A 56610-nucleotide genomic window follows, 5' to 3' on the forward strand; every position below is an offset into this window, starting at 1 on the left:
CGCTGCTGAATCTGGTGCTGGGTTTGGCGCAGGAGCGGCAGGCGGGCATGGCGGCGGGTCTGGTGGCTACCGTGCAGCAGGTGGGGGGCGCGCTGGGTATCGTGGTCAGCGGCGTCGGTTTTGTGCCGCTGTTGGCGAGCGGCGGCGCGGCGGAACGCTATGCCCAGGCCTTTGCCGGTGCGATGCTCTGTAATTTGGTGGCGATGGGCGTCGCACTGATCTTGTTAAACCGGATCACTCGAAATACTCAGAAAGCGGATCTTAAGTAGGCCGCCGGCGGGTGCTTTACTGTCGTCATCATGAGAGAGCGATAAGGAGCCCCACTGATGTTTCAACCCGTCGCATTTCGCGAAGACGATCTGGATGCCCAACTGGCGTTGGTGCGCGCCCACCCGCTGGGGCTGTTGGTCAGCCACGGCGAGCAGGGATTGACGGCCGATCCGCTGCCGTTTCTGGCCGATGTCGAACAGGGGCAGATCCGGCTGCGGGCGCACCTGTCGCGCGCCAACGAGCACTGGCGACGGTTGCAACAGGCGGCGGAATGTCTGGTGATTTTTCAGGGCCAGGAGGGCTATGTGTCGCCCGGCTGGTACCCGAGCAAGCGCCAGACCGGCAAGGTGGTGCCGACCTGGAATTACAGCGTGGTGCAGCTGCATGGCGTGCCGACGGTGACGGACGAACCGGCCTGGCTGCGCCGCCAACTGATCGATCTCACCGCGCAGCAGGAAGGGCGGCGCCCGGAACCCTGGCGGCTCGAGGATGCGCCGGCCAACTACATCGCCGCACAGCTTAAAGGCATCGTCGGTATCGAGATCGCCGTCACCCGGCGCGAAGGCAAATGGAAAATGAGCCAAAACCGCAGCGCCGAGGATGCCGGCGGGGTGATCGCCGGGCTGCGCGAGGGCGATGAAGCGCAGCGGCGACTGGCGGCGGAGGTTGAGCGGCGGCGCGGATAGGGTATGCTAACCGAAGAGTGGGCTGAGGGAACCTTCGGATGGATTACACCAAAATTATCAAAGAAATAGGCCGCGGCAAAAACCATGCGCGCGATCTGGATCGACAGACCGCCTTTGAACTGTATCAGGCGATGCTGGCCGGGGAGGTCCCCGAGCTGGAGTTGGGCGGCATTCTGATCGCGCTGCGTATCAAGGGTGAAGCCGAAGAAGAGATGCTGGGTTTCTACCAGGCGATGCAACAGCAGGTCTTGCCGTTGCAGGCGCCGCAGGGGAGGCCATTGCCGGTGGTGCTGCCGAGCTACAACGGCGCGCGCAAGCAGGCCAACCTGACGCCGCTGCTGGCGCTGCTGCTGGCGAAAGTAGGCCTGCCGGTGGTGGTGCACGGCGTGCTGGACGACAGCACCCGCGTGACCAGCGCCGAGATTTTCCGCGCGCTTGGGCTACCGTGGTCGGAACAGGCCGCTCACGCCCAACAGCGTCTCGATAACGGCGAGGCGGTATTCATGCCGGTTTCCGCGCTGTCGGCGCCGCTGGCGCGGCAGCTCGGGCTGCGTTGGCGCATGGGGGTGCGCAACAGCGCCCATACGCTGGCCAAGCTGGCGACGCCGTTTGGCGAACAGGATGCGCTGCGCCTCGCCAGCGTCTCACATCCGGAGTATGTTGGCCGGGTAGCGTCGTTTTTCCGCCAGATCGGCGCCCGCGGGCTGCTGATGCACGGCACGGAAGGCGAAGCCTACGCCAACCCGCTGCGCTGCCCGCAGATTCACCATATCGTCGGCGGCGAACAGCGCGTATTGCTGGAGCGCACCTTGCAGGATGAAACGCCTCTCTTGCCGGCGGCGAAAGACGCGGAAACCACCGCGCGCTGGACCGAGCGCTGCCTGGCGGGCGAGGTGGCGATCCCGCAGGCCATCCAGCGGCAGGTCGCCTGTTGCCTGGTGGCCGCCGGCGAGAGCGAGACGCTGGAGCAGGGGCTGAAACGCCTGCATCAGGCCTGAGCGCGACTATACTGGGATATTTCCTCATCGGCTGAGAAGGACGGTTATGCAACAGGCTCTCGATTACTTCAATCAATTGAACCAGGATTACCTCGACGTACACCGCGCCAAAGAAGAGCTGTTCTGGCAAAACTACATGGGCACCGGCGGTGAAGACGTCTCGGCGCGCTTTTCCGCCGCGGAAAGCGCCTATAAGCGCTTTATCGCCGAACCGCGCCGACTGGCGGAGATCCGCACTCTGCTGGCCGGATTGGAAGCGTTGCCGCAGGAGGCGCAGCGCGATGCGCTGATCCACGGTCTGCAAGGTTGGCTGCGTTTCTTCGACTGCAACGCCATTGAAGATCCGCAGGCGCTGTTGGATCAGATCATCCACGCCGAATCCGATCTCTACTCGCGCCGCAAGGGCTATCAGGTCACCCATCTGAACGCCGACGGCCGGCGCGTGGCGGCTTCGCTCGGCGAGCTGCTGACCAATCAGGCGACCAACCCGAACGAAGAGTATCGCCGCAGCTCGCAGCAGGCGCTGCGCGATCTGGAGCAATGGCTGCTGCATAACGGCTTGCCGGAGCTGATTGGCCTGCGCAACCGCTTTGCGCGCCAGATGGGCTATCGCAACTATTTCGACTACAAGGTGAACAAGACCGAGCGCATGACGCCGGAGCAGTTGTTCGCCATTCTGGATCGTTTCGAGCGGGAAACCCGCGAGGCCAACGCGCGCAGTCTGCAACAGCTGGCGGCCGAGAAGGGCAGCCAGGCGCTGGAGCCGTGGAACGTGCGCTTCGCCAGCGCCGGCGACGTCACCCGCCAACTGGATCCTTATTTCCCGTTTTCCCGTTCGCTGGAACGCTGGGTCGACAGCTTCAAACGCCTGCACATCGGTTTTGGCGGCGCGGAGATGAACCTCGATCTGCTGGTGCGCAAAGGCAAGTATGAGAACGGCTTCATGCACGGCCCGGTGCCGCCGTTTGTACGCCAGGGGGAATGGGTGCCCGCGCGCATCAACTTCACCAGCCTGGCGCAGCCGGGGCAGGTGGGCAGCGGGGCTTATGGGCTCAACACCCTGTTCCACGAGGGCGGCCACGCGGCGCACTTCGCCAACATTCGCCAGAATGCGCCATGCTTCTCGCAGGAGTTCCCGCCGACCTCGATGGCCTATGCCGAAACCCAGTCGATGTTCTGCGACAGCCTGCTGGACGACGCCGATTGGCTGAAACGCTATGCGAAAAACGCCGCCGGTGAGGCGGTGCCCGATGCGCTGATCGAAGCCGGCATCGCGGCGCGCCAGCCGATGCGCGCGTTCAACGAACGCCATATCCTGCTGGTGCCGTACTTCGAGTGGGCGTTGTATCAGTGGGATGACGAGCAGCGCACGCCGGAGGCCATCACCGCGCTGGCGCGTGAGGTCGAGCAAAAGATCCTCGGCATCAGCGGCAGCCCGCGCCCGACGCTGGCGATCCCGCACCTGCTGTCGCTGGAGTCCGCCTGTTCCTATCAGGGTTATTTGCTGGCGATGATGGCGGTGGAGCAAACCCGTCACTTCTTCCTGCAGCGCGACGGTTATCTGACGGACAACCCGGCCATCGGCCCGGATCTGGCGCAACACTACTGGTTGCCGGGCAACAGCGTCAGCCACGACGACACGTTGCGCAGCCTGACCGGTGAAGGGTTTAATCCGGACTATCTGGCGCAGGCCTGCAACCAGACGGTGGCGCAGGCGTGGCATGAGGCGCAGCAGACGATGGCCGCCGCCGCCGTCCGCCCGCAGCCGCCGGCGGATTTCGATTTGCAGGCGCATATTCGGGTGGTGGATGGCGAGACGGTATTGGCAGACAATGCTGACGGTGACGAACGGATGTGCCGCGACTTCGCCGCGGCGATAGAGGCGCGTTTGGTTTAAGGCTGACAATAAAATCCACGCGGAAGCGTGGATTTTATTTAATGGTTAAAACCAGGCGTGATTTTATTCGAAATAGACGTCGGGATTATCGGCCAGAGACACGAAGCTCTTGGTGTTTCTATCCAGCGTGCGAATTTCGCCGCTTTCGATGTCGTACACCCAGCCGTGCAGGCGCAGCCCGCTGTTGCGCAGACCCACCGCCACAGAAGGATGGGTTTTGATATTATTTAGCTGAGCAATAACGTTCTCTTCCACCATAGCGTTAACTTTGTCTGTTTCGCTATTCCAGGTTTTCTTCTCGACCACTGCTTTGGCCGCATCCGCATAGTGCAGCCAGTGAGCTACCGCAGGCATGGGGTCGAGGCACTGGCAGGACGCGATAGCCTTCATGGCGCCACAGTTCGAGTGGCCACAAATCACGATATCAGTAACACCCAATGCCACCACCGCGTACTCGATGGTCGCAGAAACCCCGCCCGGCTCCGGGCCAAAGGAAGGAACGATGTTGCCGGCGTTGCGGATAACGAACAGTTGCCCAGGTTCTTGCTGTGTGACCAGCTCGGGCACCAGACGGCTGTCAGAACAGGAGATGAAAAGCGCTTTAGGATTTTGGCTGGAGGCAAGGCTGCGAAACAGTTCCTTACGCTGTGGGAAAATCTCTTTCTGGAAACTGAGGAAACCTTCAATGATATGTTGCATACAACGCTCTCTGCATCTGTAGTCTGCGTAACATGATAATCATCCTCTCCCGTTAGTCCAGTCATGGGCAGGTAAAAAAATGTGTGTGCAAGCCCCCCGCAAACCCCATTGAATACAGGGTTTATGCCTGTTGGCGACAGAATTTTCCGGCTTGTTGGCGCGTGGGTTGCTGATAAAGCGGACGGCAAGAAATTCGCTGTTGTGCCCATTCAGCGCTGACGTACACGAACATAAAAAAGCCCGCCGGGGTGATATCCGGCGGGCTTTTTGACGTCTGGGGCGGCGATTATTTGTAGATAACCGCGGTGGCGTGCATCAGGTTATTGCCGCTGGTGGAGGTGATGGTGAAAGCCTTGGCGCCTGCGGCATCGGCTTTGGCGGCCAGCTGAGACTTCAGGCTGCTCAGATCGGTTGCGCCGCTGGCGACGATCACGCCGGCTTTTTCGAATTGGGCGGCATCCTGGGCGCTAACGTGTTCAGCGGCGAAAGTGGTGAAAGAAGCGGTGGCCAGGGCGATAGCGGCAGCAAAAGTTTTGATGGTTTTCATGTTGGTCATTCCTGTCAAAGTGAATTAGGGAGAAAGGGGTTTGCCTTTCGATGGGAGGATTATTGCGCAGTGGCAGGCGGGATGAAATCGGAGAGTGTTGATGGTTTTATTCAGATTTTTTGATTGTTAATTCCCCCGTTCATCTTCTGCATAAACAGGGGGAGACGATCAGCGCGTCGGGCGCGCCAGATCGAAACGGTGCTGTTCGGAAATGCCATAGTAGGCGGTTGGGCCGCCGGCGCGCAGGATAGGTTCGGCAGCGGCGGTCTGGTAGACGCCGTGTTCGTCCAGCAGCGCCGGATCGAGGTGCACCGCCACCACTTCGCCTAATATCAGCCAGGTCTCCACCTGTTCGCCGGCGGCGGTTTGCAGCTGAATGCACTGGGTCAGCCGGCATTCGAAATTCACCGGGCTTTCGGCCACGCGCTCGGCTTTGACCCGGCGTCCGGGCAGTGGCGTGACGCCGGCGAAGGCGAATTCGTCCTCACCGCGCGGCAGGTTGATGGAACTGTGGTTCATCGCTTCCGCCAGCGGGCGTGTCGCCAGGTTCCAAACGAACTCACCGGTTTCCACGATATTCGCAACGCTGTCTTTCCAGCCGGTGCTGGCGAAACCGATGATCGGCGGGCGATAGTTGAAGCAGTTAAAAAAGCTGTAGGGCGCCAGATTACGCAAGCCGGTGGCGCTGCGGGAAGAGATCCAGCCGATGGGGCGCGGGCCGACGATGGCGTTCAGCGGATCGTGCGACAGGCCGTGGCCGGCGGCGGGTTCATAATAATAACGAGATTCACGGTTCATGGGAGACCCTGCGGCAATCGATGAAGCTTTCATTGTGCCGGGTTTCCCGCCGCTGCGCCATTGCGGGCCGGATGTGTTATCTTACGCGCCGGAAATCCCTTCAAGAGAGCCCGTCACGGTGGAAAAAAAGAAAACCTTCCCGCAGCAGAAAAGCGGCCTGCATCCGCGCAACCGTCATCGTTCGCGCTACGACTTCCCGGCGCTGATCGCCAGTTGCCCGGCGCTGGCGCCGTTCGTAAAACCGAACGCCTGGGGCGATGTCTCGGTGGACTTCGCCGATCCGGCGGCGGTGAAAATGCTCAACCGTGCGTTGTTGCAACACTTTTACGGCATCGAACACTGGGATATTCCGGCTGATTATCTGTGCCCGCCGATCCCCGGCCGCGCCGACTATCTGCATCACCTGGCGGATCTGCTGGCGACCAGCAACGGCGGCGAGATCCCGCGCGGCAAGGGCGTGGCGATCCTCGACGTCGGCGTCGGCGCCAACTGCATTTACCCGATCGTTGGCCTGCGCGAATACGGTTGGCGTTTCACCGGCTCCGAAATCGATCCGGTGTCGCTCAACTCGGCCAAGATGATCGTCGAGATGAACCCGACGCTGCGCAACAGCGTGCGCCTGCGGCTGCAAAAACAGCCTGAGCTGATTTTCAGCGGCATCATCGGCGCGGCCGAGAAATACGACGCCACCTTGTGCAACCCGCCGTTCCACGCGTCCGAGCAGGAAGCGCGCGCCAGCACCCGCCGCAAGCTGCATAAACTGGGCAAAGGGGAAGTGGCCGACAAGCCGGTGCAAAACTTCGGCGGCAAGAACAACGAGCTGTGGTGCGAAGGCGGCGAAGAAGCCTTTGTGCGCAAGATGGTGGCAGAGAGCGTCAGCAAGGCCAACAACTGCCTGTGGTTCACCTCGCTCATCTCGAAAAACACCACGTTGCCGGCCATCTACCATGCGTTGAAAGTGGCGGGGGCGGCCGAGGTGCGCACCATCGAGATGGCGCAAGGGCAGAAGATCAGCCGCTTCGTCGCCTGGACCTTCCATGACGCCGAGCAACAGGCCGCCTGGGCAGCCGAACGCTGGCGCTAAGTCTTCAGGTGCCTCGGTATGGGAGCAAAGTCCCATACCGAGAATCGGTTCTCCCCGTTTTATTGACTTATCGCATCAGCATTTCTTAACTGTAGTCATACCTATAAAAACCCCTCCAGGCAGTGTGCAATGTCTCTCTTCGCGATGTAGGAGACAGGCCGCGGCGCAGCCATGCCGCGAACTTGGTCCATTACACTGACGGGATTTATTATGATTCCTTTAGCTACGCAACAAGAGGTCGGCGCCTTAATCATCGGCATTTTCGGGCGTTTGCCGACGGCGGCGGAAATCGATTACTACGACAGCGCATTTGATATCGGCAGCCAGCCGCCCGCCTATATGGCCAGCATTTTAATGAGCCAACCCGATGCCGGTTGGATGAGCGGCCAAAGCGAATACGACATTCTTAGCCAGGTTTATTTCTCCGTTTACAATACCGCTCCCGATCCGGATTACATCAATGCCTTACTGCAACAGGGGCATTTCAACAGCGCTGTCGCCAGCGTTGTTATCGACCTCTTCAACTATCTGGGGGACGACCCGGTGATGCTGGCGCAGCGTGATGCGCTCGATCAGCGCATTGCTGAAGGTTTGTACCCCGGCACGGCCGCTGATGCCGCCGGCGGGAGCGGCGACGCGCAGGCGATGTTTTATCTGCTGCGAGCGCCCTGGCAGACCGATGAAATTGCGCATGACGGCAAGCTGCTCAATCAGGGGGGCGATCTGGCTGCGTTGGCGCAGAGCAAGATTGCCACCTTGCCACTCAACGATCTTTCCGATCATGACTTCATTTTGCATCTGTTCGCTCAGGGATTCGAACGGCCGCCGACGGCGCCTGAACTGGCTGCTTACCAGCAACGGTTGGCGGAAGGCGCGACGCGTGGCGATCTGCTGGTGGATATGATCGCGCAGTTGCGCGGGGTGGTGGCGCCGGAAGATGCGGCGGCTCAACAGCATTTCAATGCGGCGGGCCAGGAATATTCGCCGGGCGAACTGCCGGCGACCGAGTATCTGGAGCAGATAGCGGCGCTGTTCCGTGCATTGCCCGAACGGGCGGTGGACAGCGTCTCGCTGGACAATTGGAGCAAGACGCTGGCCTCCGGTACGTTGAGCTATACCGAATTGGTCTCGGCCCTTCTGGCGACGCCGGAATTTCAGGCGCAGATCGGTGGTTTGCAGGGGGACGACTTTATTCAGCACGTCTATCAGGCGGTGCATGGCCGGGCGGCGGATGAACAGCAGTTGGAACATTATCGGGCGTTGGGCGGCGACAAGGCACTGGTCACGCAGGCGGTGATCGCCGATCTGATCAATGCGCCGCCGGCAGGTGACGTTCAGTATGAACAGTGGATGTTCGCGCGTGATGTCGGCGCCAGCCTGGCATATAAAACGACTGCTTCTCTCGCCACCAGCGAGGGCGGCGGCAACGCGTCGGGTACGGTGAATACGCATGCTCACCATACGCTGAGCAATGCGGAAACCGCCGTGCTGTTCAGGGTGTTCCTGGATGCTGATGCGGACGTTACGGTTGACCTGAGCTATGCCTCGCAGCTTTCTTACCTGATCGTCAATGGCGACGCTGCGGCGGATATCCGGCTGCATAATAACCCTGCGGCTCGGTATGGGGTGGAGATGACGGTAAACAATGCCAATGTGACATTGCATGGCACCTATGGCGACGATCGGGTGCAGCTCACTTCGCAGGCCGATCTCGCCGCCGCCCAAGGGCACTTTTATCTGAACAACGGCAATGACAGCCTGCTGTGGGGAGGCAATGCCGATGGCGGCGCCAATCATGTGGGGTGGATATTCAGCGCCGATGGCGGTGACGGGCACGATATTTTGTCCGCCAACCTGATCGTCAAAATGACCTCGACGCTCGATCTTTTTGGCGTGCGTATCAGTACGGTGAGCAGCAATGCCGCCAATTTCAGTCATTTCGAACAGATAGATATGGCGGGTTACATCGGCCAGGCGGAAGCTACGCTGACGCAAATCGGTTGGAACGGTTACAGTACGAAAGCGCTGGCGACGAGTGCTCATGTGTTTGACTACGGGGTGCTGAGCGGCAACGCCAGCGTAGAGGGAACGGACGGAGGGACGGTCGTGCAGAGCCGGGCGGCGCAGGCGCTTGGCCGTGAGGGATTGTTGCTGTCCGGCCGGGCGGATAACGTCAAGGTGATCAACGCCAATGCCGATGCGGCGCGCCTTGAAATCAGCGGCATCGGTGATCATGCGGACAGCCGGCTGGAGATAGCCTTCCTTGAGAATGCCACCGATCGTTTCGACCTGTTGTTCTCCGGGCGCGGTAATGCCGGCTCGTTGGCGCTTGACTCGCATGGCGATGAAAATCCATTGACATTGGTTGCCATTAACACCGGCGGCTGGGGAAATGGCGCCTTGACGCTGACGGGGCAAAATGATCAGGTGCAAGACATTACGTTGTCCGGCGGTGCGAATTTCAACCTGACGCTAACGGAGGGGTACACTCAGGTCCGCCAGGTTGACGCTTCGGCCTTTGCCGGTAATGGGTTCACCCTGACGTCCTCTCATGGCGGCAGCGGTGACGGCACGATCATTCAAATGTTGGACTTGCTGCCGTTAAGTGGTGGCGCGCAGGCCAAATTGGCGCCGCTGCTGGAAGATCTTGGGCTACAGGGCGAACAGCTGTTGGTCAAAGGCGGAGGAGGCAGCGATCAATTTAACGTGCAGGGAGACACGACGATCGTCGCCGGCGCAGGGAAAAGCCACGTTACGCTGCAGAGCAGCACGGCGGCGTCAGGCGTGACGTTAAAAGACTTTTCGTTGACGCAGGGCAGCATCGACGATGTGCTTTCAGGTCTGCGGATCGTTCAGGGGGCCGGCGGCGGGAAGCTGGCGGATTATGGCGTCAGCGATGCGCAAGGCGTGGAGGCGAGAATCGGCGCCCTGACGGCCGAACAGGGCAGCAGCGCCAGCCAGCTGTTGGCCGCGTTGCTCGATCTCGGTCAGCCTGGAGCATTGAGCGCCAAGGTCGGGGTCAGCAGCGTTCTCGGCGAGCAAAACAGCAGCTACCTCATTGTCGATAACAATGATGACCACCGTCTGGATGCCGCGGACAGCGTCATCCTGCTCTTGGGGCAGGACCATCAAAGTTTGCTCAATGAACTGCGCTATGTGCCGGAAATCATGCTCAACGGCACGGTGGTTGAGCCGGAGCCGCTGGTCGCGTAAGAGGCGATGTGTTAGCTCAACGGCGCCGGTTATCCTGCCGGCGCCGACAAAAATCCGCATTTTACCTTTCAATTTTCATCACTTACGTTATTCTCATTACGCATTTAATAATAAAAATCTTAGGTTATTGGTTTATTTAAATTCGAATAATTACTTTACTGAATAAATAAATTTAATCCGGTTAATAGCAATAACCAGAAGGTTCGGCGCTGCCCGTTCCTTCCGCGATGGCACGTCTGCGTGTGGGCGCGGCATGTGGCCAGACAAAATAAGAAAAGCGCCATCATCTGCCACAAGGACTACACCTTATGCTGTTACGATTCAGTCAGTTAACTACCCACAAAGGCGCCGAGCTGGGCGCGATAGAACACGCCGTTCCCATGATCGTATTCTCGCCCGACGGCACGGTCTTGCGCGCCAACGATCTCTTCCTCAACACGCTGGGATTTCAACGCGATGACGTGATTGGCCGGCATCACCGTATTTTCTGCGATCCGAACTATGTCGCCAGCCCGTTGTACCGCAAGCATTGGGAGACGCTGAATAAGGGGCAACCCATCACGGACACCCTAAAGCGCATCGCGAAAAACGGCGAGACGGTATGGCTGCAGGGCACCTACGCGCCGGTGCTGAATAAACAGGGTAAGGTGGTGGAAATCGTCAAGATCGCCAGCGAAGTGACCGAGCGAGTGACCCAGGCGCAGGAACACCGCAGCCTGCTGGCGGCGCTGAATCGATCGATGGCGATGATTGCTTTCACGCCGCAGGGCACCATTGTCAGCGCCAACGACAATATGCTGGCGCTGATGGGCTATCGGCTGGATGAGGCGTGCGGGCAGTCGCATGCGGTGCTGTGCCCGCCGGCGTTCGCCGCTTCCGACGACTATCGGCGGCACTGGCAGCGCCTGGCGCGCGGCGAGTTCATCACCGGCCGTTTTGAGCGCGTCAACCGGCGCGGCGAACGGGTATGGCTGGAGGCCAGTTACAACCCGATCCTCGACAATGAAGGCCAGGTGGTGAAAGTGGTGAAAATTGCCCAGGACATCACCCGATTGATGCAACAGCAGCAGCACGAAGAAGAGATGGTGCGCAATGCGCATCATCTGTCGCTGGATACCGACCGGCAGGCGGCGCAGGGCGCGGCGATCGTGCAGCAGGCGGTGCAGGGCATGCAGCAGGTTGAAGCGGCGGCGCGCGAAACCTCGGACGTGGTCACCGAGCTCGGCAAGTGCTCTCAGCAGATCGGCACCATTGTCGAAGCCATTCGTAAAATCGCCTCCCAAACCAACCTGCTGGCGATTAACGCCTCCATCGAAGCTGCCCACGCCGGTGAGCACGGGCGCGGTTTTGCGGTGGTGGCCAACGAGGTGCGCACGCTGGCGGAACAGTCGCGCAAGGCGGCGACCGAGATCGAACGCATGACCAAGTCTATCCAGCAAGGCGTGGCGGCTGCGATCGCCGGCATGGCGACCTGCGTGGAACAGGCCGGCGGCGGTGTGGCATTGACCCATGACGCCGGAGAAGTGATTAACCAGGTCAATATCGGCATGCATGACGTCGTGAAGCTGATGCAGGCCTTTACCTCGGTGAAGCAGGGCGATGCGTTGCACTGAGTCTGCCGGACGCCGCCTCTGAAAACGGGGCGGCGTTTGCCTTCCCCCACCGATTCCTGTGCCGTTGAGCCGCGGTTCAATTTTACCGGTCTATGCTAGACTTGATGTGAACGAACGTTCGTTCATTAATTCATTCATTAATATCAATTTATGGCGCCAGGCGCCCCTTCACCGTTTCGGGAACTGACGATGGGAAACCGAGAAAAGATTGTCGAGGCCGCGCTGCACAGCTTTACCCATCAGGGATTTCACCAGACCAGCATGCGGGATATCGCGCAGGCGGCGGGCGTCAGCGTGGGCAACCTCTATAACCATTTTTCCGGCAAGGAGGCGCTGATCGGCGAGATCGCGCTGCTGGAAAACGGCGTATTCGCCGAGTTCGCCGCCGGATTATTGGCCGACAGAAAGCGGCCGAAACAGGCGCTGTCGATTTTTTTCACCGCCTATCATGCCTTTGTCGCCGAACCGGCCAATGTTCAGCTGTCGGCGGAGATCGTGGCGGAGGTGGCGCGCAACCCGGCGTTGGCCGAGCCGTTCAGTGCCAACCAGCGGCAGTTGATTGAGGCGCTGGCGACGGTGATCGCCGAGGCTCAGCAAATCGGTGAAATCGCGGCGGCGATAGCGCCGTTACCGCTCGCGCAGCTGGTGCTGGACGTGATCGAAAGCCAGGCCTGGCGGCAGGCGATCTTTGCGTCGCCTGCGCCGGAGGAGAGCACGCCGGTGCGGCTGTTGGAACAACTGCTCTACCGGCATCCCTAGTCGAGGTGGATATGCTGCACATTGAGCCTTATCGCGACGCTGACCGCCTGCAAACGGCGGCGCTGATCTACGCCGCGTTCTGCGACAAGTTCCAGCGCGCGCGCCGTTTGAGCGCCCGCCGGCAGTGGCGTCTGTTTTATCGGCTGTGGTGTTGGCAGCAAAGCGGCAGCCGGGAGCGTAGTTTCGTGGTGAAACAGGATGAACAGGTGGTGGCGGCTTTTGCCCTCAATGCGGCCGAGGCAGAGGGCGACGGCGGGCTGCGCCCGCGCGCCTTGCCGATTTGGCGGCTGTGTCGCCGCTATGGCTGGCTGAACGTTTGGCACATGTATCTGCAAATGGCGGTGTTGCAGCATGCCCCGGCGGCCGATGAGCTGTATCTCTCTTACCTGGCGGTGGCGGAGAGTCAGCGCGGTAAAGGGGTAGGCAGGCGGCTGCTGCAGTGGATGAACGACTACGCCGCCGGACCGGGCGCAGGCCGGCACCTGAGTCTGCACGTCAGCCGGCGCAATGTCGATGCGCTGCGCCTGTACCGGCGCTGCGGTTTTCTGGTACGGCGCGAAGAGCACTACGCCTTGCTGGGGAGGCTGTTCGGCCAGGCCGATTGGGTATTGATGGAGAAACGCAACGGGGAGGCGATGTGCGCAAAATAGGGCTGTGCCTCGTGGCACTGGTTTTGGCGGCGCTTGGCTGGGTGATTTACGTCAACGACTTTCGCTTTGTCACCGAACCGGTCACGGTAACCGCCGGCGGCAACCGGCTGAGCGGCACGCTGGTGCTGCCGGAGCATGCGCCGGTCAAGCCCGGCGTGGTGGTGTTCATACACGGCGATGGGCCGGCCAACGCCAGCCGCGACGAAGGCTATTACGGCATTTGGGAGGCGATAGCGCAGCAGGGCTATGCGGTTTTATCCTTCGACAAGCCGGGTGTAGGCGGCTCCAGCGGCAACTGGCTGCATCAGACCATGGCGGATCGCGCCCGGGAAACCGCTGATATCATCGACTGGGCCAGACGGGACGGGCGCTTCGATGCGCGCTGCGTGGGGCTGTGGGGCGCCAGCCAGGCGGGATGGGTGATGCCGGAGGTGGCGCGTTTACGGCCTGACATTGCTTTCACTCTGGCACTCTCGCCGGCGATCAACTGGCTGCGGCAAGGGCGCTATAACACACGGGCGGCGATGGCGGCGGTAGGGGACGATGAAGCGCAGATCCTGGCGCGCGAGGCGCATTGGCGCCATATCCAGACCTTGCTCGAGCAACCGGACGGCTACGCGCAGTACCGTCGCGAGTCTGGCGCCGCCGCATTGAGCGCCGACCGCTGGCGTTTTATCCGCGCCAACATGGCCAGCGACGCGACGGCGGGATTGCGGCATTTCGCCACGCCGGTGCACCTGATCCTGGGCGGGCGCGACGTCAACGTGGACGCGGACGAAACCGAGCGCGTGTATCGGCAAACGATCCCGGCCTCGCTGCTGACGGTGACGCGTATCGCCGAAGCAGACCACGTGATGATCAAACCGCTGTTCGCCCGCCATCCGTGGCTGATCAACGTGGTTGGCCTGTTTGCCCCGCGCTCGGTGCAATACGACGCCTACCGACGGGACGTGGCGGCCTTCCTGGCCGCCCATCCTTGCGGCCAGGGGCGTTAGCCTCAGCTCGCGGCAGGCGGCGGCTCTTCATGCGGCTGCGGCGCGCGGGAGATTTGCATCGCCTGCTGCGGCATGCCGATGCCGGCCCGATCGAAATGGATTTTCACCAGCCGATCGAGGGCGTATTGCACCACCCACTGTTTCAGTGCCTGTGTGCGCACCGTCACGCGGGTGGTGAACGAGCGGTCTCCCAGCGCCACCACGCCGTTGAAGACCGGCTCGCCAATCAGGAAATGCTTCACCTGTTCATCTTGCTTCAGTGCCGCGACGGCCTGATGCAGCACCTCATTGACCCGATCGATGTCCTCGTCGCGGCTGACGGTGTAGTTGGCGCGATATACCCCGAACTCACGCGCATAGTTGGCCAGCGTGGTGATCGAGGAGTACGGCACGATGTGATAGACGCCGTAGTCGTCGCGCAGGCCGATCGAGCGGATGGTCATGCGCTCCACGGTGCCGGTGATGCCGCTGACGGTGACGTACTCGCCGGTGTTCATGCCGTTTTCGAACTGGATGAACACGCCGGTGATCACGTCTTTCACCAGCGTCTGGGCGCCGAAGCTGATGGCCAGCCCCAGCGCGCCGGCGCCCGCCAGCAGCGGCGCGATGTTCAATCCCACCTGCGACAGCACGATCATCACGGTAATGGTGCTGATAACGATAGCCAGCACGTTGCGAAACAGCGTCAGCAGCGTGCGTTCGCGCGCGCTCGGCCGCACGCCGTTGCTCAGCTCCAGCGCCAGACGGTGCTCGATGATGCTGGCCATCAGCGTCCAGCTGAACACGGCGATCAACAGGATCAGCAGGATATGCACCAGCCCGCCGAGCGTCCGCTGGCCATTTTCGCTGCCCGCCCACTGGTACAGGTTGATCAGGTGCCAGGCATCGAGCAGGAACAGCGTCACCGCCAGCACCACCATCACCCGCAGTATCTTCAGCCCGTTGGGGATGTAGGAGTTGATGCGCCGCTCGAGCATCGGGTAGCGCAGATTGACGTCGGTCGGCAGTGAAATGCGGCGGAAAATCCAGCGGGTCAGCATGCCGGACAGCAGTGCGCCGACGCCGACCACCAACAGACTTTTCACCGTGGCGCTCATCATAAAGCGCAGGCTGTTGCCGATGTCGAACTGGGACAGCACGAACAACACCAGAAAATAGGCGATCGCCAACAGATGCCAGATATGCCCCAGGCCGCGCAGGATCACGCTGAAAAACGCCATCGACCGTTCGGCCAGCAGGTTGATCTGTTGCTGTATCGGCTTGCGGTTGTGCAGGATCAGCCAAATGGCGTACAGCGTCAGCGCCAGCATCACCACCAGGTTGACGGTGGCGGCGGCCGGGTAGCTTATCTGGACCGCCACCACCGGCACCACCACCATCAGGCCGTAGCCGATCAGGCCGCTGAGCCAGGCGAGGCGCGTGTTCCAGTAGTGCGCGCTCCGGTCGCTGAAGGGGAAGGGGCGCAGATAGTCGAAGCGGGGAGCGAAAATCAGCCGCAGCACCGCCTTGAAAAATTCAATCACCGCGAAGGCGCTGAGAAACAGGGTTTGCAGCCGCAGAATGGTGGCGCTGTCGGCGTGGACGTGGCGGGCGAACAGATTGCCCGCCGCCAGCGCCAGCAGCAGTACCAGCAGATCGATGGCGAAAGCGCCGAGAATGGCGGCGGGGCGTTTATACCACGGGCCGCGCTGTAGCCGCGCATTGTGTCCCCAACTGCCCATGCGTTTGTACAGCGGCGCGATCAGCCGCCGGATCAGGTGGAACAGCGCAAAGGTGACCGCCACCGTCAGCAGAAAGTAGCCCAGTGCGCGGAAAAAGCCGGCGGGATTGAAAACGCGCTTCGGGCCGGAGTCGATCAGCTTTTGCAGCGCGCCGAGCTTTTGGTTAAAGGTGCCGATGCCTTCCTGCGCCAGCGAGTTCAGGCTGTCGCTCAGCGTAGCGGGCGTCGATTCCTCCGGCGTTGCCGGCGCGGCGGCGGGGGCGTCGCCGGCGGTCTGTTTCAGGTGGTTGATGAGTTCCGCGCGCGCTTTGTCGTCTTGCAGCAGATCGGCCAGCGCGGCGTAGGCGGCTTTCTGCTGCTCGCTCTTGTCGGCGGGCGCGGGCGGCGCATTTTGCGCCAGCGCCGGTGGTGCGAAGACGTTCAGGGTCAGCAACAGCAGCAGGAAAAGCAGGTGTTCTCGCAGATGAGAACCTCGTCGGGAGTCTGCGTTTGGCGGCATGGTTCCTCTCTTTGGCGTTCTTTGATCGGCGGATGTAAAAGCAATACGATGAAAAACAATGAATATAGTAGGAAAGGTGGCGCGACGGGGCGTGGGAGAGCGTGCGGAATGAAAGCGGCGGGCGCGTGGTGCGCCCGCCGTTAAACCGCCAGGATCAGGACACGTGCTGCAGGAACTCCTGCAGACGCGGGCTTGGCGGATGATTGATCAGATCGTGCGGGTTGCCGTCTTCGGCAATCCGGCCCTTGTCGATAAAGATCAGGCGCGACGCCACTTTTTCGGCAAAGCCGACTTCATGGGTAACGATGACCATCGTCATGCCTTCCTCGGCCAGATCCTGCATCACCTTCAGCACTTCATGGCGCAGCTCCGGATCGAGCGCGGAGGTCGGCTCGTCGAACAGCATCATTTTCGGCTTCACCGCCAGCGCGCGCGCGATCGCCACGCGCTGCTGCTGGCCGCCCGACAGTTCGGACGGGTAATGGTGGGCGCGCTCCGCCAGGCCGACCTTGGCCAGCAGTTCGCGCGCCAGCTTTTCCGCATCGGACTTCTTCGAGCCGCGCACGCGGATCGGGCCGAAGGCGACGTTTTCCAGCGCCGTCAGGTGCGGGAACAGATAGAACTGCTGGAACACCATGCCGGCTTCCTGGCGGATCAGCCGATCGTCCACTTTCGGATCGTTGGCTTTCAGGCCGTCGACGATCAGATCGCCGCTGGTGACTTCTTCCAGCTTGTTGATGCAGCGCAGCAGGGTGGATTTGCCGGAGCCGGACGGCCCGATGATCACCACCACTTCGCCTTTGTCGATCTTCAAATCGATGTTGTGCAGCACCTGGGTTTGGCCAAAATGCTTGGAGACGTTTTTAAATTCAATCACAGGATTTTCATCCTTCTTTCCAGACGACGCAGCACGAAGCTCAGCACCAGGGTAATAATCAGATAGATAACCGCCACGGCGCTCCAGATTTCCAGCGCGCGGAAGTTACCGGCAATAATTTCCTGACCCTGACGGGTCAGCTCCGCCACGCCGATCACGATGAACAGCGAGGTGTCTTTGATGCTGATGATCCACTGGTTGCCCAGCGGCGGCAGCATGCGGCGCAGCGCCAGCGGCATAATGACGTAGCGGATGGTTTCGCGGCGCGACAGGCCGAGCGCCAGGCCGGCCTCGCGGAAACCGTTATGGATAGACAGCACCGCGCCGCGGGTGATTTCCGCGATGTAGGCGCCGGAGTTGATCATGATGGTCACCACCGCCGCGGTGAAAGGATCGATGCGCAAATCGGTGAACGCCATCGGCAAGGCGAAGTAGATGAACATCACCTGCACCACGATCGGCGTGCCGCGGATCACTTCGATAAACACCAACGCGATGTGGTTGGCGATCCAACCGCCGTAGGTGCGGGCAAAGCCGGCGACGAGGCCGATGATCAGGCCGCCAATCAGACCGAGGACCGAAATCCACAGGGTCATTTTGGCGCCCTCTAACAAGATAGGAATGGCGGGCCAGATGGCGCTCCAGTCGAACTGCATGATATTTCTCCCGGTGATCCCAAACGTGGGTATCAGATACAACAAAGCGCAGGGGGTAAGCGCCCCCTGTGCTTAAGTTAATAGCTTGCCAAATTCACAGCTTACTTAGGTTCGGTGCCGAACCACTTCTTGTAAATCTCGTTATAGGTGCCGTTCTCGCGCAGCGTTTTCAGCGCGCCGTTCACCTTCTCGCGCAGCTCGTCGCTGCCTTTAGGGAAGGCGATGCCATACTGCTGCGCTTCCAGCGAATCGCCGACGGTTTTGAACTTGCCGGCGCCGGCCGTCTTAATGAAGTATAGGATGTTTGGCGTGTCGTGCAGCACCGCGTCGGCGCGCTTGGTGCCCAGTTCCATGTAGGCGTTGTCGATGTTAGGGAACTGACGCAGATCCTTGGTTTTGATGTGCTGCTTGGCGTAATCCACCGAGCCGGTGCCGCTCTTCACCGCCACCACTTTGCCGTTCAGATCGTCGATGCTTTTCACGCTGTTGTTGTCGGCGTTGACCATCACCAGCAGGCCGCTCTTGTAGTAGCCGTCGGAGAAATCGATGGCTTTCTTGCGCTCATCGGTGATGGTGATGCCGGCCAGCGCCAGATCGACGTTTTTGGTCTGCAGCGCCGGAATGATGCCGCCGAAGTCCATCGGTTTCAGGGTGTAGTCCAACTTCAGCTCTTTGGCGACCGCGGCCCACAGGTCGATGTCGAAGCCGACGTATTTGTCGCCTTGTTTGAACTCAAAAGGAACGAAAGCGGTGTCGGTGGCAACCACCAGTTTGTCTGCTGCGTGGGAACTTACGGCAAAGGCCAGAGAGAGTGCGGCCAGGGAGACTTTAAAAATCGACTTCATGAGAGGAATTCCTGTACAGGTTGCGGATTACCCATTTTTTATATTGCAGTTGGTGCCATGAAAAAATCGTGCCATGTTTTCAACTAATATAAAAACAAAGAGTTACTGCGTGATGTTGTGCCGTGACGGCGAATAGTTATGATTGCGCACCACAATGAGGCACCGAAATGGTGCGTAAGAATTATCTTGGTGCACGAGGCTATCATTAACCAAATTTTGGCTGTGAAACAACCGTTCTTTAACGTTTTTGCTTCAATATTGATAACTAACTCTAACTTTCATGATCCATTGACGGTGCAAGCGTGACTGCGAGAGGGGAAAAAGGGGAGCAGATAATGCTAGCGCAACTGGCTGTCTTTGCTGCCGCGCCGGTTGTACAGGCTGGTGGCCGCGTGTTTTTTGTCTTGTTCGGCCTGGCAGGCGACGCAAAAACGCACCCCTTTCAGCGCCTGGCGGCGCGCCTCGGGGATCGGTTCTCCGCATTCCTGGCAATAGCGTTCGCTCTCGCCGTGCCCGAGCGCTTCACGCGCGCGCTGCACCGCATCGTCGATGGTGGAATCAATCTGATCTTGTACGGCGCCGTCCGCCGCCCAGCCGCTGGCCATCATCACCTCCTGGCAAGGAAACCCTACCGTTTAATATGGGCCGTTTTTTGTACAATGCAACGGTCGCGCAAAAGAAAACAGGCCGGGCAAAGCCCAGCCTGCGCTGCCCGGAACGACGGGCGATCTGCAACGCTTTCGCGTTATTCGATATTGGATTCGATGAACCACAGGAACTTGTCCAGATCGCGCGAGGCAGCGGTGAACATATCGGCGGTGTCTTCGTCTTCCACTTCGGTAATGGCTTTGCGGATGTCATTCGCGACTGCGCCGTAGCGATCGGCCAGCGCTTTCAGGTGCTCTTGCACGCTGTGGATATTGGTCGGGTAGCTTTTCAGCGGCGTGCGATCGTTGACCACCTGTACGGTGCCCAGCGCCACGCCACCCAGCTGCACCACGCGCTCGGCGAAGGTGTCCTGATGCTCGATAATGGCGGTGCGGAAGCCGTCCAGCATTTCATGGACCGCGATGAAGTTCGCGCCGCGCATGTTCCAGTGCGCCTGTTTGGTGATCAACGAAAGATCGATGAATTGCACGACCTGATGGTTCAGCGCCTTGATGGCGGCCAGTTTAACTTTTTCGTCCAGATCGTTACGGGTATACAGCAGATCAGAAGATTTCGTTTTCACCAGTTTAGCGGTACTCATATTAGATATCCTCTTGATTAGTCGTTGTCCTATTTCGTTACGGGATTAATTATAGCAGGGATGTTTATTTTTGCCGCACGAAAATGGCTATTGCACAAATAGGGGGGGCCTAATGGCAATATTTTTATTTGTTTTTTTCTATTGTGTAATTTTATGAATTTTATTGTTATTTTGTTTTTATTATTATTTTTGTCAGTGACAATTTATCCCCGTTATCTTATTTTCTGCGGGCGCGCAGGAGGTTTGGTTAAATATCCACTTTGTTATCGGGGTGTTAATACCAAGCCTATTCAGATTGATAGGCGTAATTGATACGGCTAAAGTATGGAAATTATCCCCAGTCTTTATTGGCGAGTGATGAAAATTAACGTCGTCGGCACCAGCGGCAGCGGTAAAAGCACCCTGGCGCGTCAACTGGCGGAACGTCTTGACGTTCCCTATATCGAGATGGACAGACTCTATTGGCGGCCCGAGTGGCAGGGGACGCCCGATGGCGCGTTTCTGGCGCGGCTTGAGCAGACGCTGGCCGAAGCGGGAGGAGGCTGGGTGCTGGACGGCAACTACAGCCGCACGCAACCGATCAAGTGGCGCGAGGTCGATTATATCCTGTGGCTGGACTACGGTTTCTGCCGCACGCTGTGGCAGGCCGTGCGCCGCGCGTACCGCCGCGCGGCCAGCAAAAGCGAGCTGTGGCCGGGCACCGGCAATCGGGAAAGTTTCCGCCGTTCTTTCTTTAGCCGCGAGTCGATCGTGCTGTGGACGATCCGCACTTACTCGAAGAACCGGCGAAAATACCTGGCGGAGATGGCCCGTACCGATATAGGGGGCCGTTTCAAGCGCTTGCGCTCTCCCCGCCAGGCCGCCGATTTTCTACGGACGCTGCCGCAGGCTCACAGCAGCAGGCGGTGATGGATCCTCACCACCGCTTTTTTGATGTGCTGCGGCCGCTGCCACAGGCAGCCGGTCTTATGCGGTTCCATCTGGAAAAAGATCGCGAACATGCCGTGCGTCATGTGCAGCGTTTGCGGGTGGCGTTTGATGTCCAGCAGCAGCAGATCGCTATTTTCTGCATGCGGATGTTCGCGATGCCAGTCGCCCGCCAGGCCGTATTCGATGCGTTCTTCGCCGCTGATCAGCAGATGCAGCGCAATGTACTCCTGATGCATTTCGGCGCGCTTTTCCGCCGTAGGCACGGTGGTCAGCGTCATCACGTCCATAAAGACGTTGTCGCCGTCGATCGGGTGATGGCCCAGCGCCAGTTCGGGCAGGTCGCATCGGCGCAACTCGGTCAGGGTTGAAACCAGCGCCGGCGCGAGTCCGCGGCCGAAGCGTGGGTTGAACAGGCTGTTGTGAATCACTGTTATTCTCCATGTGAGCGAAAGTCCAAAGAACCTGCGATACAGGCTAAGGGGAAGTATGCCGATTTGTCACGAGGAAAACAGTTAACCCGCCTGCATTCCGGCGTTGCGGACGGCAGGCGAGTCAGGCGATCAGGAAAGGCTTTCGAGGCGCGGTTTGGGGCGAATGGTCAGGGCGGAACCCATGGAGGCGGCGATAATCGCTGCCAGCGCCAACCATTGTACGCCGCTCAGGTGTTCGCCGAGGAACAGCATGCCGGACAGCGCCGCCATCGCCGGCTCCAGGCTCATTAAGGTGCCGAAAGTGCGCGCCGGAATTTTGGGCAGCGCGATGATCTCCAGCGAATAAGGCAGCGCGGTGGAGAGGATCGCCACCGCCAGCGCCACCGGCAGAATATCGAGGTTGAACAGCACGCTGCCGGTTTGCCAGGCGCCGATCGGGCAGAACACCAGCGCGGCGATCAACGAACCGAGCGCCACCGTGCCGGGGCCGTGATCGCCGCCGGCCTTTTGGCCGAAAATGATATAGACCGCCCAGCAGGCGCCGGCGCCGAGCGCACAGGCGGCGCCGAACGGATCGATCCCGCCTACGCCGTGGCCGAGCGGCAACAGGAACCACAACCCGGCGATCGCCAGCGCCACCCAGAGAAAGTCGATCGGCCGCCGCGACGAGAACATGGCCACCGCCAACGGGCCGGTAAACTCCAGCGCCACGGCGATGCCGAGCGGCACGGTACGCAGCGAAAGGTAGAACAGGTAGTTCATCGCGCCGAGCGACAGGCCGTAAATCAGCAGCGGCAAGCGGCTGCCGGCGACGATGCGCATACGCCACGGGCGGAAGATAATGAACAGAATCAGGGTGCCGATGAAAAGACGCAGCGTCGTAATGCCTTCCGCGCCCACGATCGGGAACAGGCTTTTGGCCAACGAGGCACCGCTTTGGATAGACACCATGGCGATGATTAACAGACAGATGGGCAGCAGCGCGGAGGGCGCTTTGCCGGAAGTAGATAACGACATCCTTAACGGACCTTTTTTGCGCCGTTCCTCAGCCTTGAGAAAACGGTCGAAACGGGGATGTGAGCAGTGTAAATGAAATGGCGAAAATCTGTCTGAGAAAAGCGCGCATCGCGGTGAAATCCGCCGATCCTCGGATGAGATGTGGCGAATTTGGTCAAAAAGTGTGCTTTTTCTTAAGAATTATCTGGATATTAAATTGGTGATTTTTGTCACAGAAAGCCGTAGAATACGGCCGAAAATAGAGCGAAAAGAAGCAGATACACTGTTCTTGAAATCTTCTGTTACACGATATAAAGCATTAGACACTCATTTCAAGGCAGAGTTTCACGCTAATTTTTGTTATATTTTCAAAGCATGAACAAATGGATGTACTTAATAATAAAACGCGTTTGAGGTGGTTATGAAAAAAATTGCATGTCTTTCCGCAGTAGCAGCTTGCGTATTAGCAGTTAGCGCAGGTACCGCATTCGCTGGTCAGAGCACCGTATCCGCTGGCTATGCGCAGGGTGATCTCCAAGGCGTTGCTAACAAGGCCAACGGTTTCAACCTGAAATACCGTTACGAGTTCGACAACAACCCACTGGGTGTGATCGGCTCCTTCACCCACCTGGAAAAAAATCGTTCTGAAAGCGGTTTCTACAAGAAATCTCAGTACGATTCCATCACCGCAGGTCCAGCTTACCGCTTCAACGACTGGGCGAGCATCTACGGTGTGATCGGTGTTGGCTACGGCAAAAACATCGACAACGCCCAGGCTGGCGGTAACAAAGGTGGCAACAGCGACTACGGCTTCACCTACGGTGCAGGTCTGCAGTTCAACCCAATCGAAAACGTTGCCCTGGACGTTGGCTACGAGCAGAGCCGCATCCGCAGCGTGGACGTTGGCAGCTGGAACGTTGGCGTAGGCTACCGCTTCTAAGATTTCTTCATGCCTGCGGGCGTGAATGCGCGGCACAGGTTGCCGCGCGGATAAAAAATCCGCCTTCGGGCGGATTTTTTTTTATCTGTCATTAGCCGCTGCGTCCCGTCGGCTGCGTCGAAAAGCGCGCGCTGCGGGCATCGCGCTCATAGCCTTGCGGTTCGGTCAGTAAACCGTACAGCTCGGGGCGGCGTCCGTAAATCCAGCGGCGTCCGGTACTGAGCGGGATCAGCGTCAGATCGAGATCGGCACTGACCAGCCGGTCTTCCGCCGCCCAGGTCTCCGCTACGATGCGGCCGTAGGGATCGAGGATCATCGCATTGCCGGTGCGTACCTCATCGTCATCGCGGCCCACGCCGTTGCTGAATAACAAAAACAGCCCGTTGTCATGAGCGCGCGAGGGCAGCCAGCGCATCAGCCAGCCGCGGCCGTGTTCGCCGCGAAAGGCGGCTTCTATCGCCTGCGGATCTTCCGCTCGCCGCTGCCACAGCGCCTGTGGGATCGGCTTCATGCCGTGCGGGCTGCGCGAATGGGTGCCGCCGGTCTGGTGTGGGGCCATCAACACCTCCGCGCCCAGCAGCGCCGTCGCGCGCACATTCTCCACCAGATTGTTGTCCCAACAGATCAATACGCCCACGCGCACGCCCCAGGGAGTGTCGAACACCGTATAGCGATCGCCGCTGGCGATAGCCGAGTGTTCGAAGGCGTGCAGTTTACGGTGCACATGCAGCGCGCCGTCCGGCAGGCATACGGCGTAGGCGTTGTAGCAACGGCCGTCGTCGCCCAGCTCGATCAGCCCGACGCCGATCGCCATATTGTAACGCTCAGCCAGCGGGCGAATGCGCGCCAGCGAAGGGCTGGACGCGATCGGTTCCGCCAGCGCCCGCACTTCGGCGTCGGACAGATGGCGCACGTGCCAATAGCCGGTGATACACATTTCCGGGAAGGCCAGCAGCTGTACCTGCTGCTCGGCCGCCTGAGCGATAAAGCGCTCGATGGTCGACAGGTTGTAATTCTTATCGTTGGCGCGATGCTGGAATTGCACCGTGGCGGCGCGTAATGTGATGGTCATGGTGTTTCTCCGATGAGGGTCTGCGTTGATTACAGCAGGTGGTTTGATTACTGTATAATCAATTAAATTCCCTATTCGATAACCTAATGGAATGGATATAAAACAACTGCGCGCCCTGGTGGCGCTGGCTGAACAGGGCAACTATCGGCAGGCGGCGAGCCGGCTATGCATCAGCCAACCGGCGCTGAGCAAGCAAATTCAGGCGCTGGAAACCCAGCTCGGCGTTCGAGTGTTCGAGCGTGGCCGACAGGGGGCGGTGCTCACCGCCGGCGGGCAGCGGCTCTACCCGGAAGCGCAGGCGCTGGTGGAGCAGTACCAGCAGTTTCAGCGGCGCGCGCGGCGGGTGGCGCTCGGGGAAGCGGGGCGGCTGGCGCTGGGATTTGGCCTTTCCAGCTTTCATCTGGCGCCGCAGCTGGTGGCGGCCTTTCGCCAACGGTTTCCCGAGGTGGCGATCGGCCTGGAGGACTTGCCGTCGGAACGCCAGTATCAGCTGTTGCTGCAGGGAGAGTTGCAGGCGGGGTTCGTGCGCTTGCCGGTCAACACGCCGCTGTGCGGCGTGGCATTGCTGAGCGATCGGTTGGTGCTGGCCGCGCCGGGCGCGCTGGCGCTGCGCGCCGACGATCTGATGGCGCGTTTCAATCAGCTGCCGCTGTTGCAGCTGACTCCCAAACGCGGGCGCGGGCTGAGCGATCAGTCGCTGCGGTTTATCGCCGCCCACCGGTTGACGCCGAACGTGGTGCAGCAGGCCGGCGATATCCAGACGTTGCTGGCGCTGGTTGCCGCCGGCGTCGGTGTCGCGCTGCTGCCGCACAGCATCACGCATATCGCGCCGGCCGGCATCGACATTTTACCGCTGAGCGGCGAGGAGACGGAGTGGCAGGTCGGTATCGCCTGGGATCCGCAGCGCGCCGATGCGCTGCGGGACAACTTCATTCAGACGGCGTTGGCGGCGCAACGCGCTTAGGCATTCAAAGCGGGCAATGCATCACGACGATCGGGCTCTGGTGATACTCGCTGCGGTGGCTTTCGCTAAAGCCGACTTTTTTCGCCAGCGCCAGCGAAGCCTGGTTTTCCGGTGAGATGATGCAGACGGTTTGCTTGCCGGGCAGGTGCGTTTTACCCCAGGCCAGCGCCGCCCGCAGCGCCTCGGTGGCGTAGCCTTTGCCGTGCGCCGAGCTCACCAGCGTCCAGCCCATTTCCGGCGCGTCGAGCGCCGGGGTGATGTCACGCAGGAAGTTGGAGAAGCCGATGCTGCCGAGATACTCGCCGCTCTGTTTGTCACGCATCGCCCAATACCCGTATCCCAACAGCGCCCAGTGGCCGACGTAGCGCATCAGGCGCCCCCAGGAGTCTTCCCGGTCGCGCGGCGTGCCGCCGATATAGCGCACCACCAGCGGATCGGCCCACAGCGCGGCCAGCGAGTCGAAGTCGTCCAGCGTGTGCGCGTCCAGCCGCAGGCGTTCGGTGATAAGCGTTGGCGCGGTGTTGATTACGGTCATGTTGCTGCTCCTGCACAGGGTGAAAGGCGATGAAAAACAACGGCGTTCAGTATGCCAGAGAAATCACACCGCCAGCCACAACAGCCAGGTGAACAGAAAGCCGCTCAGGCCGAGCAGGGTGGTCAGCACCGTCCAGGTCTTCAGGCCATCGGCCACCGACAGCCCCAGATAGCGCGTGACGATCCAAAAACCGGAGTCGTTGACGTGGGAAAGCCCCAGCCCGCCAAAACAGGTTGCCAGCGTCACCAGCACCAGCTGCAGCTGATTCAACCCGCTGACCGCTTCCGACAACAGGCCGCCGGTGGTCAGGATCGCCACGGTGGCGGAACCCTGCGAAGCGCGCAGCGCCAGCGAAATGATAAATGCGGCGGGCACCAGCGGCAGGCCAATGGCCGTCAGTACTTCGGCCAGCGCCTTGCCGACGCCGGATTCCACCAGCACCTTGCCGAACACGCCGCCCGCGCCGGTCACCAGGATCACCACCGCGGCGGTCGGCAGCGCGGCGCCCATCACGTCACCGGCGTGTTGCAGGCTCCAGCCGCGGCGCAGCGCCAGGAAGTAGAAGGCCAGCAGCAGGGCTATCATCAGCGCCACCGCCGGCGACCCCAGCAGAGACAGCGCATCGCGCAGCGCCGAGCCTGCCGGCAACAGCGTGGCGGAGACGGTGCCGAGCATGATGATAGCGATTGGGATGACGATCAGCGCCGCCACCAGGCCAGCGCCGGGCGGGTTGATGCGATCGCTGAGCGGCGCTCGCCCTTCCGGCCGCGGCTCCGGCGCCGCCAGCTGCAGCTGTTCCAGCACCTCTATCGACAACGGATAGGTTTTGCGGTTGAGGTAGTTGGCGGCGAAATAGCCGATCGCGCCGACCGGAATACAGATCGCGAGGCCGATGATGGTCAGCCAACCGATGTCGGCGTTGAGCAGGCCGGCGGCGGCGACCGGGCCGGGGTGCGGCGGCAGCGCGACGTGTACCGTTAACATCACGCCGGCCATCGGCAGGCCGAACTTCAGCGGCGACACTTTGGCGACCTTGGCGAAGCCGTAAATAATCGGCGCCAGAATGATAAAGCCGACGTCGAAGAAGACCGGAATGCCGAGGATAAATGCGGCGAGGGTCAGCGCGGCGACGGTATGTTTCGGCCCCAGCCCCTGGCTGAAGCGTTGCGCCAGCGACTCGGCGCCGCCCGAGTGTTCGATCATGCGCCCGAGCATCGCCCCCAGACCGATGATGATGGTCACCGAGCCGAGCACGCCGCCCATCCCGGCGGTCATCACTTTCATCACTTCACCGGTCGGAATGCCGCTGGCCAACGCCACCAGCAGACTGACCACCAACAGCGCGACAAAGGGTTGCACCTTCGCCTTAATCACCATCAATAACAGCAGCACCACGCCGAGTACGGCAATCAGCAACAGCAGAGAGGTAGACATGAAAAAAGCCTTTCGTTGGGTAAGCGTTGGGCACCGCGATCGCCGCGTGGCGATACGGGTGCGTTTCATTGTTATAAAATCGTTTTCCTGGTGTCGGCGTGCGACGTTAGCGGTAAGGCTTCAGCCAGCCGAGCCCGGCGGCGGTGTCGCCGCGCGGCCGGTATTCGCAACCGATCCAGCCCTGATAGCCGAGCGCATCCAGCCTGTCGAACAGCCACGGGTAATTCAGTTCGCCCTCGTCCGGTTCGTGACGATCCGGCACTGAGGCTATCTGGATATGCGCGTAGCGCCCGGCCAGCGTCTCCAGCAGCCCGCTGATATTGCCGTCCACTAACTGCGCGTGGAAAAAGTCGAACTGAATGAACACGTTCGGTCTCGCTATCGCCTTCACCACCGCCGCCGCCTGATGTTGACTGGCGAACAGGTAGTCGGGCTTGACCGGTGGGCTGAGCGCTTCGATCAGCACCTTGACGCCGTGCGGGGCGAAGGCGTCGGCGGCATAGCGCGCATTGGCGATAAAGGTGTCGAGATAACGTTGCCGATCCGCACCCGCGGGCACCACGCCGGCCATCAGATGCACGCAGGGACAGGCGAGGGCGATGGCGTAGGCCAGCGCGCGATCGATATCAGCGCGCGCATCTTGCTCGCGGCCCGGCAGCGCCGCCAGCCCCCATTCGCCGGCGGTGACATCGCCGGGCGCGGTATTGAACAGCACCTGTTGCAGGCCGTGTTCGCGCAGCTTTTCGGCCAACAGCTCGGCGGGATGCTCGTAAGGGAACAGGAATTCCACCGCGCTGAAGCCTTGTTCGGCAGCGGCAGCGAAGCGCTCGAGGAACGGCACTTCGTTAAACATCATCGATAAATTGGCGGCAAATTTAGGCATGGGTCAGCTCCGTAATTCGGCAATTTCATCATCGGTCAAATAGCGGATAGGACGATCGCCGAGGGTGAAGATCAGCCGCGCCGCATCTTCCATCTCTTCGGTATTGTCCGCCGCCGCTCGCAGGTCTTTACCGGTCACCACCGGCCCGTGGTTGGCCAGTAAAAAGGCGCGGTGGGCCGGCGCCAGGCGCGCCAGATCCTGCGCCAGCCTTTCGTCGCCAGGGCGATAGTAGGGTACCACCGGCACCTTGCCGACGCGCATCACCACATAGGGGGTGAACGGTTTGATGGCGTTGTCGACGTCCAGCCCTTGCAGGCAAGAGAGCGCCGTGAGGTAGGTGCAATGCAGGTGCACCACCGCTTTGCATTCCGGATTGTTCAGATACAGCGCTCGGTGAAAGCTGATCTCTTTTGACGGCTTGTCGCCGGACAGCCAATCGCCGTTCAGGCTCACTTTAGACAGGCGATCGGCCTGCAGCTCGCCCAGGCAAGAGCCGGTCGGCGTTGCCAGCAGCGCGCCGTCCGGCAGCAACAGTGAGAGGTTGCCGGCGGAACCGGTGGCGTAGCCGCGTTGGAAAAACGAGGCGCCGAGACGCACCATCTCTTCGCGCGCTTGCTGTTCGGTCGTCATGGTCATACTGGAAACTCCGTTTGCGCGCGCGAGAAGAAGGCTTCATCGCCAAAATTGCCTGATTTCAGCGCCAGGGAAATCGCCCGATCGCTGGCGCGCACCCAGGGAACGCCGGGAGAAATGCTGGGGCCAATATGGAAGCCGCGAATGCCCAGCGCCTGCGTGACCACGCCGGAGGTTTCGCCGCCGGCGACGATAAAGCGGTTGAATCCCAACTGGCGCAGTTGCACCACCAATTCGGCGAACAGCGCTTCCACCGCTTCGCTGGCGGCGGCGCCGTGCTGCCGTTGCGTTTGCTGCAGCGCTTCCGGCGGCGCAGTGGCGTAGATCAGCGGGGCAAGCGCCTCCCCGGCGTGATGCTGCGCCCAGTGCGCCAACTCGGCGGCGTAGGCGGCGCGTGCCTGTGGTTCGAGGCAGCGGCCGATATCGATGGCCTGTGCCGAAGCGCGCTCGCGGTAGTGCGCCACCTGCCGGTTAGTCATCACAGAACACGAGCCCGACAGCACTGCTGCCTTTTCCCCCTGCGGCGCGCCGGCCGCCTCTGCCGAACGAGCGCCGCTTTGCGCCCATTGCCGCGCCAGACCGATCGCCAGGCCCGAACCGCCGGTCACCAGCTTCATCGTTTTCAACGCTTCACCCTGAATGAGCAGATGCCGCTCGTTGAGCGTATCCAGCACCGCGTAGCGCACGCCTTCCTGCGCCAGTTGGCGCAGCTTCTCGCTGACCGCCTCGGCGCCGCGATCCATTTCCGCCGCCGTCACCAGCCCGCAGCGCCCGGCGGCCTGGGATTCCATCAGGCGCAGCAGGTTGCTGTCGGTCATCGGCGTGACCGGGTGATGACGCATGCCGGATTCAGACAACAGCTGTTCCCCGACGAACAGGTGGCCCTGATAGACAGTGCGGCCGTTTACCGGCAACGCCGGTGAGACAACCGTGAAATTTTCCCCCAGCGCGGTGAGCAGGGCGTCGGTCACCGGGCCGATATTGCCCTGTGCGGTGCTGTCGAAAGTGGAGCAGTATTTGAAGTAGAACTGACGGCAGCCCTGTTTTTGCAACCAGGCCAGTGCCTGCAACGACTGTTCGACCGCCTGTTCTGCCGGGCAGGAACGCGATTTCAGGCTGATGACCGCCGCCTGTGCGTTTACCTGCGTTTCGTCCTGCGGCACGCCGTTCAGCTGCACCGTCGGCAGGCCGTTTTGCACCAGAAAACTGGCGATGTCGGTCGCGCCGGTAAAGTCATCCGCGATTACGCCAAGCAGCATCAGAGCGCCTCCTTTTTTTGCGGCAGATCGATGCCGGCAAAGATTTTGATTACCGCACTGTCGTCTTCTTTACCGTAACCGGCGTTGCTGGCGGCGGTAAACATGGTGAAAGCGGTGGAGGCCAGCGGCAGCGGGAAGTGCAGCGCCCTGGCGGTATCCGCCACCAGCCCCAGATCCTTGACGAAGATATCCACCGCCGATTTGGGCGTATAGTCGCCGTCGACCACGTGGCGCATGCGATTTTCGAACATCCAGGAGTTGCCGGCGGCGTGGGTGACCACGTCGTACATCACGTCCAGCGGGATGCCGGCGCGGGCGGCCAGCGCCATGGCTTCGGCGCCGGCGGCGATGTGCACGCCGGCCAACAGCTGGTGGATGATTTTTACCGTCGCGCCCAGACCGATGGTCTCGCCGATGCGATAAACTTTGCCGGCGATGGCGTCCAGCACGGGTTGCAGACGCTCGAAGGTGGCGTCGGCGCCGGCGGCCATCACCGTCATCTGGCCTTCCTCCGCCTTGGCCGCTCCGCCGGAAACCGGCGCGTCCAGCATTGGTAGCCCGTAGTCCAGCAGCCGTTGCTCGATCTGTTTGGCGTCATCGGCGGAAATGGTCGAAGAGACCATCACCGCAGTGCCTGGCTTGAGCTTTGGCGCCAGGCCTTGTTCGCCGAACAGGATCTGTTTCACTTGGACGGCGTTCACCACCAGCAGCAGCACGGCGTCCAACTCGGCCGCGAAGTCGCACGCGCTGGTAGACGCTTGTTGCGCGCCGGCCTGCTGCAGCGTCGCCAGCGCCTGTGGATTCAGGTCCGCCCCGTAGGTGGTCAATCCGGCGCGAAGGCACGAACGCGCCGCGCCCATGCCCATCGCGCCCAGTCCGATGATGCAGACGGCATAATTCCCTGGGTGTGTCATACTGCACTCCTGTTAATTTTAGTGATAATTTGTTTTGTTGTGTTAAATGTAAGCGCTTGACGACGGTTTATCCGCGATCGCTATCACAATAATTAACAATGTGTGAAACGGATTTTTCGTCTGATTTCTGGCCTGAATTAACATTACTATTCTGTTTTTAAATAAGTTTATGTTTACCTGGTCTAACTGCGTGCGCCGTCACGCCGCGAAAAATTAGGGCTATCGGCGAACGAAAATTGACGTAAAATCACAATTATTATCACCGCAGCAACGAGAGGGAACCGTGATACCTGTAGAACGCCATCAACAAATTCTTGCGCTGGTATCCGAACGCGGCGTCGTCAGCATTGCCGAGCTGACCGAACGGCTGGGGGTGTCGCACATGACGATCCGCCGTGATTTGCAAAAACTGGAGGAACAGGGCGCGGTGCAGTCGGTCTCGGGCGGCGTGCAGGCGCCCGAGCGGGTGGCGAGCGAACCTTCGCACCAGGCCAAAGAGGGGATGTTCGGCCGGCAGAAAATCGCCATTGGCCGGCTGGCGGCGCGGCAAATTCCCGCCAACAGCTGTATCTATCTGGATGCCGGCACCACCACGCTGGCGCTGGCGAAACAGATCGGTGAACGTGACGATTTGACGGTGGTGACCAACGACTTTGTCATCGCCGGCTTCCTGATCGAACACAGCCAGTGCCGAATCATCCACACCGGCGGCACCGTGTGCCGGGAAAACCGCTCCTGCGTCGGCGAAGCGGCGGCGCAGGCACTGCGCGGTCTGTTTATCGATCTGGCGTTCATCTCCGCCTCTTCGTGGAGCATGCGCGGCCTGTCGACGCCGAACGAAGACAAGGTGATGGTGAAGAAGGCCATCGTCGAGGCCAGCCGCCGCCGCATTCTGCTCAGCGATACGTCCAAATACGGCAAGGTCGCGACCTACCTGGCGCTGCCGATCGCCGCCTTTGACGCCGTCATTACCGACGAGGGGTTGCCCGCCGCCGCGCGGGAGGCCATTGAGCAAGCGGGGATTGCATTGCTGACGGCGGGAGAAGAGGAATAAGAACGAAGCGGAATCAGGATGAAAGTTCGGTATCGATGCCACGTGCGGGCGCTTCACTTGCTTCAACGCCGCCGCGTTCACGCCATTCGCGGCGCCTTTGTTCAGCCCATTCTTCGTGGAAGGCTTGCATCTCTTTTTGATGCCGTTCCTTTATGCTCATAGGGTTTGGGTGGGATTCTGCCGTTAACAGGCGGGATTTCGATGACATATAATCCGTCCTCAATAAGCGCTTGGTTGTACAAATAATGTACGTGATGCGCGTGTTTTTTCAAGAGCGAGTCATAAATTCTGGCTAGCGCTGGCCTGAGCGGTACACTGAAAACCAATCTCGCTTGGTATTGCGCCACAAAAGTGACGATCGCCAGGCCGATGCCATTAATGAAGAGTTGTTCTCGTTCATATCGGGTGTATGCCATCCTGGTATAGGTATCAAATAAGGATCTGGTTACTTCGGCGCGGTTTTCCAATGCTCTTACATCGTACAATTCCATGACGTAAGCATTGTCCAATACTTCCGAGGCAGGATAAGCCCCAATAAGCCATTGACGCATCCTTAACGTCGCTTTTTTAAAATCAAGGTAATACGCAGCTACGCTGCTGGCTTTTTTATAAACCGTTATTCGGTACCTATACTCCGTGACAGGTCGTGCATTGATCTCCTTAACATCAATCTCCATGATAAAATCCTTTTTACTATTATTTTTCCTATAGTTATCCCCTTTGTGACGAACAGATTATTAACCGCGGCGGAGAGGCTCCTCCAGCCGTCGATGAGGCTTATGCGCAGTGCCGCGCAAAACTAAATGCCGCTGAACCAGTTGTAGCCCTGATCTTCCCAGTAGCCGCCCGGATTGACGTCGCTGACGAAGATCGCGGCGATATGTTTGGCGTTTTTGAACCCCAACTTGGTTGGCACGCGCAGCCGCAGCGGGTAGCCATAGTCCGCCGGCAGCGCCTTGCCGCCGAAATCCAGCGCCAGGATGGTCTGCGGGTGCAGCGCGGTGGCCATGTCGAGGCTGGAGTAGTAACGATCGGCGCATTTGAAGCCGACATAACCGGCATTCAGATCCGCGCCGACATGCTGCAGAAAGGTGCGCAGCGGCACGCCGCCCCATTGGCCAATGGCGCTCCACCCCTCAATGCAGATCAGGCGCGTGATTTGGTTTTGCTGCGGCAGCCGCTGCAACTGTTCCAGCGTCCAGGGCGCTTTTTTCTCCACTTTCCCCGCGACCTCAAGCCGATAGCCGGCGAGATCGACCTCGGGGACGTTATATTCCGGGTAAAACGCGTTGAAGGGGAAAGGGTGGGTAATTTGATCGGGCCGATAAGTTTGCGCCAGCCGCTGGCGGCTGAACAGCCAGGCTTGCACCCGGTCGTTCCAGCGCGACATGGCCCACAGCACCTTATCCACCCGATCGCCGTCTTGCAGGTTGCAACCGGTAAGCATGGCGATGCCGCCCAGCGTCAGGCCGGAACGCAGCATCAGGCGGCGCTGCAGATTGACCAACTGCTTTTTTTGGTCCGGTTCCAGTTTTGGCGCGGTTGCCCGCGGTTTTTTCTCATTCATGTTTGCCACCCGTTATCATCGCCCACAGCGTTTTGGGTACGACGATCACCATGAAGACGTGGATCGCCACGAACAGACCGATGCCGGCCATGGCGAAGAAATGCACGTAGCGCGCGAAATCGAAGCCGCCAAACAGGGCGACCAATCCCTGCAGCTGAACCGGCTTCCAAATCGCCAGGCCGGACAGCACCAGCAATAGGCCCAGCGCCAGTACGCCGAGGTACATCAGTTTCTGAATGGCGTTATAGTGGCCATGCCGGTGGCGCAGGCGCAGCGTCAACGCCAGCCAGATATCCTGCCGCAGCGCGCCGATGCGAAGCGGCAACAGATCGCGGCGAAAATGACCGCTGAGCAGGCTCCACAGCAGATAGCAGACGGCGTTGAGCACCAATAGCCACATCACCGCCAAATGCCAACCAATCGCGCCGCCCAGCCAACCGCCCAGCGTCATCTGCGGCGGAAAGCGGAAATCGAACAGCGGCGAGGCGTTGTAGATTTCCCAACCGCTCATGAACATGCACGCCATGGCGAACAGGTTGATCCAATGAGTGATGCGAACCGGCCAGCGATGCACCGGCGGCGACGCGTTGGTCTTCATGGCATTCCTCCGGTTACATCGGCGGCACGGTGCCGTCTTTGCCGGCGGAAATGCGGGTGGCGACGCGCTCGCCCTTTTCGTTGGCGGCGGAGAATAGCACGATGTGCACGCCCGGTTTCAGCAGGCTCAGATCGCCCGGATCCAGCGTCACGATCGGCACGTCTTCCGGCACGACAACGGTTTTCTGCTGGTTGCCGTAGGTGACGGTCAGGGTACGGCCGTTGGATTTCACCAGTTTGCCGACGGTGCCGTTAGTCATGGTGTCCACTTTGCCGTCGGCGGATTCCCAGGCAGAGTGCCCTTCGCCGGTGCCGCGCAGGCTGGCGGCGAACACGTGCACCTCCAGCGCTTTGAGCGTGCCGTCCGGCTGCGGCACGGCGGCGGTGCCGATAAAACTGTCCGGTTTGATGTCGTCCAGCGTGGCTTTGGAAACGCTGAGCACTTTGGTCTGATCGTTCAGCTTGACGCTGAGGTTCTCGCCCTTGCGATCGGTCAGCTGCAGATTACCGTCGGCAACTTGGCTGATGGTGCCGCGCAGCGGCGCAATCACCTTGCCCGGCGGCTGGGCGGCGGCGGCCAAGCCGCTGGACAGCAGCAAGGTGGATAACAGTAAACCGGCTATACGATGACGGGTAATCATAACGTTCTCCTGAAATGAGTTTGCCGGTTAAGCATGGTTGACCTACTGGGTCAGCGCCATGGCCGTTTGATGACATTAATGTCATCAAGTTTGTCCGCCGAAGCTGCTAGTATTTTTGCAGACGTAACGAGGTGGCGAGCATGCGAATACTGGTAGTTGAAGACGATATCGGCACAGGGGATTACCTGAAGAAAGGGCTCGGGGAAGCGGGCTACGGTGTCGATTTGGCGCGCACCGGCACCGACGGGCTGTTTCGCGCGTTGGAGCAGGATTACGATGCGATCGTGCTCGACGTGATGCTGCCGGGGCTGGACGGCTGGCAGATCATCGAGGTGTTGCGCAAGAAAAGCGACGTGCCGATCCTGTTTCTCACCGCCCGCGACGGCGTACAGGATCGCATCCACGGTCTGGAGCTGGGCGCGGACGACTATCTTATCAAACCGTTTTCCTTTACCGAGCTGGTGCTGCGTTTGCGCACCTTGCTGCGCCGCGGGCCGGCGCGCGAAGCCGATCATTACGCCATCGCCGATCTGCAGTTGGACGTGCTGCGCCGCCGGGCAGTGCGCCAGGATCAGGTGATCCCGCTGACCAATAAAGAATTCATGTTGCTGCATCTGCTGGTGCGGCGCGAAGGCGAAGTGCTGTCGCGCACGCAGATCGCCTCCCAGGTGTGGGACATGAATTTCGACAGCGACACTAATGTGGTTGATGTGGCGATCAAACGCCTGCGCGCCAAAATCGACCGGCCGTTCGACGTCAAGCTGATCCACAGCGTGCGCGGCATCGGCTATGTTTGCGAGCCGCGCTCGTGAACGCCCGCGCTTCACGCCGGCCGGTGTCGCTGACGCTGCGCACCGCCATGCTGTTCGCGCTGGTGGCCGCCTGCGTGGTGAGCGGGGCGGGCTGGTATCTGTTCGGCGCCATGCGTCAGGAAATGACGCTCCGCAGCGATCTGCAGGTGACCGGGCGCGTAGAGTATTTCCGCCATTTACTGGGGCAGCGCTTTCCTTTGGCGCGTCTGACGGCTAATAACGGCCTGTTCGAAAATATGCTGGGCAATGAACAGGATGTGTTGATTTTCCAAATTCCGGGGCAAAAACCGCTCATCAATGTGAATCCGGCCAGGGTGGCCCTGCCGCCGATCGCGCCGACGCCGCCCGAACAGGCGCAGACGCTGGCCGCCGTGCGCGGCGGGGAAACGGCGCAGGGGGTGCCGCTGCGAGCGGCGTCGGCAATGGTGCGCCTGGAAGACGGCAGTTTGCTGCAGATTTCCGCCGCGCACGTGATGGTCAACGAACAGAAAATGCTGGCGCGCTACCTGTGGCGCATTGTCGCGGCGGTCGTTGTGGCTTTCCTGCTGATTGCGCTGCTGGGCTATGGGGTCATGCGCCGCGGATTGCGGCCGCTATGGCGCATGGCGGCGCAGGCGTCGGAGATCGCGCCCAATACATTGTCGACGCGCCTCAGTGAACAGGGGGCGCCGAAGGAGTTACAGCAATTGACCCGGGCGTTTAATGCGATGCTCGATCGGTTGAATGAAGGCTATCAGCGGCTGACGCAGTTTTCCGCCGATCTGGCCCATGAGATCCGCACCCCGGTGGGCGCGTTGATGGGCCAGTGTCAGGTGGCGCTGTATCAACCCCGCAGCGTGGAGGAGTACGAAACCCTATTGTCGAACAATATGGATGAGCTGGAGCGTATTTCGCGCATGGTGGAAAACATCCTGTTTCTGGCGCGCGCCGGTGAGGCGCAGTCCGCGCTGAACTACAGTCGTCTGGATGTGGCGGTCGAGCTGCGGCGGGTGGCGGATTACTTCGAAGGGCTGGCGGAAGAACGCGGCATCGCGCTGAACTGCGAAGGGGAAGGCGAGCTGAAGGCGGACGCGATGTTGTTCCAGCGGGCGCTGAGCAATCTGGTGGCCAACGCGGTGCGCTATGCCGATGAAAACAGCCTGATCGTATTGCGGGCTGAACGGCGCGCCGATGCCTGGTGGGTGCAGGTCATCAATCAGGGGCCGCCGATCGCGGCGGCACAGCTGGAAAAACTGTTCGATCGTTTCTACCGCGCCGATCCCGCGCGCAGCGCCGGCAGCCATGCCAGCGGCCTCGGGCTGTCTATCGTACGCGCCATCATGACGCTGCACGGCGGTGAGGTGCGCGCGCAGTGTTCCGATGGCCGAGGTTCTGCTTGCTTGACCTTTAGCCTGATATTCCCCTCATCAGTTCAATGAGCTACCGCGAATGTTTTCGCCTGTTGTGGAAAACGCGACAGGCGTCATTCGTAAGTTTTTCCTTTCATTATTGTTTCCCATCGCCTTGGCTGAACCTAAAATTTAACATTTGCGTCGCGGCAAACGCGTTAATTCATCGGGCTAATGCGGATGGACTGCGGTCTGTGATTACGCTCAACATTCACGTGTTATTATTTTTTTATTAAAATTTAGTTCTGCGGTCTTTTTTTGAGATGATTTTCCTTAAAATTGATAATTTGCGACACAAAAAACTAACTTTGTGGTTTTTGTCGCGTCAATATATCAATGAATGTGGTGATTGGTTAACCTTTGGTTATGGTTTGCAAGAAAAATCCTATATAAACGGTGGTGAGGTGACAAAGCGTATTTCGTGGCGTTAATTGAGTGGTTTTTCTTGCCTGTGCTTGGGTATTTTCGCGAATTACCTGATTAAATATTTATTTAATATTTCATTAACATTTGACGCCAAACTATAAATTATCGCTATAGTGAAAACATGTGAATAAAATGAAATATAGATTTAATGACCATATTCTCTTTGACGCAGACACCAGAACCCTTAGCCCAACAGATTTTTCTGACGATCCCATATCCATATCCAGTCCTTCCAAACGGTTGTTGCTGCTGTTGATTGCCCACCATGGCGAGGCCGTAGGGCGTGAACTGATATTCAAGAAGGTCTGGGACGATTACGGCATGGTGTCCAGCAATAATAATCTTAATCAGTGCGTCAGCAAATTGCGTCGGGTGATTAAAAACCTTGGCGTCGAGGATGAGGTCATTGTTACGGTTCCTAAAGTGGGCTTTATGTTGCGTGATGAGATTACCATCGAGTCTTATGAGGACGCGGAAGATATTCACGACGCGGAGTCTGCCGCGGCTGTGCCGGGATCTGCGCCCGCAGCGGCGGTCAATCCGGCGTCCGACACCGTCATCGACGGGGTCTCTTCTCATCTTGGTTATTCCCGCCGTGGGTGGCTGATGTTCAGCGCGATGGTTCTGGGGGGGATCCTCATGGCTATTGCTGTCACGGTCTATTTCAGCGGCTCGGGGGCCCGGCAGGAGAGCTACCTGGGAAAGTCAGGTAACTGTAAGGTTTTCATGTCGTTGCCTGATGCCTCGGCGACGGTCAACGCCAGCCTGAATCGGGATATTCTGGCTTACGCCGCGCACCAAACGGGAGAATGCAACGGCGATGAGTTTTTGCTGGTGGTGCGCAGCAATCAGGTCAGGGCTTACATTTCCGGTATTTCCCGCTTATTCCTGCTGCGCTGCAAGATCTTGCGTGAACATAAAATGGAGATCTGTTCAGGATTGGAAAGCGACAATGCCGAGTTTATTAATTGACCATTGATAGCCGCCGCCCAACGCGATTGAAGGATGGTGGATATGACAAAAATATTACAGTGTTGAAATAGAACGTTCGACTTTCATTTGGCGGGTTGCCGTGTGGCGCTTACGAGAGGTATTTCCCTTTCTCTACCGCTTTCTACCTCATTATGGTGATTATGTATGGTTAAAGCCGATTTCGGTGATGCGCTGCTATTTTTCGAACCCAGCTATTTAGTGAGAAGAGGAATGGAAGCATTTCTCGTTACCCAATCAAGTGACAGCTATTTTATCGACACCTTGAGGGAGCTGGAAGGAGTATTGAAAGAGGGAAAGCCTCGCGCGCTTATAATGGAGTTATATCATCAGAGAGAATATTTGTATGATGTATTACGGTTCGTTCTGACGGCAAAAAATGTTTGGCCGGAAATTCCCTTGGTGATTTTCACCGCGGTAGAACACCCCGGTATATTAGCGTTGTTGGCGGCAGATGCCCGCATAGCGATAGTGGCAAAGGGGGAGCCATTGCACTGCCTGAGTGACGCCATTGCGGCTGCGGGCATGTTCTCCGGCTATCGTTCCCCGCATATTCGCGCCGGCTTGGTGTATTCGGCAGCCGCATTATCTGACAGTGAATGGCGAGTTTTGGCCATGATGGTTGCTGGCGCATCCCCACGAAGCATCGCCAACGTGACCCGGAGAAGTTACAAAACCATAAGCTCCCATAAACTGAATATTATGCGAAAACTGGGTCTCAATCAGGCCGGCTTTATGCGGCTTATTCTTTCCCTGAGAACCCGGTACCCTTCCTGACACAGGGCGAGAAGCCCCCCTTTTTCTCTACAGCGGCCGATCTGGATTGGCTGCTGCCCCCTGCGTAAATCCAATCAATCTTTTCCCTCACCGAACAACGCCGGCGCTGAAATTTCACACGGCCATGGGAAGGGCGAACAGAGCGTATTTGTGGTTAAACAATAACCGCCCTGCAGGGGTTAAACCACAATTTGATTGTGCTTTCATCAAAGGCTTAACCCGTTTTTTAATGTGATTGATGGGGGTTAAAACATTAATGTTGGAATTTAAATCTAAATATTTGAACTTTAACAGTTAATGATTCTTTTTTGATCGGTCGGGGATATTCTTGTGGCGTCAAGCAGACTGGCTAAACGCAGTGATGCAAACGGCTGGCTGAGAATGGACGAAAGAAAGAAAACATATTCAACATTGAAGGGAGTTATACCATGAAGAAAATGACACTGGCTCTGGCGATCGTTTCCGCCTTTGCAGCGGTCAGCACTGCTCAAGCCGCCGACGTTACCGCTCAGGCGCTGGCAACCTGGTCTGCAACTGCCAAGAAAGACACCACCAGCAAACTGGTTGTGACGCCGATTGGCAGCCTGGCCTTCAACTATGCAGAAGGCATTAAGGGTTTCAACAGCCAGAAAGGCCTGTTTGACGTCACCGTGGAAGGCGATACCACGGCCACCGCTTTCAAACTGACCTCAAAATTGGTCTCCAATACGCTGACTCAGCTGGACACTTCCGGTTCTACGCTGGAAGTCGGGGTGAACTATAACGGAGCGGTGGTCGGGAAAACGGCTGAAACCACCATGATCGACACCACCGCCGGCATTTTGGGCGGCAATCTGAGCGCCCTGTCCAATGCCTACAACCAGGCCGGCCGCACCAGCGCGCAGGATCAGTTCACCTTCAGCATCATCGGCGCGACGTCAAACGGCACCACCGCCGTCACGGATTTCAGCACGCTGCCGGAAGGTATCTGGAGCGGCGACGTCAGCGTCGAGTTCAACGCGACCTGGACTTCCTAATCCCCCGAACGATTCTGCATCTGGCAGGGGGGAGACCTCCTGCTATTTATCGCTCATCAACGCCAGTGGAATACCGCAATGACACGCTTTTCTCTCGCCGTCACCCTGATGTTAATGCTGCTGCGGCCGGCTTTGGCGCTCGATGTGGGTGAGATCAGCACCTTCATGCCTGGCGACAGCGCGCGCCTGAGCAAGGAAATCAAAAACACCACCGACAGCGGCCGGCTGGTGACCATCAAGATCGAACGCATTTCCAGTCCCCTGGCCTCCGGTACGGTGATCCCGATGAGCAGCCGGGATGAAATGCTGCTGTCGCCCGCCAGCCTGATCTTGCCGGCCAACGCCAGCGATGTGATCCGCTTTTACTACAAGGGGCCGAATGATGCCCAGGAGCGTTACTACCGCATCGTTTGGTTCGATCAGGCGTTGAGCGAGGCGGGGCAAAACTCCGCTCGGCGTAATGCCGTGGCCACCACGTCGGCGCGCATCGGCACCATTTTGGTGGTGGCGCCTCGGCAGGATCGCTTCGCCTATCAGTTCGCTAACGGACGGATCAAAAACACCGGCAACGCCACGTTCAAAGTGGTGGCCTACGGCAATTGCAGGAACAAGCAAGACGGCAGCGACTGCAAGGAAAACTATTTCGTGATGCCGGGGAAGGATCGCGCCTTCAGCAAGGTTGACGTCAACGATAAAAAAGGACGCGTCGCGCTGTGGCACGGCGAACAGTTTATCCCGGTGAAGTAATGCGCGCGTTATCCACGATGGATGCAAAACAATCACGCAAGGAGTGGCATGTGAACGCTGTGCTGTTGAGAACGCTTTTGGCCGCCGGTGCGCTGGCGCTCCCGACGCTGTTGCCTGGCCGTATGGCGATGGCGGCCGGTTTGACGCAGATTAACGGCGTGCTGATCCCGCACACTTTCAGCCTGGCGTTGCGCGAGGGAATGAGTATTCCGCTGTTGTTGCATTATGAAAAGAGCGATGGCGTCAAAGACGACAGCCGCATCGGCCATGCCTTTCTCTACCTGGATCAGGACCGGCTAAAGATTCGTCGGGTGACGCTGGAGGATAACGACGACGGCGCCCGGCTGACGGCGGCGATTGCCGGCCAGCTGCAGGCTTTGCAGGATGCGCCATTCGATCGGCAGCAGCATATCCGGATCGCGGACGACGCCTGGCTGGCGCTGGATTTCCGGCAGCTCAACCTGCAGCTGGTGGTGAAAGAATCCGCGTTGGGGACGGTGCTGCGCGCTCGTTCCAGCGACATCGGCGCGTCCAGCGTGGATGCCGTAAGCAGCACGCTGGATTATAACCTCGGGGTCTACGATAACCGGGCCCGCGCCAGCGAAGGCAACACCTCCAGTTATTTATCGCTCAACAGCGTCACGGCGTTGCGTGAACACCACGTGGAGTTGAACGGTTCCATCTACGGTATCGGCAGCGGCGATGAAAACGCCACGCTGTACAAAGCGATGTTCGAGCGTGATTTCGCCGGCCGCCGTTTCGCCGCCGGCATGCTGGACAGCTGGAATTTGCAGTCGCTGGGGCCGGTCACGACCATCAACTCGAGCAAGATTTATGGCCTGTCCTACGGCAACCGCGCCAACTCGACGGTATTCGATAATTCCCAATCGCTGACGCCGATCGTGGTTTTTTTTCCCTCGGCCGGCGAGGTGCATCTGTCGCGCGACGGGCGGCTGCTCAGCGTACAAAACTTCACGATGGGCAATCATGAAGTTGACACCGGCAGTTTGCCCTACGGTATCTATGACGTGGAGGTGGAGGTCGTGGTCAACGGCAAAGTGGTCGATAAACGCATGCAGCGAGTGAATAAACTGTTCAGCCCCAATCGCGGTGCGAATGCGCCGCTGGCCTGGCAATTCTGGGGTGGGATGCTGCGCATGGACGACTGGCGCGGCGAACGGGAGCGCCACCGCCCGGCAAAGGACTCTTATTTGCTTGGCGCTTCGGCTACCGGCAATCTGCAAACGCTTAATTGGGCGCTGTCGGGGTATTCGTTTGACGGCAACGCCGTCGGCGAGAGCCGCGTCAGCCTGCCGGTGACCGAGTCGATTCAGATCAACCTGCAAAATATGGCGGCATCCGATCGCTCCTGGAGTTTGGTCAACAGCGTCAGCGCCGCGTTGCCCGGCGGCTTCAGCAGCGTATGGATCAATCAGGAGAAAACGCAGATTGGCGATCGTCTGTTGCAAAATGACGCCTATAACCGCGCAGTTGGCGGCAGCCTTAATCTGGGGGCGCTGTGGTCTCCGTTGGGCACCCTGAGCGCCAGCTACAACGACGATAAGAAGAACGACAGTCACTATTACAACGCCGACTATTACCAGAACATCTTTACCGGCCGCTTCGGCACGCTGGGCGTCCGGGCGGGCGTACAGCGTTACAACAACGGTAGCAGCAACGCCAATACCGGCAAGTACATCGCGCTCGATTTTTCACTGCCGATGGGTAACTGGCTCAGCGCCGGCGTTTCCAATCAAAACGGTTACACCACCGCCAACCTGGCGGCGCGCAAGGACATCAAGGACGGGCCGATCCGCACCCTGGGCGCCAACCTGTCGCGGGCGATTTCCGGTGATACTCGCGGCGACAACCGCTTCAACGGTGGTGGCTATGCGCGCTTTGACACCAAGTATTCGGCTGGCACGCTCAACGTCAGCAGTTCCGCCGACGGCTACGTTAACAGCAGCCTGACCGCGAGCGGCAGCATGGGCTGGCAAGGGCGTAATATTGCCATCAGCGGCCGCAACGAAGGCAACGCCGGGATTATCTTCAATACCGGCATTGAAAACGACGGCCTGCTGACCGCACGGGTTGACGGCCGGATGGTGAAGCTGAGCGGCAATAAGAATTACCTGCCTTTGTCGCCTTACGGTCAGTACGACGTAGAGCTGATGAACAACAAAAACTCGGCGGAGAGCTTTGACATCGTCACCAGGCGCAAGAGCAAGCTCACCCTGTATCCGGGCAACGTGGCGGTGATCTCGCCGGAGATAAAACAGATGGTGACGGTGTTTGGCCGCATCAAAGCGGAGGACGGCACGCTGCTGGCCAACGCCTATATCAAGAACCATATCGGCCGCACCCGCACCGATGAGAAAGGCGAATTTATCATGGACGTCGACAAGAAATTCCCGGTTATCGATTTTACCCACGGCGGCAATCAGACATGCGAAGTGGATTTGGATCTCAGCAAGGCGCAAGGCGCCGTGTGGGTCGGCGACGTGATCTGCACCGGGCTGAAAACCTATGCAGGCAATATGTCATCCGGGGAGTCTGACCATGAGAGCTAACGTTGCGCTGTTGTTGTTGGCGCTGGTCGCCCCCGCGCTGCAGGCGGCGGTCAGCCAGACCAACTGGCCGGATGCGGCGGTCATGAAATTTGTCTTCGTGGAGAACAACGCCGACGACAACTTTTTCGTCACGCCGGCCGGCGGGCTGGATCCGCGCATGACCGGCGCCAATAAGTGGACCGGGCTGAAATACGGCGGTTCCGGCACTGTTTATCAGCAGAGCCTGGGATACGTGGATAATGGTTACAACACGGGGCTGAATGCCAACTGGCGCTATGACATGTGGCTGGAAAATGCGCCGATAAAGAATCCGTTCCTCGGCCTGCGCTGCATCAACTGGTATGCCGGTTGCAATATGGATACCAGCTTGATTCTGCCGCAGACCACCGACGAAAAGGGATTTTACGGCGCCGTGGTCACGCCCGGCGGCGCAAAATGGATGCACGGCATGATGTCGCCGAGCTTCTATCAGTATCTGAAGCAGATGGCGGCGGGTGAAGCTTTCAGCATGCAGATCAACGGCTGCCAAACGTCGGTGGCTTACGACGCCGCGGCCGGCGGCCGCTGCCGGGATCAGGCCAGCGGCCGCTGGTACAAGCGCACCGTCACGCACAGCAAGGCGGCCCACCTGCGCTTTATCAATACCAATGCCGTATCGGAGGTGTTCGTCAACAGCGATGGGGTGCCGATCATCGGCGAGGGCAATGCCGATTGCAAGAACCAGACCATCGGCGCCCGCTCAGGCATCATGTGCAAGATGGTCAGCTACGATTTGCAGACCGACGGCAGCGTGAGCAATACCTCGATTCATATTTTCCCGGCGATTAACCATGCGGCGCTGTCCTCAGCGGTGAACGCCGCCGATCTGCAGTTCAGTCTGAACGGCAACACCTGGAAAAACACGTCGGGCACCGGCAGCTACTATACGTTTAACGAGCTGAAGAGCAGCAACGCCGTCTATGTGTTCTTCTCCAGTAACTTCTTCAAACAGATGGTCGCGCTGGGGATTTCCGACAGCGGCACTCGTGATCTGATCAATTTCCGTTTTCAGAACACCACCTCGCCGGAGTCGGGATGGTATGAGTTTTCCACTTCAAACCAGCTGATTATCAAGCCGCGCGATTTCAGCATCAGCATTATTTCCGATGATTACGACAACAGCCCACACCGTGAAGGTTATGTCGGCCCGGCGGAGCCGGCGCTGGAGTTCGGCTACTTCGTGACCACCAGCGGCAAAACCGCCGCCGATCAGGTGAGGGTGATGGCGACCGGGCCGACTCAGGCGATCAACGGGGTGAACTATTGCCTCTTTTCTTCGGCGGATAACAGTACCCAGGTGCCGTTCCCCGCCACCCTCGGCATCACCACCAGCACCAACGGCCAGCAGAGCTTCGCCGCCGGCTGCGATGGCCAGTGGCACGACATGACCAATGCGCTCTGGAGCAGCACGCCGTGGAATGATATCTCCGGTGAAGTGGGTGTGCTGAACAAGACCCGCGTGACCTTTAGCATTCCGATGAACAATCCGATCTCGCTGAGAACCGTCGACGGCAACGGTTGGTATGGCGACGTCAGCGCCGCCGGTGAAATTCATGTCGAAGCCACCTGGCGCAACATCAATTGAGGGCAGGGCGTGAAACTTGTGCTGATAGGGTTGCTGTGTTTGTCCTTTCCCTTTACCGCCGCCGCGATCAATGTCGGTACCCTGACGTTTGCCATGGATCAGGATCGCTCATTCACCGCCAAGCGGGTGTTGAATAACAACCGCAGCGCGCGCCTGTATCAGGTGAGCATTCGCGCCATCGATCGGCCGGGAGAGCGCGAGGTGCGCAGCCGGCCGGCGGACGGCGAGCTGCTGTTCGCGCCGCGCCAGCTGACGCTGCAGGCCGGGCAGGCGGAGTACTACAAGTTTTTCTACCGCGGGCCGCAGGATAATCGCGAGCGTTATTACCGGGTATCATTTCGCGAAGTACCGACCCGATTGTTCGAGCCGGGGCCGCGTCGGGGCGCCGGCGTCAACCTGGAGCCGATCGTGGTGATGGACACCATTCTGGTGGTGCGCCCGCGTCAGGTAAACTTTGCCTATCGGCTCGATGCGCAGCGCGGTACGCTCACCAACACCGGCAACACCTACTTCAAGTTCCTGCTCAAGCCGGGCTGCAACAGCACGGATGAAGAGGGCGTCACCGAATACCTGCGCCCCGGCGATACGCTGACCCATGCCGGTATTCGGCAGAAGGGGCAGAAATTCATTATTTATAACAACAAATTTATCAGCGTCGATCGCAGCTGCCTCGATTAACGCGGCGGAATGGCAAAGCGGAAGCAGGCACCGCTTTGCGGTTGTTCGATCAGCTGAATATCGCTGTCGTGCAGCTGCAGAATGCGCCGCACGATCATTAACCCCAGCCCGCCCGCAGGGCGCCGGGCGCCGCTCAGGACAGACGGCCGCACGAACAGATCGGCGCGCAGCGTCTGCGGAATGCCGGGGCCGCTGTCGCTGACCTGCACCATCACCTGGTCTTCCTGCCGCCACAGCCGCACGCCGATGTCGCCGCCGGGCGGCGTATGGCGTATGGCGTTGTCCAACAGGTTGGTCAGCACCCGCTCAATCATGCTGAGATCGGCGAACACCGGCGGCACGCCGCGGGCGATGTCGGCGTGCAGCCGCTGGTTGCGCGCCTCCGCCGCCAGCTCGAACTTCTGGAACACGTCCTGCAGCAGTTCGCTGAGGGAGAAGGGCTCTTTCTGCGGTTTCACCACGCCATATTCCAGCCGCGCCAGCTCGAACAGTTCCTGCGCCAGCTTGCCTACCTTGCGGCTCTGCGCCAGGGCAATCTCCAGATAGCGGCGCCGATCGGCGTCGCTCAGGGTGGCGGCCTTGACCGACAGCGTTTCCAGATAGCCGTGCAGCGAGGTGAGCGGGGTGCGCAGATCGTGCGAGACGTTGGCGATGAATTCGCGCCGCAGCCGATCCTGCTGCGCCAGCGTTTGCCACTGTTCGGCGAGGCGCTGCGCCATGCGGTGAAAGGCCTGTTGCAGCTGGCTGACCTCGTCGCGCCCGGCCGGCGCCGCCGGCAGCGCCGCGTAGGCCTGCACCGCCTCAATGCCGCCGCTGTCCAGCGCATTGACCTGGCGGGTCAGGCGCCGGATGGGGCGAGTGACCCAGTAGAACGCGAAACCACCGGCCAGCAAGCTGAACAGCACCATCACCCCGGAGGTCCACAGCGCCATCCTGGCCGCCGAGTTGAACTGGGCGTTGCTGGCCAGCGCCGTGTACTCTTCACCGAGCAAGACCACATACAGATAGCCCTCGACCCGGCCGTCGACCTTCAGAGGCGCAACGCTGAACACCTTGCGCCCGTCCGCGCTGCGCGGATCGTCGCCGTACACCGGCATCTGCGCGCCATCGAGCAGCGCCTGCAGCGGCGCCAGCGCGACCCGCTGCCGCTTCAGATGCCCGGCCGGCGCGGCGTTGCCGATGATTGCGCCCTGTTTGTCGAGCAGGTAAACCTCAACGCTGGGGTTCACCGCCATCAGCTGATCGAACAGGGTATGCACCGCCTGCGGATCAGGCCCGTTCACCCCCAGCAGCGGATTGCTGTCGGCGATATGCTGCGCCAGGTTGCCGGACAGGCGCTGGATCACCGCCTGGCTGTACTGGGTATTGCTGCGCACCTGCATCCAGCCGGAAAAGGCGCAGCCGATGACGATCAGCAGCGCGAAGATAATCGTGAGGCGTTGCGCTAACGTAAGGTTTTTCATGGCTCACTCTTGCGGCGTGGCCGCGAATTTATAGCCCATGCCCCACACCGTGAGGATGCGCTCGGGTTCCGCCGGATTGCGCTCAATCTTGATGCGCAGCCGGTTGATATGGGTGTTGACGGTGTGCTCATACCCTTCGTGCTGATAGCCCCAGACCTGATTCAACAGGCTGAGGCGCGAGAACACCTGGCCCGGGTGGCGGGCAAAAAAGTACAGCAGGTCGAATTCGCGCGGCGTCAGCTCGATCGGCTGTTGGTGCAGGTGCACCTCGCGGGCGATAGGATCGATGGTCAGATCGTTGAAGCTGAGCGCGCCGGCGTCCAGGCGCAGGTTGCGGCTCATCGCCTCCTGGCGGCGAAACAGCGCCTTGACGCGCGCCACCAGCTCCAGCATGGAAAAGGGTTTGGCCAGATAGTCGTCGGCGCCCAGCTCCAGCCCCAGCACGCGGTGCACCTCGCTGGAGCGCGCGCTGGTGATGATGATCGGCGTGTAGCGCGTCATGGTGCGCGCCCGGCGGCAAATCTCCAATCCGTCTACGCCCGGCAACATCAGATCGAGGATCAAGGCGTCCCAGCCGCCCTGTTCCAGCATCGCCATGCCCTGATTGCCGTCGGCGGCGTGGCTGATGGCGTAACCCTCATCACGCAGATGCAGCTGCAGCAGCTCGGCGATGTCGCCGTCGTCCTCGACGATCAAAATTCGTTTTGGCTTGTCCATTCTCATTACCGCTGATTAGCCCGATTCTCTCTGAAGTCTACACAACCGCCACCGGCGGAGTTATCACATTTTATTTAACTTTGCGTGAGGTCTTGGGGAACAAATCCGGGGAATACTGGGCTCATCGCATCGTTAGCTGGCAGGAATCGTTATGAGCCTCACTCTCCCCCCGGAACAACGACAGACCGTACATCCGCTGTGGCTGCGGTTAACGCATTGGCTGAATGCGCTGGCGATGCTGATCATGGTCACCAGCGGCTGGCGCATCTATAACGCTTCGCCGCTGTTCAACTTCAGTTTTCTCAACGAGCTGACGCTCGACGGCTGGCTGGGCGGTGCGCTGCAGTGGCACTTCGCCGGCATGTGGCTGTTTGGCGTCAACGGGCTGTGCTACCTGCTGCTTAACCTCGCCAGCGGGCGCTTCAAGCGCAAATATTGGCCGCTCAGCCCGAGGCGGTTTCTCGCCGATGTCGGCGCGGCGCTGCGCGGCCGGCTGCAGCACGCCGACCTGCGCCACTACAACATGGTGCAGCGCGTGGCCTATCTGTCGGTGATGCTCCTGGGCGTGATAAGCGTGCTGTCCGGACTGGTGCTGTGGAAATCGGTGCAGTTTCCGCTGCTGCGCACGCTGCTCGGCGGCTACGAAGCGGCGCGCTATATCCACTTTTTCGCCATGTCGGCGCTGGTGGCCTTCGTCGCGATCCATCTGGTGATGGTGGCGCTGGTACCCCGTACGCTGCTGGCCATGCTGCGCGGACGTTAAGGAGTTCACGATGAAAAAGGATAAACAGACCATGACGATCGTTGAAGGGCAGGCGATCGTCAAAGAAGCGCAGCGCTTGTTGACCGCGTCGTCCCGCCGCCGCTTTCTGCGCAACGGTCTGACGCTGGGCGGCATCGCCATGCTCACCGGCTGCGATCTCAGCGGCAACGCCAACGTCGAGCAGGCGCTGAGCCGCATTTCGCGCCTCAACGATCGAGTGCAGGGCTGGCTGTTCAACGGCGATCGCCTGGCGCCGGTCTACCCGGAATCGATGATCACCCGGCCATTCCCGTTCAACGCCTTTTACGCTGAGGAGGACGCGCCCGACATCAACGGCGACGACTATCGGCTGGAGGTGGCGGGGCTGGTGCAGGACAAGCGCGCCTGGAGCCTGCCGCAGCTGCATCGGATGGCGCAGGTCAGCCAGGTGACGCGTCATATTTGCGTCGAGGGTTGGAGCGCCATCGGCAAGTGGGGCGGCGTGCCGTTCGCCACCTTTCTTAAGGTAATCGGCGCGGATCTGAGCGCCCGCTACGTCAGCTTCAAATGCGCCGACGACTATTACACCAGCATCGACATGGCCACCGCGCTGCATCCGCAGACGATTATCGCGCTGACCTACGACGGCCAGATCTTGCCGCGCAAGTACGGCTATCCGATGAAGCTGCGCATGCCGACCAAGCTGGGCTACAAGAATCCGAAGCACATTCAGGTGATCGAGGTCACCAACCGCTTCCCGGGCGGTTACTGGGAAGACCAGGGCTACAACTGGTTTGGCGGCAGCTGAGGCGGCCGCCGGCCATTCTCCGGCACTCCGGTGCCTTTGACATGACGGAAGGAAATACCATGAAAAAGTTATTCGCAATGATGATGTGCAGCGCGCTGATGCTGGGTGTGGCCGGCGCCAACGCCGCCGACGGCATGAGCAAAGACGCGATGAAAAAGGACGGCATGAGCCAGATGTCGCACGATGGCATGAAGAAAGAGTGCATGGGCAAGGACTGCATGAAGAAAGACAAGATGGGCCAAGACGCCATGAAAAAGGATGGCATGGCGAAAGACGGTATGGCCAAAGACGGCATGAAGAAAGATGAGATGAAGAAGGATGCGATGGGGCACTAAGCCGCCGCACCCCGTGGCCGCAAGCGGCAGATCCGCTGCGGCTGCGGGCAACATAAGGAGAGAGGATGATGCTGGCGAGTTGGCTACGGCGCTTTCAGCGCTCGGACGGGGACGTTATCTTTATGCGCGCGGCGTTGGTGGTGATTTTCGCCGCCTTCGGTTACGCCAAGTGGTTTGATTACGAGGCGCAGGGGCTGGTGCCTCTGATCGGCAACAGCCCACTGCTGAGCTGGATGCACCAGGCGTTCGGCATTCGCGGCGCCAGTTATGCGCTGGGCGTCGCCGAGTGGAGCTTCGGTTTGCTGCTGCTGGCGGGATTCTGGTCGCGGCGGTTGGGGTTGCTGGGGGCGATCGGATCGACGGTGACCTACCTGACCACGTTGACGCTGATCTTTTCTACGCCAGGCGCCTGGGAGCCTTCCGCCGGCGGTTTTCCCGCCATGGCCGGCGCCACCAGCTTTTTAATCAAGGATCTGGTGTTGCTGGCCGGCTCCCTGGTGCTGCTGAAAGCCGACTTGCCGGCCGAGCAGGCATAAAAAAGGGCGTAGCCTGGCTACGCCCTCTGGTTATTGATTGACCGTCACATATCCGGGAAGGTCAGGGTGCCCCCCGGCGCTTCGCGATGAATGTGCAGGAAGTTCAGGTGCTTCTCGTACTGGTCGAGGATATCGCCAATCACCTGTTCCTTGCTGTAGTCCATCAGGTCGTTGCCCTGGGTGCCTTCCATCAGGAAGGTTTCCAGCCGGTAGTAGTGCGACTTGCCGGAGCGGGCGCGGTAGGTGAAGCCCGGCACCGAGTAGCGCATCGGCCAGATCTGATAGATGAAGTTCTGTTCCTCGCCCAGGTGCACCAGCAGCTCCAGGTGATTCAGGCGTTCGTCCTCGGTCGGCGGCACTTCGCTGAACTCCACCTTCGCGCCGCGCAACTCCAGCTCGCGCGCCACGTCCTGCATCGCCGGGCGGCAAACCTTATCCAACATTTTCTGCGTGTACTGCGTGCCCGGGTAGTTCATCACCCGCGACAGGCGCTGTTTCCAGTTGAGCACGTCGTGGCTGGAGACCGGCACCGGCGCCAGGGTGCTGAGCGCGCTGGCCTTGCGGTAGTCTTCCACCCGCAGCGATTTATACAGCCCGGCCATCACGAAGAAGATCACGAAGCTGAACGGCAGACCCATGATCACCGTGGTTTTCTGCAGCGCCGGCACGCCGTCGGTCATCAGCATGCCGATGGTCAGCAGGCCGATGGCCACCGACCAGAAAATCCGCAGCCAGTTCGGCGCATCATTATTGATGTCGGCCAGGCGCGAGGTGAAGTTACCCAGCACCAGCGAGCCGGAGTCCGCCGAGGTGACGTAGAACAGCAGGCCGGTGATGGTGGCGACCGAGGCGCTGAAGGTGAAGCCGGGGTATTGCGCCAGCAGGCTGTAGAAGCCGCGCTCAGGGAACTGCATCACTTCCTGAGCAAACTCGGCGTTGCCGTGGATGATCTGGTACAGCGCGCTGTTGCCGAAGATAGACAGCCACAGCAGGGTGAACACGAACGGTATGATCAGCGTGCCGACCACGAACTGACGAATGGTGCGCCCGCGCGAGATGCGCGCCAGGAACAGGCCGACGAACGGCGACCACGCCACCCACCAGGCCCAGAAGAACAGCGTCCAGTTGTTCATCCACTCCACCGGCCGATCGAAGGCGAAGCTGTTGAGCGTCATGCCCATAAAGCGGTTGACGTAATCGCCGACGTTAAGCACCAGCGCGTTGAGCAGGAACTCGGTGTCGCCGAAGAACAGCACGAACAGGATCAGGCCCAGCGCCAGCAGCACGTTCAGCTCGGACAGGATGCGGATGCCCTTGTTGACGCCCGAAGTCACCGAGATGGTGGCCATGATTACCGACAGCAGGATCAGCGAGCCCTGCACCGTCAGGTTTTCCGGGATCTCGAACAACACCTTGAGGCCGTAGTTGAGCTGCACCACGCCGATGCCCAGCGTGGTGGCGATGCCGAAGATGGTGCCGAGCACCGCGGCGATGTCCACGCTGTGGCCGATCGGGCCGTTGATGCGCTTACCGAAGATCGGGTACAGCGCCGAGCGGATGGTCAGCGGCAGATTGTAGCGATAGCTGAAGTAGCCGAGGGCGATGCCCATCAGCGCATACATCGACCAGCCGGTCAGGCCGTAGTGGAACAGCGTCCAGACCATTGCCTGGCGCGCGGCCTCCAGCGTTTGCGCGTCGCCTTCCGGCGGCATCATGTACTGGGTCACCGGCTCGGCGACCGAAAAGAACATCAGGTCGATGCCGATGCCGGCGGCGAACAGCATCGCCGCCCAGCTCATCAGGCTGAACTCCGGCTTGGACTGCTCCGGCCCGAGCTTGATGGAACCGAAGCGCGAGGCGGCGATAAACACCACGAACACGATGTACAGCGTCGCCGCCAGCAGGTAGTACCAACCGAAGGTGGTCGACACCCAATTCAGCGTGCGGGTGATCCACTGCCCGGAGAAGTCGGTGAAAAAGATGGTCATCAGCGAGAAGGCCAGGATCAGCCCCGCCGAGGTGAAGAAAACCACAGGGTTGAGGCGGTCCTGCTGCGGTTTGGAGGAGGTTTCGCGTGTTGTCATCGTCATCCTCTGAACTGAGTAAAATCGTGCCGCTCCGCATTTCGGGGCGCGTTGGCGCCGCCGGAAAACGGGCGAATGAAGGCGGCGACCATTCCCATGGGAATGGCCTGAGTAACGCCGCTTTCGCCTGTTGCCGAAGCACCTGAGCGCTTCGCGGTGGGAACCGCTTACAGCCACTGATTTTGGTCAGATTCGTTAATTACCTCACAAAAATCAGCCAGTTCCACAACCAGATAGTACAAATTTTTAACCAGGCGGCAATAAAATATATGCAATTTTTATTGAACGTTCAATCAAAAAAAAGTTTAATAGTCCGCATGATGACCTGAATCACGGGCGAAACGGCAGTGAAATTTGCCCGCTGAGATAAGGCCGAAGTCGGTTTTGTGAGAGTCGAAATATGCCAAAGGTAGGAATGCAGCCAATCAGAAGGCAGCAGTTGATTGATGCCACGCTCGCCGCGGTAAACGAAGTGGGAATGCATGACGCCACCATCGCGCAGATCGCGCGGCGGGCCGGCGTTTCCAACGGCATCATCAGCCATTATTTCAAGGACAAGAACGGCCTGCTGGAAGCCACGATGCGCTATCTGATCAGCCACCTGGGCGAGGCGGTGAAGCTGCGGTTGCAGGCGCTGACCGATAACAGCCCGGCGGCGCGGCTGCAGGCGATCGTCGCCGGCAACTTCGACGACAGCCAGATCAACAGCGCGGCGATGAAGACCTGGCTGGCCTTTTGGGCCAGCAGCCTGCACCAGCCGCAGCTCAACCGGCTGCAACAGGTGAACGGCCGCCGGCTTTATTCCAACCTGTGCGCCGAGTTTCGCCGCGTTATGCCGCAGCCGCAGGCGCGGTTGGCGGCCAAGGGGCTGGCGGCGCTGATCGATGGGCTGTGGCTGCGCAGCGCGCTGCGCGGCTCCGCGTTCAATCAGGCGCAGGCGCTGGCGCTCACGACCGAATACATCACGTTCCAACTCCGGGGGCAGACGCCGCCCGGAGGATAACTCAAGGAGATCCTATGTCCCGTTTTGGCTTGCAGAAGCTCTATATTCATGGCGCCTATGTAGACAGCAGCGCTGGAAAAACCTTCAACGCCATTAACCCGGCGAACGGCGAAGTTCTGGCTGAAGTCCAGTCCGCCGGCGCTGAAGACGTCGATCGTGCGGTGGCCAGCGCGGCCAGCGGGCAGAAGGTGTGGGCGGCGATGACGGCGATGGCGCGTTCGCGCATCCTGCGTCGCGCGGTGGATATTCTGCGCGAGCGCAACGATGAGCTGGCGGCGCTGGAAACGCTGGATACCGGCAAAGCGATGTCGGAAACCACCGCGGTGGACATCGTCACCGGCGCCGACGTGCTGGAGTATTACGCCGGCCTGATCCCGGCCATTGAAGGCGAACAGATCCCGCTGCGCGATACCTCGTTCGTCTACACCCGCCGCGAACCGCTGGGCGTGGTGGCCGGCATCGGCGCCTGGAACTACCCGATTCAGATCGCGCTGTGGAAGTCCGCGCCGGCGCTGGCGGCGGGCAATGCGATGATTTTCAAACCGAGTGAAGTCACGTCGCTGACGGCGCTGAAGCTGGCGGAAATCTACACCGAAGCCGGTCTGCCCGACGGCGTGTTCAACGTGGTGACCGGCAGCGGGGCGGAAGTGGGGCAATACCTGACCGACCATCCGGGCATTGCCAAAGTCTCTTTCACCGGCGGGGTGAAAACCGGCAAGAAGGTGATGGCCAACGCGTCGGGTTCGACGCTGAAAGAAGTCACCATGGAACTGGGCGGCAAGTCGCCGCTGATTATCTTCGACGACGCCGATCTGGATCGCGCCGCCGATATCGCCATGATGGCCAACTTCTACAGTTCCGGCCAGGTGTGTACCAACGGCACCCGCGTCTTTGTGCCGGCGGCGCTGCAGGTGCAGTTTGAGGCGAAAATTCTCGAGCGCGTGAAGCGCATTCGCCTCGGCGATCCGACCGATCCGCAAACCAACTTCGGGCCGCTGGTCAGCTTCGCGCACATGGAATCGGTGCTGCGCTTTATCGAGAGCGGCAAAAACAGCGGCGCGCGCCTGCTGTGCGGCGGCGAACGCGTCACCCACGGCGAATTCGGCAAGGGCGCTTACGTGGCGCCGACGGTATTCAGCGACTGCCGCGACGACATGGAAATCGTGCGCGAAGAGATCTTCGGGCCGGTGATGAGCATTCTCAGCTACCAGAGCGAAGAGGAAGTGGTGCGCCGTGCCAACGACACCACCTTCGGCCTTGCCGCGGGCGTGGTGACCCACGATCTGGCCCGCGCGCACCGCGTGATCCACCAGCTGGAAGCCGGCATTTGCTGGATCAACACCTGGGGCGAGTCGGCGGCGGAAATGCCGGTCGGCGGTTACAAGCAGTCCGGCGTCGGCCGCGAAAACGGCCTGACCACGCTGGAGCACTACACCCAGATCAAATCGGTGCAGGTTGAGCTGGGCGATTACGCCTCGGTATTTTAACTATCCCCGTCGTCTTTCGAGCCGCAGCCGGGTTGGCTGCGGCCAACACTCCCCGAGAGCCAAATACACCGCCTGTTGCGGATCCGCGTTTCGCGTTTTCGTCTCATGCAGGCCAATAAAGTAAGGAGATAATGAATGGAATTTGACTACATCATTATCGGTGCCGGTTCCGCCGGCAACGTGTTAGCCACCCGATTGACCGAAGACGCCGACGTCAGCGTCCTGCTGCTGGAAGCCGGCGGCCCGGATTACCGGATGGATTTCCGTACCCAGATGCCGGCCGCGCTGGCGTTTCCGCTGCAGGGCCGCCGCTATAACTGGGCGTATGAAACCGATCCTGAGCCGCACATGAACAACCGCCGGATGGAATGCGGCCGCGGCAAAGGGCTGGGCGGTTCATCCTTGATCAACGGCATGTGTTACATTCGCGGCAACGCGATGGATTTCGACAACTGGGCCAAGGCGCCGGGTCTGGAAGACTGGACCTATCTGGACTGTCTGCCGTATTTCCGCAAGGCGGAAACGCGCGATATCGGCCCGAACGATTACCACGGCGGTGAGGGCCCGGTGAGCGTCACCACGCCGAAGGCCGGTAACAACGAACTGTTCCACGCCATGGTGGAAGCCGGCGTGCAGGCGGGCTATCCGCGCACCGACGATCTGAACGGCTATCAGCAGGAAGGCTTCGGCCCGATGGATCGCACCGTGACGCCTAAGGGGCGCCGCGCCAGCACCGCCCGCGGTTATCTGGATCAGGCGCGTTCCCGGCCGAACCTGAAGATCGTCACCCATGCGCTGACCGACCATATCGTGTTCGACGGCAAGCGCGCAGTGGGCGTCAACTATCTGCAGGGCGACAGCAATCAGTTGACCCATGCCAAAGCGCGCCGCGAAGTGCTGCTGTGCGCCGGCGCCATCGCCTCGCCGCAAATTCTGCAGCGTTCGGGCGTCGGCCCGGCGGCGCTGCTGAAAAGTCTGGACATCAACGTGGTGCACGATCTGCCGGGGGTAGGGGAAAACCTGCAGGACCACCTGGAGATGTACCTGCAGTACGCCTGCAAGAAACCGGTGTCGCTGTACCCGGCGTTGCAATGGTTCAATCAGCCGAAGATCGGCGCGGAATGGCTGTTCAACGGCACCGGCGTCGGCGCCAGCAACCAGTTCGAGGCCGGCGGTTTCATCCGCAGCCGCGCAGAGTTTGCCTGGCCGAACATTCAGTATCACTTCCTGCCGGTGGCGATTAACTATAACGGCAGCAACGCGGTGAAAGAGCATGGCTTCCAGGCCCACGTCGGTTCGATGCGTTCGCCGAGCCGCGGCCGGGTGCAGGTGAAGTCGAAGGATCCGCGCCAGCACCCGAGCATTCTGTTCAACTACATGTCGACCGAACAGGATTGGCAGGAGTTCCGCGACGCTATCCGCATCACGCGCGAAATCATGGCGCAGCCTGCCCTGGACGAATACCGCGGCCGCGAGATCAGCCCAGGGCCGGAGGTGCAGAC

Annotated in this window: 55 protein-coding genes (2 of these 55 running past the window's edge); 30 read left to right on the plus strand and 25 right to left on the minus strand. The window is 60.0% G+C overall.

Annotation, left to right across the window (positions count from 1 at the left end):
• The 4 genes in view from ACJ8PN_RS02915 to ACJ8PN_RS02930 are tightly spaced (at most 57 nt apart) and all read left to right on the plus strand, a layout consistent with a single transcriptional unit that may run on beyond the window.
• Window positions 1–269: the final stretch of an MFS transporter gene (locus tag ACJ8PN_RS02915; protein WP_171453604.1), read on the plus strand. The gene continues 1156 nt to the left of window position 1, outside the view; 269 of the gene's 1425 nt are visible here — the last part of the coding sequence; its start codon lies beyond the left edge, outside the window; the stop codon is at window positions 267–269.
• 57 nt (window positions 270–326) lie between these two features.
• Window positions 327–956: an FMN-binding negative transcriptional regulator gene (locus ACJ8PN_RS02920; RefSeq protein WP_442534594.1), complete on the plus strand. Its 630-nt coding sequence runs from the start codon at window positions 327–329 to the stop codon at window positions 954–956.
• Window positions 957–994: 38 nt separating this feature from the next.
• Window positions 995–1954, plus strand: coding sequence for a DNA-binding protein YbiB (ybiB, locus tag ACJ8PN_RS02925; protein ID WP_442534595.1), 960 nt, complete (start codon window positions 995–997; stop codon window positions 1952–1954).
• A 46-nt stretch (window positions 1955–2000) separates the two neighbouring features.
• A complete protein-coding gene (locus ACJ8PN_RS02930) occupies window positions 2001–3851 on the plus strand; it encodes a M3 family metallopeptidase (protein ID WP_442534596.1) in 1851 nt (616 codons plus the stop codon).
• Window positions 3852–3914: 63 nt separating this feature from the next.
• On the opposite strand, the gene ACJ8PN_RS02935 is transcribed toward ACJ8PN_RS02930, so the two are convergent.
• The 3 genes from ACJ8PN_RS02935 to ACJ8PN_RS02945 form a co-directional block, all read right to left on the minus strand.
• The gene (locus tag ACJ8PN_RS02935; protein WP_004939270.1) at window positions 3915–4550 is read right to left on the minus strand and encodes a carbonic anhydrase; all 636 of its coding nucleotides are present in this window, start codon (window positions 4548–4550) and stop codon (window positions 3915–3917) included.
• Between the two features lie 286 nt (window positions 4551–4836).
• The gene (gene bhsA / locus ACJ8PN_RS02940) at window positions 4837–5097 is read right to left on the minus strand and encodes a multiple stress resistance protein BhsA (protein ID WP_004939265.1); all 261 of its coding nucleotides are present in this window, start codon (window positions 5095–5097) and stop codon (window positions 4837–4839) included.
• A 168-nt stretch (window positions 5098–5265) separates the two neighbouring features.
• Window positions 5266–5895, minus strand: a complete 630-nt coding sequence (locus tag ACJ8PN_RS02945) for a flavin reductase family protein (RefSeq protein WP_351107233.1) — start codon at window positions 5893–5895, stop codon at window positions 5266–5268.
• Between the two features lie 118 nt (window positions 5896–6013).
• Between ACJ8PN_RS02945 and rlmF the strand changes: the two genes are divergently transcribed.
• From rlmF to ACJ8PN_RS02975, 6 genes are all read left to right on the plus strand, one after another.
• A complete protein-coding gene (gene rlmF / locus ACJ8PN_RS02950; protein WP_351107236.1) occupies window positions 6014–6979 on the plus strand; it encodes a 23S rRNA (adenine(1618)-N(6))-methyltransferase RlmF in 966 nt (321 codons plus the stop codon).
• Window positions 6980–7189: 210 nt separating this feature from the next.
• Window positions 7190–10192: a DUF4214 domain-containing protein gene (locus ACJ8PN_RS02955; protein WP_351107239.1), complete on the plus strand. Its 3003-nt coding sequence runs from the start codon at window positions 7190–7192 to the stop codon at window positions 10190–10192.
• A gap of 308 nt (window positions 10193–10500) precedes the next feature.
• A complete protein-coding gene (locus ACJ8PN_RS02960) occupies window positions 10501–11805 on the plus strand; it encodes a methyl-accepting chemotaxis protein (RefSeq protein ID WP_171453610.1) in 1305 nt (434 codons plus the stop codon).
• Window positions 11806–11994: 189 nt separating this feature from the next.
• Window positions 11995–12564 carry a TetR/AcrR family transcriptional regulator gene (locus ACJ8PN_RS02965; protein ID WP_442534597.1) on the plus strand — a complete coding sequence of 190 codons (570 nt, stop codon included), beginning with the start codon at window positions 11995–11997 and terminating at the stop codon, window positions 12562–12564.
• A gap of 11 nt (window positions 12565–12575) precedes the next feature.
• On the plus strand, window positions 12576–13214 hold the full coding sequence (locus ACJ8PN_RS02970; protein ID WP_442534598.1) for a GNAT family N-acetyltransferase: 639 nt from the start codon (window positions 12576–12578) through the stop codon (window positions 13212–13214).
• Between the two features lie 11 nt (window positions 13215–13225).
• Entirely contained in the window at window positions 13226–14209 is a 984-nt protein-coding gene (locus ACJ8PN_RS02975) for an alpha/beta hydrolase family protein (RefSeq protein ID WP_437189151.1), read from the plus strand.
• Window positions 14210–14211: 2 nt separating this feature from the next.
• Here the strand turns inward: ACJ8PN_RS02975 and ybiO are convergent, their stop codons facing one another.
• From ybiO to dps, 6 genes are all read right to left on the minus strand, one after another.
• Window positions 14212–16428, minus strand: a complete 2217-nt coding sequence (gene ybiO, locus ACJ8PN_RS02980; protein ID WP_053091211.1) for a mechanosensitive channel protein — start codon at window positions 16426–16428, stop codon at window positions 14212–14214.
• Between the two features lie 154 nt (window positions 16429–16582).
• Window positions 16583–17305, minus strand: a complete 723-nt coding sequence (gene glnQ, locus ACJ8PN_RS02985; RefSeq protein ID WP_442534599.1) for a glutamine ABC transporter ATP-binding protein GlnQ — start codon at window positions 17303–17305, stop codon at window positions 16583–16585.
• Window positions 17302–17961 (minus strand): glutamine ABC transporter permease GlnP, encoded by a 660-nt coding sequence (glnP, locus tag ACJ8PN_RS02990; protein ID WP_004939229.1) that lies wholly within the window; start codon window positions 17959–17961, stop codon window positions 17302–17304. Before glnP ends, glnQ begins: the two co-directional genes overlap by 4 nt.
• Window positions 17962–18062: 101 nt before the next feature.
• Window positions 18063–18806, minus strand: coding sequence for a glutamine ABC transporter substrate-binding protein GlnH (gene glnH / locus ACJ8PN_RS02995; RefSeq protein ID WP_004939223.1), 744 nt, complete (start codon window positions 18804–18806; stop codon window positions 18063–18065).
• A 338-nt stretch (window positions 18807–19144) separates the two neighbouring features.
• Window positions 19145–19411, minus strand: a complete 267-nt coding sequence (locus ACJ8PN_RS03000) for a DksA/TraR family C4-type zinc finger protein (protein ID WP_351107246.1) — start codon at window positions 19409–19411, stop codon at window positions 19145–19147.
• A gap of 140 nt (window positions 19412–19551) precedes the next feature.
• On the minus strand, window positions 19552–20055 hold the full coding sequence (gene dps / locus ACJ8PN_RS03005) for a DNA starvation/stationary phase protection protein Dps (protein ID WP_004939215.1): 504 nt from the start codon (window positions 20053–20055) through the stop codon (window positions 19552–19554).
• A 357-nt stretch (window positions 20056–20412) separates the two neighbouring features.
• Here dps and ACJ8PN_RS03010 point away from each other — a divergent pair, with 357 nt between their 5' ends.
• Window positions 20413–20964, plus strand: a complete 552-nt coding sequence (locus tag ACJ8PN_RS03010; protein WP_082996940.1) for a shikimate kinase — start codon at window positions 20413–20415, stop codon at window positions 20962–20964.
• Here the strand turns inward: ACJ8PN_RS03010 and nanQ are convergent.
• On the minus strand, window positions 20946–21413 hold the full coding sequence (gene nanQ / locus ACJ8PN_RS03015; RefSeq protein WP_171453613.1) for an N-acetylneuraminate anomerase: 468 nt from the start codon (window positions 21411–21413) through the stop codon (window positions 20946–20948). The two genes, ACJ8PN_RS03010 and nanQ, sit on opposite strands and share 19 nt — an antisense overlap.
• A gap of 132 nt (window positions 21414–21545) precedes the next feature.
• Entirely contained in the window at window positions 21546–22433 is an 888-nt protein-coding gene (rhtA, locus tag ACJ8PN_RS03020) for a threonine/homoserine exporter RhtA (protein WP_351106431.1), read from the minus strand.
• A 400-nt stretch (window positions 22434–22833) separates the two neighbouring features.
• Here rhtA and ompX point away from each other — a divergent pair, with 400 nt between their 5' ends.
• Window positions 22834–23352, plus strand: coding sequence for an outer membrane protein OmpX (gene ompX / locus ACJ8PN_RS03025; protein ID WP_004939201.1), 519 nt, complete (start codon window positions 22834–22836; stop codon window positions 23350–23352).
• Window positions 23353–23443: 91 nt separating this feature from the next.
• Here the strand turns inward: ompX and ACJ8PN_RS03030 are convergent, their stop codons facing one another.
• Window positions 23444–24424, minus strand: coding sequence for a nitrilase family protein (locus tag ACJ8PN_RS03030; RefSeq protein ID WP_351106434.1), 981 nt, complete (start codon window positions 24422–24424; stop codon window positions 23444–23446).
• A 91-nt stretch (window positions 24425–24515) separates the two neighbouring features.
• Between ACJ8PN_RS03030 and ACJ8PN_RS03035 the strand changes: the two genes are divergently transcribed.
• Window positions 24516–25388: a LysR family transcriptional regulator gene (locus ACJ8PN_RS03035; protein WP_004939197.1), complete on the plus strand. Its 873-nt coding sequence runs from the start codon at window positions 24516–24518 to the stop codon at window positions 25386–25388.
• 4 nt (window positions 25389–25392) lie between these two features.
• Here ACJ8PN_RS03035 and ACJ8PN_RS03040 read toward each other — a convergent pair whose 3' ends face one another.
• The 6 genes from ACJ8PN_RS03040 to ltnD all read right to left on the minus strand — a co-directional run bounded on the left by ACJ8PN_RS03040 (window position 25393) and on the right by ltnD (window position 31046).
• Entirely contained in the window at window positions 25393–25923 is a 531-nt protein-coding gene (locus ACJ8PN_RS03040; RefSeq protein WP_351106437.1) for a GNAT family N-acetyltransferase, read from the minus strand.
• 63 nt (window positions 25924–25986) lie between these two features.
• Window positions 25987–27357: a GntP family transporter gene (locus ACJ8PN_RS03045; RefSeq protein ID WP_015377160.1), complete on the minus strand. Its 1371-nt coding sequence runs from the start codon at window positions 27355–27357 to the stop codon at window positions 25987–25989.
• 106 nt (window positions 27358–27463) lie between these two features.
• Window positions 27464–28240: an HPr family phosphocarrier protein gene (locus ACJ8PN_RS03050; protein WP_351106440.1), complete on the minus strand. Its 777-nt coding sequence runs from the start codon at window positions 28238–28240 to the stop codon at window positions 27464–27466.
• Between the two features lie 3 nt (window positions 28241–28243).
• Window positions 28244–28876 carry a 3-oxo-tetronate 4-phosphate decarboxylase gene (otnC, locus tag ACJ8PN_RS03055; protein ID WP_049187305.1) on the minus strand — a complete coding sequence of 211 codons (633 nt, stop codon included), beginning with the start codon at window positions 28874–28876 and terminating at the stop codon, window positions 28244–28246.
• A complete protein-coding gene (gene otnK, locus ACJ8PN_RS03060; RefSeq protein WP_301340697.1) occupies window positions 28873–30132 on the minus strand; it encodes a 3-oxo-tetronate kinase in 1260 nt (419 codons plus the stop codon). The genes otnC and otnK overlap by 4 nt, the downstream gene beginning before the upstream one ends.
• Window positions 30132–31046, minus strand: coding sequence for an L-threonate dehydrogenase (ltnD, locus tag ACJ8PN_RS03065; protein WP_171453618.1), 915 nt, complete (start codon window positions 31044–31046; stop codon window positions 30132–30134). Before ltnD ends, otnK begins: the two co-directional genes overlap by 1 nt.
• 283 nt (window positions 31047–31329) lie before the next feature.
• Here ltnD and ygbI point away from each other — a divergent pair, with 283 nt between their 5' ends.
• The gene (gene ygbI / locus ACJ8PN_RS03070) at window positions 31330–32100 is read left to right on the plus strand and encodes a DNA-binding transcriptional repressor YgbI (RefSeq protein ID WP_171453619.1); all 771 of its coding nucleotides are present in this window, start codon (window positions 31330–31332) and stop codon (window positions 32098–32100) included.
• A gap of 101 nt (window positions 32101–32201) precedes the next feature.
• On the opposite strand, the gene ACJ8PN_RS03075 is transcribed toward ygbI, so the two are convergent.
• The 4 genes from ACJ8PN_RS03075 to ACJ8PN_RS03090 form a co-directional block, all read right to left on the minus strand.
• The gene (locus ACJ8PN_RS03075) at window positions 32202–32777 is read right to left on the minus strand and encodes a hypothetical protein (RefSeq protein ID WP_411261613.1); all 576 of its coding nucleotides are present in this window, start codon (window positions 32775–32777) and stop codon (window positions 32202–32204) included.
• Window positions 32778–32899: 122 nt separating this feature from the next.
• A complete protein-coding gene (locus ACJ8PN_RS03080; protein ID WP_442534600.1) occupies window positions 32900–33667 on the minus strand; it encodes a molybdopterin-dependent oxidoreductase in 768 nt (255 codons plus the stop codon).
• Window positions 33660–34265: a cytochrome b/b6 domain-containing protein gene (locus ACJ8PN_RS03085; RefSeq protein WP_351106451.1), complete on the minus strand. Its 606-nt coding sequence runs from the start codon at window positions 34263–34265 to the stop codon at window positions 33660–33662. Before ACJ8PN_RS03085 ends, ACJ8PN_RS03080 begins: the two co-directional genes overlap by 8 nt.
• 13 nt (window positions 34266–34278) lie before the next feature.
• Window positions 34279–34905, minus strand: coding sequence for a hypothetical protein (locus ACJ8PN_RS03090; RefSeq protein ID WP_437189147.1), 627 nt, complete (start codon window positions 34903–34905; stop codon window positions 34279–34281).
• 140 nt (window positions 34906–35045) lie between these two features.
• Between ACJ8PN_RS03090 and ACJ8PN_RS03095 the strand changes: the two genes are divergently transcribed.
• The 9 genes from ACJ8PN_RS03095 to ACJ8PN_RS03135 all read left to right on the plus strand — a co-directional run bounded on the left by ACJ8PN_RS03095 (window position 35046) and on the right by ACJ8PN_RS03135 (window position 45933).
• Window positions 35046–35717: a heavy metal response regulator transcription factor gene (locus tag ACJ8PN_RS03095; protein ID WP_021504273.1), complete on the plus strand. Its 672-nt coding sequence runs from the start codon at window positions 35046–35048 to the stop codon at window positions 35715–35717.
• The gene (locus tag ACJ8PN_RS03100) at window positions 35714–37135 is read left to right on the plus strand and encodes a heavy metal sensor histidine kinase (RefSeq protein WP_004939156.1); all 1422 of its coding nucleotides are present in this window, start codon (window positions 35714–35716) and stop codon (window positions 37133–37135) included. Before ACJ8PN_RS03095 ends, ACJ8PN_RS03100 begins: the two co-directional genes overlap by 4 nt.
• Window positions 37136–37663: 528 nt before the next feature.
• A complete protein-coding gene (locus tag ACJ8PN_RS03105) occupies window positions 37664–38503 on the plus strand; it encodes a winged helix-turn-helix domain-containing protein (RefSeq protein ID WP_442534761.1) in 840 nt (279 codons plus the stop codon).
• 165 nt (window positions 38504–38668) lie between these two features.
• Window positions 38669–39298, plus strand: coding sequence for a helix-turn-helix transcriptional regulator (locus ACJ8PN_RS03110; protein ID WP_131164484.1), 630 nt, complete (start codon window positions 38669–38671; stop codon window positions 39296–39298).
• A gap of 428 nt (window positions 39299–39726) precedes the next feature.
• Window positions 39727–40314: a common pilus major fimbrillin subunit EcpA gene (ecpA, locus tag ACJ8PN_RS03115; protein WP_004939148.1), complete on the plus strand. Its 588-nt coding sequence runs from the start codon at window positions 39727–39729 to the stop codon at window positions 40312–40314.
• Between the two features lie 78 nt (window positions 40315–40392).
• Complete coding sequence (locus ACJ8PN_RS03120) at window positions 40393–41061, plus strand: hypothetical protein (protein ID WP_004939145.1); 669 nt, start codon at window positions 40393–40395, stop codon at window positions 41059–41061.
• 17 nt (window positions 41062–41078) lie between these two features.
• A complete protein-coding gene (locus tag ACJ8PN_RS03125) occupies window positions 41079–43631 on the plus strand; it encodes a CS1-pili formation C-terminal domain-containing protein (protein WP_275095611.1) in 2553 nt (850 codons plus the stop codon).
• Complete coding sequence (gene ecpD / locus ACJ8PN_RS03130; protein WP_442534601.1) at window positions 43621–45255, plus strand: fimbrial adhesin EcpD; 1635 nt, start codon at window positions 43621–43623, stop codon at window positions 45253–45255. The genes ACJ8PN_RS03125 and ecpD overlap by 11 nt, the downstream gene beginning before the upstream one ends.
• Window positions 45256–45264: 9 nt before the next feature.
• Complete coding sequence (locus ACJ8PN_RS03135; RefSeq protein WP_049187322.1) at window positions 45265–45933, plus strand: fimbria/pilus periplasmic chaperone; 669 nt, start codon at window positions 45265–45267, stop codon at window positions 45931–45933.
• Here ACJ8PN_RS03135 and ACJ8PN_RS03140 read toward each other — a convergent pair.
• Window positions 45930–47396, minus strand: a complete 1467-nt coding sequence (locus ACJ8PN_RS03140; RefSeq protein ID WP_442534602.1) for an ATP-binding protein — start codon at window positions 47394–47396, stop codon at window positions 45930–45932. The genes ACJ8PN_RS03135 and ACJ8PN_RS03140 overlap by 4 nt on opposite strands.
• A gap of 3 nt (window positions 47397–47399) precedes the next feature.
• The gene (locus ACJ8PN_RS03145) at window positions 47400–48113 is read right to left on the minus strand and encodes a response regulator transcription factor (protein WP_171453627.1); all 714 of its coding nucleotides are present in this window, start codon (window positions 48111–48113) and stop codon (window positions 47400–47402) included.
• Window positions 48114–48264: 151 nt separating this feature from the next.
• Here ACJ8PN_RS03145 and ACJ8PN_RS03150 point away from each other — a divergent pair, with 151 nt between their 5' ends.
• From ACJ8PN_RS03150 to ACJ8PN_RS03165, 4 genes are all read left to right on the plus strand, one after another.
• Complete coding sequence (locus ACJ8PN_RS03150) at window positions 48265–48876, plus strand: cytochrome b/b6 domain-containing protein (protein ID WP_442534603.1); 612 nt, start codon at window positions 48265–48267, stop codon at window positions 48874–48876.
• Window positions 48877–48886: 10 nt separating this feature from the next.
• On the plus strand, window positions 48887–49663 hold the full coding sequence (locus tag ACJ8PN_RS03155) for a molybdopterin-dependent oxidoreductase (protein WP_044031628.1): 777 nt from the start codon (window positions 48887–48889) through the stop codon (window positions 49661–49663).
• Between the two features lie 59 nt (window positions 49664–49722).
• Entirely contained in the window at window positions 49723–49998 is a 276-nt protein-coding gene (locus ACJ8PN_RS03160) for a pentapeptide MXKDX repeat protein (RefSeq protein WP_033633740.1), read from the plus strand.
• Between the two features lie 65 nt (window positions 49999–50063).
• The gene (locus ACJ8PN_RS03165) at window positions 50064–50534 is read left to right on the plus strand and encodes a YkgB family protein (RefSeq protein WP_171453630.1); all 471 of its coding nucleotides are present in this window, start codon (window positions 50064–50066) and stop codon (window positions 50532–50534) included.
• 44 nt (window positions 50535–50578) lie between these two features.
• Here the strand turns inward: ACJ8PN_RS03165 and ACJ8PN_RS03170 are convergent, their stop codons facing one another.
• Complete coding sequence (locus ACJ8PN_RS03170; protein WP_004939112.1) at window positions 50579–52618, minus strand: choline transporter; 2040 nt, start codon at window positions 52616–52618, stop codon at window positions 50579–50581.
• A gap of 400 nt (window positions 52619–53018) precedes the next feature.
• On the opposite strand from ACJ8PN_RS03170, the gene betI reads away from it, so the two are divergent.
• The 3 genes from betI to betA form a co-directional block, all read left to right on the plus strand.
• On the plus strand, window positions 53019–53621 hold the full coding sequence (betI, locus tag ACJ8PN_RS03175) for a transcriptional regulator BetI (protein WP_004939107.1): 603 nt from the start codon (window positions 53019–53021) through the stop codon (window positions 53619–53621).
• A 14-nt stretch (window positions 53622–53635) separates the two neighbouring features.
• Entirely contained in the window at window positions 53636–55108 is a 1473-nt protein-coding gene (gene betB, locus ACJ8PN_RS03180) for a betaine-aldehyde dehydrogenase (RefSeq protein ID WP_437189140.1), read from the plus strand.
• Window positions 55109–55243: 135 nt separating this feature from the next.
• Window positions 55244–56610, plus strand: the 5' portion of a protein-coding gene (betA, locus tag ACJ8PN_RS03185) for a choline dehydrogenase (RefSeq protein ID WP_442534604.1). 358 nt of this gene lie beyond the right edge of the window; 1367 of the gene's 1725 nt are visible here — the first part of the coding sequence; it begins with the start codon at window positions 55244–55246; its stop codon lies beyond the right edge, outside the window.

Origin of the sequence: Serratia sp. CY76391 (genome assembly GCF_052166695.1) — a bacterium.
In the GTDB taxonomy this organism is placed as follows: Bacteria; Pseudomonadota; Gammaproteobacteria; order Enterobacterales; family Enterobacteriaceae; genus Serratia; species Serratia nematodiphila.

Coding starts and splice junctions, on each gene's coding strand:
- betI (WP_004939107.1), top strand. CDS start 53,019: ATGCCAAAGGTAGGAATGCAGCCAATCAGAAGGCAGCAGTTGATTGAT.
- glnH (WP_004939223.1), bottom strand. CDS start 18,806: ATGAAGTCGATTTTTAAAGTCTCCCTGGCCGCACTCTCTCTGGCCTTT.
- ACJ8PN_RS03140 (WP_442534602.1), bottom strand. CDS start 47,396: ATGAAAAACCTTACGTTAGCGCAACGCCTCACGATTATCTTCGCGCTG.
- ACJ8PN_RS03125 (WP_275095611.1), top strand. CDS start 41,079: ATGGATGCAAAACAATCACGCAAGGAGTGGCATGTGAACGCTGTGCTG.
- ACJ8PN_RS03030 (WP_351106434.1), bottom strand. CDS start 24,424: ATGACCATCACATTACGCGCCGCCACGGTGCAATTCCAGCATCGCGCC.
- ecpD (WP_442534601.1), top strand. CDS start 43,621: ATGAGAGCTAACGTTGCGCTGTTGTTGTTGGCGCTGGTCGCCCCCGCG.
- ACJ8PN_RS03095 (WP_021504273.1), top strand. CDS start 35,046: ATGCGAATACTGGTAGTTGAAGACGATATCGGCACAGGGGATTACCTG.
- ecpA (WP_004939148.1), top strand. CDS start 39,727: ATGAAGAAAATGACACTGGCTCTGGCGATCGTTTCCGCCTTTGCAGCG.
- ACJ8PN_RS03145 (WP_171453627.1), bottom strand. CDS start 48,113: ATGGACAAGCCAAAACGAATTTTGATCGTCGAGGACGACGGCGACATC.
- ACJ8PN_RS03075 (WP_411261613.1), bottom strand. CDS start 32,777: ATGGAGATTGATGTTAAGGAGATCAATGCACGACCTGTCACGGAGTAT.
- ACJ8PN_RS03120 (WP_004939145.1), top strand. CDS start 40,393: ATGACACGCTTTTCTCTCGCCGTCACCCTGATGTTAATGCTGCTGCGG.
- rhtA (WP_351106431.1), bottom strand. CDS start 22,433: ATGTCGTTATCTACTTCCGGCAAAGCGCCCTCCGCGCTGCTGCCCATC.
- ACJ8PN_RS03105 (WP_442534761.1), top strand. CDS start 37,664: ATGAAATATAGATTTAATGACCATATTCTCTTTGACGCAGACACCAGA.
- ACJ8PN_RS02920 (WP_442534594.1), top strand. CDS start 327: ATGTTTCAACCCGTCGCATTTCGCGAAGACGATCTGGATGCCCAACTG.
- ACJ8PN_RS02945 (WP_351107233.1), bottom strand. CDS start 5,895: ATGAACCGTGAATCTCGTTATTATTATGAACCCGCCGCCGGCCACGGC.
- ACJ8PN_RS02960 (WP_171453610.1), top strand. CDS start 10,501: ATGCTGTTACGATTCAGTCAGTTAACTACCCACAAAGGCGCCGAGCTG.
- ACJ8PN_RS03165 (WP_171453630.1), top strand. CDS start 50,064: ATGATGCTGGCGAGTTGGCTACGGCGCTTTCAGCGCTCGGACGGGGAC.
- ltnD (WP_171453618.1), bottom strand. CDS start 31,046: ATGACACACCCAGGGAATTATGCCGTCTGCATCATCGGACTGGGCGCG.
- ybiB (WP_442534595.1), top strand. CDS start 995: ATGGATTACACCAAAATTATCAAAGAAATAGGCCGCGGCAAAAACCAT.
- otnK (WP_301340697.1), bottom strand. CDS start 30,132: ATGCTGCTTGGCGTAATCGCGGATGACTTTACCGGCGCGACCGACATC.
- ACJ8PN_RS03035 (WP_004939197.1), top strand. CDS start 24,516: ATGGATATAAAACAACTGCGCGCCCTGGTGGCGCTGGCTGAACAGGGC.
- ACJ8PN_RS02970 (WP_442534598.1), top strand. CDS start 12,576: ATGCTGCACATTGAGCCTTATCGCGACGCTGACCGCCTGCAAACGGCG.
- bhsA (WP_004939265.1), bottom strand. CDS start 5,097: ATGAAAACCATCAAAACTTTTGCTGCCGCTATCGCCCTGGCCACCGCT.
- ACJ8PN_RS03170 (WP_004939112.1), bottom strand. CDS start 52,618: ATGACAACACGCGAAACCTCCTCCAAACCGCAGCAGGACCGCCTCAAC.
- ACJ8PN_RS03080 (WP_442534600.1), bottom strand. CDS start 33,667: ATGAATGAGAAAAAACCGCGGGCAACCGCGCCAAAACTGGAACCGGAC.
- ACJ8PN_RS03150 (WP_442534603.1), top strand. CDS start 48,265: ATGAGCCTCACTCTCCCCCCGGAACAACGACAGACCGTACATCCGCTG.
- glnP (WP_004939229.1), bottom strand. CDS start 17,961: ATGCAGTTCGACTGGAGCGCCATCTGGCCCGCCATTCCTATCTTGTTA.
- ACJ8PN_RS03085 (WP_351106451.1), bottom strand. CDS start 34,265: ATGAAGACCAACGCGTCGCCGCCGGTGCATCGCTGGCCGGTTCGCATC.
- ompX (WP_004939201.1), top strand. CDS start 22,834: ATGAAAAAAATTGCATGTCTTTCCGCAGTAGCAGCTTGCGTATTAGCA.
- ACJ8PN_RS03155 (WP_044031628.1), top strand. CDS start 48,887: ATGAAAAAGGATAAACAGACCATGACGATCGTTGAAGGGCAGGCGATC.
- ACJ8PN_RS03110 (WP_131164484.1), top strand. CDS start 38,669: ATGGTTAAAGCCGATTTCGGTGATGCGCTGCTATTTTTCGAACCCAGC.
- ACJ8PN_RS02955 (WP_351107239.1), top strand. CDS start 7,190: ATGATTCCTTTAGCTACGCAACAAGAGGTCGGCGCCTTAATCATCGGC.
- dps (WP_004939215.1), bottom strand. CDS start 20,055: ATGAGTACCGCTAAACTGGTGAAAACGAAATCTTCTGATCTGCTGTAT.
- ACJ8PN_RS02930 (WP_442534596.1), top strand. CDS start 2,001: ATGCAACAGGCTCTCGATTACTTCAATCAATTGAACCAGGATTACCTC.
- betB (WP_437189140.1), top strand. CDS start 53,636: ATGTCCCGTTTTGGCTTGCAGAAGCTCTATATTCATGGCGCCTATGTA.
- otnC (WP_049187305.1), bottom strand. CDS start 28,876: ATGACCATGACGACCGAACAGCAAGCGCGCGAAGAGATGGTGCGTCTC.
- ACJ8PN_RS03160 (WP_033633740.1), top strand. CDS start 49,723: ATGAAAAAGTTATTCGCAATGATGATGTGCAGCGCGCTGATGCTGGGT.
- ACJ8PN_RS03010 (WP_082996940.1), top strand. CDS start 20,413: ATGAAAATTAACGTCGTCGGCACCAGCGGCAGCGGTAAAAGCACCCTG.
- ACJ8PN_RS03090 (WP_437189147.1), bottom strand. CDS start 34,905: ATGATTACCCGTCATCGTATAGCCGGTTTACTGTTATCCACCTTGCTG.
- ACJ8PN_RS02965 (WP_442534597.1), top strand. CDS start 11,995: ATGGGAAACCGAGAAAAGATTGTCGAGGCCGCGCTGCACAGCTTTACC.
- ACJ8PN_RS02935 (WP_004939270.1), bottom strand. CDS start 4,550: ATGCAACATATCATTGAAGGTTTCCTCAGTTTCCAGAAAGAGATTTTC.
- ACJ8PN_RS03000 (WP_351107246.1), bottom strand. CDS start 19,411: ATGGCCAGCGGCTGGGCGGCGGACGGCGCCGTACAAGATCAGATTGAT.
- ACJ8PN_RS03040 (WP_351106437.1), bottom strand. CDS start 25,923: ATGACCGTAATCAACACCGCGCCAACGCTTATCACCGAACGCCTGCGG.
- ACJ8PN_RS03050 (WP_351106440.1), bottom strand. CDS start 28,240: ATGCCTAAATTTGCCGCCAATTTATCGATGATGTTTAACGAAGTGCCG.
- ACJ8PN_RS03045 (WP_015377160.1), bottom strand. CDS start 27,357: ATGTCTACCTCTCTGCTGTTGCTGATTGCCGTACTCGGCGTGGTGCTG.
- ybiO (WP_053091211.1), bottom strand. CDS start 16,428: ATGCCGCCAAACGCAGACTCCCGACGAGGTTCTCATCTGCGAGAACAC.